Below are 56665 nucleotides of genomic sequence, written 5' to 3'. Positions count from 1 at the left end.
CCGACACTGTCATCTCGGCCACCATACAGAGACGGTCAACTCCCGGGTTCAGGGAACACAGGCCGTTGGACAGCTTTTCCGGCAACATGGGGATCACCTGTGACGGGAAGTACACAGAGTTGCCTCGAGCACGGGCTTCTTGATCCAGCGCCGATTGAGTACGCACATAATAGCTGACATCGGCAATGGCCACCCACAGGCGCCAACCGCCGCTGCGCTTGCGCTCGGCATAGACAGCATCGTCAAAGTCGCGAGCATCTTCACCGTCTATGGTGACCAAGGGCAGTTGCCGCAGGTCGACCCGACCTACCTTGTCCTCTTCCTGCACTTCATCGGATATTTTGCGCAGTTTCTTTTCGATGGCGGCAGACCAGGTATGGGGTAGATCATAGTTGCGCAGGGCAATTTCTATCTCCATGCCCGGCGCCATCTCTTTACCCAGCACCTCAACCACCTTACCGGCGGCTTTGACATAGCGCCCCGGCCTGCGGGTGAGTTCCACCACCACGACATCGCCCTGACGGGCGCCGTTGCGATCGGCGTTGTCTATCAATATTTCCTGGGTAATCCGCTTATCATCGGCAATAACAAAGGCCATGCCGCAATCGACATGGAAACGCCCCACCAAGGCGGCGGTTCGCTCGGCGACCAAGCGCACTATGCGAGCTTCGCGGCGCCCCTTGCGATCGACTCCAGCCTTCTGCGCCAACACCTTGTCGCCATGGAAGTATCTGAGCATGTCACCATGGTTGATAAACAGGTCATCACCGCCTTCATCGGGACGGAAGAAGCCATAGCCATCTCTGTGGCCCAGTACAGTACCCTGGATCAAGTCCATCCGCTCCGGCAGGCCATAACACTGGCCACGGGTAAATACCAGCTGACCATCGCGCTCCATGGCACGCAGCCGACGCCGCAGCGCCTCGAGTTGTTCTTCGTCGGAGATGTTGAGGGCCGTGGCGATCCGCTCACGATTCAGGGGAGAGGTCTGCGAGCGCAGATATTCCAATATAAATTCCCGGCTGGGGATGGGGTTGTCGTACTTATCTTGTTCTCGCTCAAAATGAGGATCTTTTATCATTCAATTTCCAATTTTTTCGTTGTCGCATCCAGTGCGACAAGCTAATTAACGGCTTTGCAGATGTTCCTTTTTGGCCTTCTCCACCTGACTGGCGGGCATTTTAGCCGCTAACAGCTGCAATAATCTTTTGGCGTCTTGCTGGGTCTGTTCATCGCTGAACACCTGGTTGTAGAGCCAGTGATACCCCAAGACATAATCCCTTGGGCTGCCATAACCCTTGGCAAACAGCTCGACCAGCATCATTCTGGCCGGTAGGTCACCGTTGGCGGCAGCGGGTAACAGGTACTGCACCGAACGTTCTTTGTCCTGCAGTACAAACTTGCCATCTTTATAATACTCGGCAATGCGCACCATGGCTTCGGCACTGCCCTGCTCGGCGGCATCCCTGAGCAGCGATATTCCTCTGGGCGGATTGGCCTTGACGCAGATGCCGAAATTAAGCATCTCACCCCAGAGGTACTGGTACAACGGCTGCTTGAGCACTTCGGCGCGCGCCTCAATATCCTGCACCAGCTGACAGTCATCGGCTTTGACCCGGGTCAGGTATTGCTTGCTGCGAATAAGCTCCAGCAGTTCTTCCTGGCTGTAGATATCCACGGCCTTGGTTTCTTCGGCCAACACATTGGCACTGGTTACTAACAAGAGTAATAGGGCTATACGCAACATAAGCTGTCCTGATGACAAATAGACTGTCTTTTCATCGGCAGTATAACCCAATTCTTAAGGGCAAACAGTGTAAGCCCCATAAACGAAAAAGGCCGCTTAGGCGGCCTTTTTACTTAACTGAATGGATTCACCAGAATCATGGTCTCATTCCGGTCAGGCCCGGTTGAGATGATATCGACAGGTGTTTCCAGCAGTTCTTCAATCCGCTTGATATAGTTGATTGCTGCCTGCGGCAGTTGCTCCAGAGAAGTGGCACCAAAGGTGTTCTCACTCCAGCCTGGCATGGTTTCATACACAGGAGTAACGTGCTCGTAGCCTTCGGCCGCCAGCGGAGTCACATTGGACACAGTACCGTCTGGGTGCTGATAGCCTACGCAGAGCTTCACTTCTTTCAAGCCGTCCAAAACGTCGAGCTTGGTCAAGCAGAAACCACTGATGCTATTGATCTGAACCGCGCGGCGCATAGCCACTATGTCCAACCAACCCGGACGACGCTTACGACCGGTTGTCGCACCAAATTCCTGGCCCTTGGTACCCAGGTGATCGCCGATTTCACATTCCAGTTCAGTCGGGAATGGGCCGGCACCCACACGGGTGGTATAAGCCTTGATGATGCCGCAAACATAATCCAGATGACGAGGACCGAATCCTGAACCTGTTGCCACACCGCCAGCAGTAGTGTTGGAAGAGGTTACAAATGGATAAGTACCGTGGTCGATATCCAGCAATGTGCCCTGAGCGCCTTCAAACAGTATGTTGTCGCCATTCTTGCGGGCTTGATCCAGCAATTCGGTGACATCCACACACAGACCTTTCAGGTAGTCTGCCAGTGCCAGCGCGTCATCCAGAGTCTTCTGGTAATCAACGGCTTCGCACTTATAGTATTCGGTCAGCATAAAGTTGTGATAGGCCATCACTTCTTTCAGTTTCTCGGCAAACAGTTGTGGATTGAAGAGATCCCCTACGCGCAAGCCGCGACGGGAAATTTTATCTTCATAAGCCGGGCCGATGCCGCGCCCTGTAGTACCGATAGCCTTGTTGCCACGCGCTTTTTCGCGAGCAATATCCAGCGCACAGTGGAAAGGAAGGATCAGAGGACAAGCTTCAGAGATCAGCAGGCGTTCCTCTACCGGAATACCTTTCTCTTTCAGCATGCCGATCTCTTTCATCAGAGCATCGGGCGCCAAAACCACGCCGTTGCCGATAATGCACTTGACGTTATCGCGCAGAATGCCTGAGGGGATCAGATGAAGAACGGTTTTTTCACCATCGATAACCAGAGTATGACCAGCGTTGTGGCCACCTTGGTAACGGACTACGAATTTTGCCTGTTCGGTCAGAAGGTCGACAATCTTACCTTTTCCCTCGTCACCCCATTGAGTGCCGAGAACAACTACATTTTTGCCCATTGTTTGCTGCAAGGTTGCGGTTAAAGCAGGATTCTAACAGATATTGGCATGGAAGGGGCAAGTATTTATGAAAAAATAATCAATATGACAATTCCTGCAACAACCAGGACGCCGCCCAGGCGTTGCATGATAACTGTCGGTTGGGAAGCCACTTCCAACAGGTAACGACGCCAGCGGTTGGGGAATAATAAGGGCCCCACCCCTTCCAGGATCAATACCAAACCCAAGGCCATCAACAGTAGTTGCCAACTCATGTTTCACCCCCATTTAAACCTGCCACAACAACCCTGAGTATACAGGGCTGCCAGGGATAAATCTCAGCCATAAAAAAACCCAGCGTATGCTGGGTTTTTGGTATCTCGAAAGCGATATTAACGCTTGGAGAACTGTGGCTTACGACGTGCTTTACGCAGACCAACTTTCTTACGCTCAACCTTACGAGCATCGCGGGTTACATAACCAGCAGAACGTAAAGTAGGACGCAGAGCTTCGTCCAGCTCCATCAGAGCACGGGTGATACCGTGACGGATAGCGCCGGCTTGGCCAGTGATACCACCACCCTTAACAGTTACATAAATGTCCAGCTTTTCAGTCATTTCAACCAGCTCAAGCGGTTGACGAACAACCATACGAGCGGTTTCACGACCAAAGTAAACATCCAGAGGACGTTGGTTAACAACGATGTTGCCACTACCTGCTTTAGCGAATACGCGAGCAGTTGAAGTTTTGCGACGGCCAGTGCCGTAGTACTGAGTTGCAGCCATTTGCTTAATCCCGTTTAGATATCAAGAACTTGAGGTTGTTGTGCAGCGTGGTTGTGCTCTGCGCCAGCGTAAACTTTCAGCTTACGGAACATGGCACGACCCAGAGGGCCTTTTGGCAACATACCCTTGACTGCTTTCTCGATGATCATTTCTGGCTTGTGAGCTTGCAGCTTCTCGAAGCTGATTTGCTTGATGCCACCTGGGAAGCCTGAGTGCGAGTAGTACGTCTTGCCTGCAGCCTTGTTACCGGTCACAGTTACTTTCTCGGCGTTGATCACGATGATGTAGTCACCGGTATCTACGTGAGGAGTGTACTCAGCCTTGTGCTTGCCACGCAGACGCAGAGCGATTTCAGTGGCGATACGACCCAGGGTCTTACCTTCGGCATCAACAACGTACCAGTCACGAGCTACAGTTTCTGGCTTAGCAGTAAAAGTCTTCATTATTACAAAAACCCAAAGTTAAATTCTGTCACATGCTACCTGCGGATGCAGATAACACAAAAATGCCTTTCTCTGCCCCTTCGAGCAAAGAATCTGGCTTTTAAATCCGCCCAATCGGCGGAGTAACGTGGGCAGGTGGCGGATTATAGACAAAGCTGAACTAAAAATCACCTGCTTTTTGAGATCCCGCCGTAAAAGACGATCTTTTTCAAGTCGTTACCGCTTTAGCACCATCGACGCCTTGGTTACCGTGCTCATTCGGTTGGATTGTCGGCAACAAAACGGGCGCAATAATCCCCTATGGCAGGTGCTCCAGAACCAGGTAATCCCGGGACTGCATCTCAATCAGGCGGGAACGGCAGCGACGAAATTCAAAACTCAGCTGCCCGTCTGTGTAAATCTGCTCGAGCGGTACCTCGGCCGAGATGATAAGTTTCACATGCCGCTCGTAGAACTCATCCACCAGCGCCAGAAACCGGCGGGCGATATCATCCCCTGTCTGCTGGGCGCCCATCTGTTCCAGGCCACTGAGCAACACTGTGTGAAACAGCTGCGCCAATTCCATATAGTCCCGCTGACTGCGCGGCCCATCACACAGCGCGCGGAAGTCGGCCAGCAAAACACCTTGAGCCTGCTTACGGATCACTATGCTGCGCCCATCTATCTCCAGCGGCGTTTCAGAGACTTCAGACTCAGGCGCCAGTTGGGTGAAATAACGTTGCAAATTGCACTCGGCGGTTTCATCCAGCGGGTGATGGTAGATCTCGGCCTGTTCCAGGGTCCGCAGTCTGTAGTCGATTCCAGAATCGACATTCAGCACCTGGCAGTTGGCCTTGATTTCGGCGATGGCTGGTAAAAATCTGGCCCGCTGCAAACCATTCTTGTAAAGGTCGTCCGGCACTATGTTGGAGGTGGCCACCAAGACCACGCCCTCCTTGAATAGGGCCTCGAACAGCGTGCCCAGTAACATGGCATCCGTGATGTCCGAAACAAAGAACTCATCAAAGCAGATCACCCGATATTGCTGCGCCATCTGTTTGGCTATTACCAACAGCGGGTCCCGGGTTCCCTTGAGCTCGTCCAGTTCCCGATGAATTCTGTGCATAAATCGATGGAAATGCGCTCTCAGTTTCTGCTCACCCGGCAGGGCATCGAAAAAGGTGTCCATAAGATAGGTCTTGCCGCGCCCAACACCGCCCCAGAGGTAAAGCCCCTGAACCTTGCTGTTTTTTTCCCGGCTGAACCAATTGCGCCATCCGGACTTTTGCGGCTTTTGCAGCTCATCATAAACACGCTGCAATGCCTTTACCGCTTGCTCCTGCGCCGGGTCATGGCTGAAATCTTCACGGGTGAGATCTTGTTGGTAATGCTGCCAGGGGGTTAACTGCGACACTTGAATTCTTCTCTTTTAACCTTATTTGATGGGTACCTAACCCAACTCACGCAACAGAGTTGGGGCGGCAAATGGTATCATGAGACCCACGCTCGGGGTATATTTTGCCAGGTATCCCTATGGGGTCGAGCAAGAGCATAAGACACAAAGACAAACTTAAGGAGTCGATATGGAATGGCCACTGGTGTTTGCGGCTTTCATTCTAGGGTTGATACTGGGTTATATCGGCAAGACCTTGGTCAGCCGGGGGCTCGGCAAGAGCAGTAAAGGGGCTGCCATAGAGCGCAGCAAGATGGAATTGAGCCAACACAAGCAGGAGGTCAGCGATCATCTGGCCGAACAGAGGGCACTGCTGGGACAACTGACAGAACAGATCAATCGCCTCAATCAGCATTGGAATCAGGGCAGCCAAAGATTGGCCAAAGAGGAGCAACTGGCCCCTTTGCCAGCTATGCTGACCAGTGTGCCTGACACGGAAGAAAGGCCAGAGACTGCGTCCCCTGTCAGCGTGCAATAAAAATTAATCTTTGTTAATGAATGATGAACTTTTTAAACAGGATTAAAGTCGGATTAATTACCGGACGCTCGTAAGAGCCTTTATGATTCAGCCACCTCGGTGGCAAACAGTACATGGTTATTTGATCCCGTATTAGGAGCAATGCATAGATGAAGACCAAGTTATCTCTTGTTTCCGCCGCCCTCCTCGGGGCCACCCTGACACTGGCCCCTGTAGTCTCCCAGGCCGCGCTGCCACAAGCCGTAGACGGCCAAGCCATGCCGAGTCTGGCCCCCATGTTGGAGCAAACCACACCGGCGGTTGTCTCTGTGGCTGTTTCCGGCACTCAGGTTTCCCGCCAACGGGTACCGGATATATTCCGCTACTTCTTTGGCCCCAACGCCCCGCAGGAGCAAGTACAGGAGCGACCGTTTCGCGGTTTGGGATCCGGTGTCATCATAGATGCCGACAAGGGCTATATAGTCACCAACAACCATGTAATCGATGGCGCCGATGATATTCAGGTGGGTCTGCACGACGGCCGCGAAATCAAGGCCAAGTTAATAGGCAAAGATAAAGATGCCGATATTGCCCTGTTGCAGATTGAGGCCGACAACCTCACGGCAGTCAAATCTGCCGACTCGGATGACTTGAGGGTTGGCGACTTTGCCGTGGCCATAGGTAACCCCTTCGGTCTTGGGCAAACCGTGACTTCAGGTATTGTCAGCGCTCTGGGGCGTACAGGCCTTGGCATAGAGATGCTGGAAAACTTCATTCAAACCGATGCCGCCATTAACAGCGGTAACTCAGGCGGCGCCTTGGTTAACCTGCGCGGCGAGCTTATCGGTATCAATACCGCCATTGTGGCTCCCGGCGGCGGTAACGTAGGTATCGGCTTCGCGATACCGGCCAACATGGTTCATAGCCTGGTGGATCAGATTATCGAACACGGCGAAGTCCGCCGCGGCGTTCTGGGGGTCATGGGTCGGGATCTGGACAATGAACTGGCTCAAGGCTTCGGTCTCAAGACCCAACACGGTGGCTTTGTCAGCGAAGTAATGGAAGGCAGCGCCGCCGATAAGGCGGGCATCAAGGCAGGCGATATTATCGTCAGCATTAATGGCCGCAAGATCAAGAGCTTCCAGGAATTGAGAGCCAAGATTGGCACCATGGGTGCCGGCACCAAGGTAGAGCTTGGCCTGATACGTGATGGTGATGACAAGACAGTCAAAGTCACTCTGGGTGAGGCCAGCCAAGTGAAAGAAACTGCGGCCGGCGCCGTTCATCCTATGTTGGCCGGTGCCACTCTTGAGAACAGCAAGAAAGGTATCGAGATCACCGATATCGCCCAGAATTCTCCAGCGGCCATGAGTGGCTTGCAAAAAGGTGACTTGATTGTTGGGGTCAACCGTACCAAGACCGCCACTCTCAAAGCACTGAAAGAAGAACTCAAAGAGCAACAAGGCGCAGTGGCACTGAAGATAGTCAGGGGCAACAGCAGCCTGTATCTGATCCTCAGAGGTTGACAGTCATCCGGAAAAAGCGGGGATAACCCCGCTTTTTCTATTTCCGGTGCCCAATTCAGGGCAAAATTGACTTCCTGAGCCTTGACTATTGTTCGCAAGAACAAGAAACATGCTAATCTAACGAGCCTTTTTTAATATTCAGCAATATCATCACAATGAAAGAAACCCTGATCTATATCTGCAAAGCTGTGGTCTTTGGCCTGGTAATGGCGGCAGTCTTTCTGCTGGCCAACCGTTTTATGGGCGAAGGCAATCTTGGTGGCAACCTGTTGCAGTTCAGGGGAAACAGTGGTGCAGAGCTGTCCTTTGCCAAGGCGGTACGCCGCGCCGCGCCGGCGGTAGTGAATATCTATAGCCTGAGTATCAACCAGAGCCGGCCTCTGAATGGCGGCTCTCTGCAGGGCCTGGGCTCAGGCGTCATCATGAGCAAGGAAGGCTACATTCTCACTAACTATCATGTGGTCAAGAAGGCCGATGAAATTGTGGTGGCATTGCAGGATGGCAGAAAATTCGGTGCAGAGGTAGTCGGTCAGGATCCTGAAACCGACCTGGCCGTGCTGGAGATCCAGGGGGATAACCTGCCAGTCGTACCGGTTAACCTCGACAGCCCACCTCAAGTGGGCGATGTGGTGCTTGCCATAGGTAACCCCTATAACCTGGGGCAAACCATTACCCAGGGGATCATCAGTGCCACAGGTCGTAACGGCCTGAGCACAGGCTACCTGGACTTTCTGCAAACCGATGCCGCCATCAATGCCGGTAACTCGGGTGGTGCCCTGATAGACACCCATGGCGGCCTGATAGGCATCAACACTGCCGCCTTCCAGATAGGCGGTGAAGGGGGTGGCCATGGCATCAACTTCGCCATTCCCATCAAGCTAGCCTACGCTGTCATGGGCAAACTGATCAAGGACGGCCGGGTTATTCGCGGGGCTCTGGGGATCTCGGGTGAAGACGTCAGCCCGGTTGTGGCGCAAATACTTAACTTGCCGGATCTTCGCGGCGTAGTGGTAACCGGCATAGAACCCAATGGCCCGGCAGCACTGGCCGGTCTGAGGCCCAGAGATGTGATCACTCAGTATCAGGGTGAAGAGGTTACCCGCATCTATATGCTGATGGACAGGATTGCCGAGACCCCTCCCGGTACCAAGGTCACACTGCAGGTGATCCGCGCCGGTAAACAGATAGAGCTCCCGGTCGTTATTGGCGAGAAGCCGGTCGACTACAACTGAAAATAAATCTGCCGACAAAACTGGCAGAGACAAAAACACCGGGCCAAGAACCCGGTGTTTTTATTGGTAACAGGACTTAGTCCTGCTCTTCGTCGTCTTCATCTTCCAGCTCGTCACCTATGTAATAGGTGCCCCAGCCGTCATAGTCGACCTTATGCTTGACCGCCAGCTGCAGCAACTGCTCACAGGCCTTATCCAGAAGTTCGGCTTCCAGTTGGTGGTAGGCAATGGCGTCAAAACAGAAAATCAAACTACCATCATCCAGTTCCACCTCTTCGGCATCGTTAACCTCAAAGCCCAATTTAAAGGCATCGACTGCGGCCTTTTCCAGGCGATCAAAGTTAGTGGACGAAAAATGGTGCTCTATGGTGTATTCAGCATCGGCCTCAGAACCGTCATCCAGCAAGGACTGAATAATGTCACGGTTTTCCTGCTTCTGTGCCTGCAACAGACGTTCAATGGACATGCTTGTCTCCGAATAAATAGGTCAGAGGGTATTATACGATATCCGCGGGCACAGTTTTACCCATAAGTGCTGCCGCCTCGGCATTGAGTTGTTTCAGTTTGCTGGCCATGGTGGCATGGACCTTATCGGACAACTCTTTAACATTGGCCTTGCTTAGGCCTTTGGTCGCCACCGGCTCCATCATCTCAATGATCACCACGCCATTGTTCCAGCGGTTGAGCTTGATATGGCACTGATTGGAAGCCAGTACCGGTACCATAGGCACTCCGGCGGCTATGGCGGTATGAAATGCCCCAGCCTTGAAGGGCAACAGACCGCGACCGCGACTGCGGGTGCCTTCAGGAAATATCCATACAGAGAGGCATTTCTCTTTGATCTTACGCGCCGTCTCGGCCATGGTTTCAAAGGCGCGGGTACGGTTTTTACGGTCGATGAGAATATTACCCGAAAGCCAATAAAGCTGACCAAACAGCGGCATCCACAACAGGCTCTTCTTTCCCAGGCTGACAGTGCCTTTGGGAACCGCTGCTGTGTGGGTAAACATATCGAAATTATTTTGATGGTTCGCCAGAAAGATACAGGGCTCACCCGGGTTGGTTTTGCCTGCACGCACTATGACTTTAACACCCAGTATAGGCGCTACCGCCGAAAACAGTCGGGCAAACAGGTGTACATTGTCTCTGTGTCTTGGACGCAAGATGCAAAAAATGCCACCAAAAACAAAGGCCAGCAATAAGAGTACCGCCAGCAGCAGAGAACGGACTATCAACAGCATAAATTTACTCCACTTATGCAACGGCGGACAGTATAGCTACAGGCCTGCTGTGGCTCAATCTTTTGTTTACATCTGTGCGCTGATTTTTAACAGCATAAAAAAATGCGGCCACTGGGGCCGCATTCAATCTCGCCAGTCTCAGCGGCGGCCGCTGAAGCCAAGCAGCACACGGAACAGCAGAGCGCTCAGTGCCAGAGTTGCCACTATCGCGGCCCCACTAGGCAGGTCATAACTCGCCGAGGCCCACAGACCGGCGACATAACCCAATACCCCGACCAGATAGGCCCAGCCAAGTGCGAAACGGCCGCTGTATTTATTCAGCGCCAGTGCCGGCAGAATCAAGGTGCTAAACACCAGATAGACACCCACCAGCTCCACCGACAGGGTTATCACCAGGGCAAACAGGGGATAAAACACGGCGCCATTGAGCAAAGACGGGCGCCACAGCAATAGCCCCAACACCAGAGCATAAACCAGTGCCGGCAAGATCAGTTGTGGCCAGTTGACCCAAAGGATCTGCCCCGACATCAGTTGCTTGAGCAGCTCGGCACCATGGGGGTCGTTGGAGAGCAGCAACATGGCAGCCACAGCAGCCAACACGTAGAAGCAGCCGATCATGGCCTCCAGCTCAGAGGCCATCTTACGTGACAACCAGGCTATGACTCCGGCCCCGGCCAGGGCAAACAATGCCGGCATCCATACATGAGAATAAGGAATATCCTCCAGATCATGGTTAAGATGCGCCACTATCGCCCCCAGAGCCGCCACTTGGGCAATCGCCAGATCGATAAAGATGATCCCGCGCTTCAACACCTGACGCCCCAATACCACATGGGTTGAGAGCACCAGCAGGCCGGCCGCAAAGGCCGGCAAGAGTATGCTGAACAGTCCGCTGTCCATAATCAATTCACGCTCTTGAGCAGCGAGATGGCGCTGTCATACAGGCTGAAAAGATCCTGACTCTGGGCGTTACCACCGACCGACATGGGCAATACCAATACAGGCAACTTGGCTCTTTCACCCAACCAGTTGGCGCCACGTTCATCCTGATAGGATGCCACTACCACGGCACTGACATCCCCTTGCCCTGCCCGCTCAAGCAGCGAAGCCAAGTGTGAACTGCTGGGGGGCAACCCGGGCTTGGGCTCGAGATCCGCGACCTGAGAAACTCCCAACCAGTTGAACAGATAGCGGAAACTGGTGTGATAGGCGATAACCTTCTTGCCCTTGAGTGATGCCGCTTCGGCTTCCCACTTGGGAATAGCCTGCTGCCAACGCTCGCTGAATGCCTTGAGCGCAGCCTCGTAATCGGCTTTTCCTTGAGGGTCCAGGGCCACCAGCTTGGCGCTCAGCGCCTTGGCGATATCCAGCATCCGATACGGGTCAAAGTGCAGATGCGGATTCCCCTTGGCGTGCACATCCCCCATGCTGCGGTCGACCGAATCCAGCTTATCCAGGGTCTCAACCTGATCGGCTGCAAAAAACAGCCCCTGATCCGTAGAGCGCACCTTGGCGTTGGAAGATTTCATCTGCAGCATAGGCAACCAACCGATTTCCAGATCCGCACCGGCGCAGACCGCCAGATCAGCCTGGCGCATCTTGGCGATTAAACTGGGCCGAGCCTGCACCTGGTGAGGATCCTGCAAGGCGGTTGTGGCCGAATAGATGTCCGCATCCGGCGCCAAGCTCTTGGCCAACGCGGCATATTCAGGTTCACAGGCAAAAATATTCAGGCTGGCCTGAGCCTGCCAACTGGCCACCAGAGTCAAAGCGGCCGTGGCCAGGCCGACAAATTTAGAATTGATGCGCACCGTGGGCCCCCAGAGTCATAACGTATTGCAGAGTGATAACATTGTCGTCTTCGATACCGTCGAAATTAGTGCCACGCTGATTGGTGTACTGCAGTCTTACGGTAGAGAAGTGGCTGTGATGCCAAGCCAGGCTAACTTCGGTTTCTTTCAGCTTCTGACCGTGGAAATGATCGTCGTGGGCCTGCTGGGTATCCAGCTCGCCGTAGCGGATCCCGGTAGACCAGCTGGGGCTCCATTGGTAGACACCGCTCAGATACCAGCCCTGATGGTAATCTTTCGGCTCTGCATGGGCGTGTTCATCCTCGTGATGCTCATGCTCGGCCTCGGCAACGAAATCTGCCACCCGGAAATATTCACCACTCACAGTCAGATGCTGATACTTGTAGTTGCCGTTGGGTGCCCACTTATAAACAAAGTCGGCAATATAGGTGTTTTCACCCGTATAAGAGGCACCATGGCTGTGACCTTCATGGTCGTGGCCGTGATCATGCTCCTCTTCCTCACCTGCGTGCTCTTCAAAAGGGGTCATGCGGCCATTTTCATTGCGCAGATAGGACAGCCCCAACTGCCAGGAGCTGTCTGTCCCTATATCGCCACCTATCTTGGTGTAAGCGGTATAAACACCCACATCCTTGAACTCGCGCTCGCCGTGTTCATCCTCGGCACGCATCTTGTCGCCCTTGAAAACTTCCAGACCCATTACCCAGTAAAGGTCTGTCGGCGCCACATAGTTCAAGCGGATACCATCATCGAAGTAGTGATTGCCCAGGAAGGCACGGTAAGCCGCCGGTCTGTCGGTAAAGGCGTCTGTGTGGGGATGTTGGTTATTGAGATAGCCCACATCAGACAGGAAACGTCCGGCGCGCACCGCAAACCCTGCCGGCATCGCCAAGGTCTGAATAAAAGCCTCTTCCAGATTCACTTCGGTATCACCATCATGATTTTCTATGGTGGTGGTGAGTTTGCCGTAAAACATATCGTCAATATTGGCGCTGAGCGCCAGTTCGGTTTCCCCCAGACCAAAACCTTCCTGACGCTCGGCCATGGGACGATCCGCCGTTTGATAATAGCCATCCAAAACCGCACTGATCGCCGGATTGGTCAGCGTAGGGTCCTGGGCCATTGCACAGGTGGAAAACAAGCCACAGGCCAAGGCCAGAGGCGAAATACGAGTTGAAAAAACAGTCATTTTAGCTCCTGAAATACAGCAGTCATCGCACCGCAATTCCATGCGGTCGATAGCAAAATTTAAATAGATGTCTCTTTAAATTCAGTCTGTTACAGGTGGAGCACGACTGTTGAACAGGCGAACGTGGGTCGCCTGCCAGGAAGGAGCCGTAAAACTGACTCTGATATAGGATTGTTTGACAGCATCCAGATGCAGCCCGGTGCCAGGCATGAGCTTGTTCAGCTGATGCTGATGGAAACAGAGAGTACAGTGGGTCTTGTGACCCTCTTCGAGATGGGAAATGCTGTGGGCCGATGCAGCCACAGACAAGAGCACCAGTATGGCGGCAAGCCATATGGCAATAGTGCTTCTTGTACGAACAGCGATATCCAAACCTAACATCCCCCAGATAGATCCGGCGCTAGTGTAAGCCAGCCTACCCCGAGGTTGCAACAAGGTTAACAAGGCGAAGCTGAAACTAAAAGTTACAAGATATGTAACAACGCCAAGGTTTCGGCACTAATTACAGCTTACAGGCCTGGCTGAGATTAAGTTCTGCTTAAGCTCTGCCGGTTAAGGTTTACCCTATACTCTTTGTGCTCGCGCCCGCCCATGGGAGCAGCCTAACCAAAGGAAAAGCTATGTTGGCATTTCTCAAAAATAACCTGGGGATTATCCTGTTTGCCATTCTGTTTTGCGGCGCCATTTTGGGCGGCATCTATTACGTAGAAACCTCCCTGGCCAATCAGGTACAGGTGGTAGACTGAGCCCTCAGCGATACTTCTGCCGCTGCGCCGAATCATCCTCTTCAACTTTAACCGGCGCTTCAACCGTGTGCAGATGATCCATCAGGTGGCTGATCAGCAAGACGATCAGCCCAAGGATTGCGACAGGTATCCCGAAGTGTCTGGTCTCTGGAACCAACCAGGCACAGATAGCCGCAGCCGCCCCCAGATAAAAACCCACCAGTTTCAATTTCAATAACCAAGGCGTCTTCCCAAGCCAGGCTTCACAATGAGGACACTGGATCTGCGCGGAAAAGCCACTGCCCCGCTGCCGGGCTATCTGAGAAACATTAAAGGTTTTATTGCAATTGGAACATAGCACTCGAGCGTTCTCCGGCGAGCTCAACAAAGGGCGCTATTCTAGCAAAGCTGACGTCTGCCTTATATCTCCCATGAGTGAAAAACCACAAATCCGCGAGCTTTTTGGGCGTCATGGGACATTTCGTGTCATATTTATTGACTCCAACACTTCAAAAATACAGATAAAAATCGGACAAAAACATGGTTAGAACTCTCTTGCTCGTGTTGTGTTTATCTCTTTCCTGGCAATCTTTCGCATCTGAACCCGAACCGCTCGCTACCGAGCAGCTCACTTTGATGCAGCAAACCATAAGACAAAATATTCAACAGCTTCGCAGTGCCAAAGGCGAACTCAAGGCGGTGACTGAGTTTAGGATCAAGGCGCTGACTCTGGCGCAAAGAAATAAACTCAAAGAGAGCATAGATGCCATTGGCGACAAGAGCGCAGAACAGAATGCCAAGGTGAATGTTTTGCCGCATCTGCAAGCGCAGCGGCAACTCCTGCAGGAGATGGTGCAATATCTCGACAAGGAGATAATGTCGCTGCAGGGCAAACTCGGCAAAGGGGAAGATCAACAGCTGATGCTTGAGATCTCCCGCCGCAGCCTGGAAAAGGATGAAATTCAAAAAGGCTTGCTGGAACTGCTCAATTGGTCAGAGCAACTGGGACAGGATGTCAGCCAGGCGAAAGAATCACTCAAGCAACGTCTTATCGTCAGAGCCGAGTTGCTCGAAAGTCTGGTGAGCTACAACCAGCAGCAGTTGGGCGTGCAAATGGCCGAAAATGCGCTGGCGGGCAAAGATGTCAGCAGCGAGCAGAGCAAGACCTTGACCCTGCTGAAAGAGCGGTTGGAAAACAACAGCAGCAGCCTGAGTGCAGTGATAGGCATGCTGGATAAACTGGATGTAGATACCAGCGATCTGAAAAAGACCCTGTTTGCCATTTCCGGGGATATCACCCAGGACGTCCTCAATATCGATATCGTCTCCAGTCTGGCCGGACAGTGGTTTGATATCGCCAAGGCGCAGTTGATTGAAGGTGGGCCGGATATACTGTTCAAGATATTTATCTTCTTGTTTATCTTGCTACTTACCGTCTTGCTGGCCAAATTAACCAAGCGAATCGTCGCCAAGGCGGTCAGTAACTCCAAACTCAAGTTCAGCAAGCTGCTGCAAGATTTCTTCACCTCGCTTTCCGGCAAGATTATTTTTACCTTGGGGCTGCTGATAGCCTTGTCACAGCTTGGATTCGAACTCGGCCCACTACTGGCCGGTTTCGGTATTGCCGGGGTAATTATCGGTTTTGCGCTGCAGGATACCCTGTCCAACTTCGCCTCAGGGATGATGATCCTTATCTATCGTCCCTTCGATGTGGGAGATCTGATCCATGCCGCCGGAGTCACAGGCAGAGTCAGCCATATGAGCCTGGTATCTACCACTATCAAGACCCTGGACAACCAGCGGCTGATCATTCCCAACAACAAAATTTGGGGCGATACCATCAACAATATCACCGCCGAGCATCACAGACGGGTAGATATGACCTTCGGCATCAGCTACAGCGATAATATTGAACAGGCTGAAGCCGTGCTGGAGCAACTGGTGCAAGAGCATCCCAAAGTACTTAAGCACCCTGAGCCTACGGTTAAACTGCACCTCTTGGGCGAATCCTCGGTGGACTTTGTGGTGCGCCCTTGGGTCAGGCCGGAAGACTATTGGGAAGTTTACTGGGACATCACCCGGGCGGTGAAGATGCGTTTCGACGAGGAAGGGATCAGCATTCCATTCCCGCAGCGGGACGTACACTTCTATCGCGGTTAAATCGGCGCGGCAATATCCAATACAACAAAGGGCGCAGAGGCGCCCTTTGTTGTTATCGAGTTAAAGCCCTATCACTTCACCCTGCTCATTGATATCGATATGCAGGTAGCCTGGGTTCAAACCCAGCCCAGGCATTGTCATCACCTTGCCCACCAAAGCGGTGACAAAACCGGCTCCGGCGTTAAGCCTAAGCTCAGTGATTGGCAGGGTAAAACCGCTGGGGGCCCCCTTGAGTTTGGGATCGTGGCTGATAGACATAGGCGTCTTGGCCATACACACAGGCAGCTTATCTGCGCCAAGACGCCGGATCTCGGCCAGTTGCTCATGGGCCTTGGCCGACAACTCTACCCCGGCCGCACCATAACCAAGCTCGGCCAAGGTTGCCAGACTGGCCTCGAGTCCAAGCGAAGGGTCATAGAGAGGCTTGAAGCCATCGCCCTTGCCTATGGCCGCCAATACCGACTCGGCCAGGGCCTTGGCGCCATCGGCACCTAGTGCAAAGGCCTCACTGAGTTCACAAGCATCGGCGCCCTCGGCGAGGCAGGCCTGCCTCAGCCACTCAAGCTCCTGCTCGGTATCCTCGGGGAAACGGTTGACGGCCACCACCACAGGTGTGCCGTAGCGGCGCACATTGGCCAGGTGCCAGGCCAGGTTGGCAAAGCCCTGTTCCAGTGCCTGTTGGTTAGGCTGGCTTACTGCCTCCCCCTTGAGCCCGGCATTACTCTTAAGCGCTCTCAAGGTCGCCACCAAGACTGTGCAATCTGGCTGACGCCCGGAAATCGGCGCCTTGATATTGCAGAACTTCTCAAAACCCATATCCGAGCCAAAGCCGCCTTCAGTGACCACATAGTCGCTGAGTTTCAGCGCCATTTCGTCGGCAATGATAGAGGAGTTGCCATGGGCGATATTGGCAAAGGGTCCTGTGTGGATAAGACAAGGGGCGCCGTTGAGGGTCTGCATCAGTGTCGGCTCCAGCGCCTGACGCAAAATGGCGCACATGGCACCGGCAACCCCGAGCCGCTCAGCTGTGATGGCCTGTCCGGAGGTATCGAGTGCCAGCAACACCTGGCCGACACGGCGACGCATATCGGCAAGATCGCGACTCAAAGCCAAAATAGCCATCAGCTCCGAGGCGGCGGTGATATCAAAGCCAGACTCATGCTCAGGGCCATTGTTATTTCCCAGCCCTACCTGAATTTGCCGCAGGCTGCGATCATTGTGATCCATCACCCTGTGCCAAAAGAGCTTTTCCGGATCGATATTGAGCGCATCCAAGCCACTGCGACGGCTGAACTCTGCCGCCCCGAGGCGCTGCTCATGATGCAGCCTGGCATCCAGCGCGGCGGCGGCCAGGTTGTGGGCGCTGGTAATGGCGTGAATGTCACCGGTAAGATGCAAATTCAGTTCTTCCATCGGCACTATCTGGGCATAACCACCGCCGGCAGCCCCACCCTTGACGCCAAAGACCGGCCCCATACTGGGCTGGCGCAAACAGGCGCAAACCTTGTGCTCGAGCGCATGCAGGGCCTGGGTCAAACCTATGCTGGTCACCGTCTTGCCTTCACCGTGTGACGTAGGCGTTATCGCAGTCACCAGAATCAGCTTACCGGGCAGATAGTCATAGACCCGTTCGAGCAAGGACAGCGGGATTTTTGCCTTGTGGTCGCCGTAACAGCTGAATTCACCGGGACGCAACCCCAGCTCAGTAGCGATATGCTCAATGGGACGCCTCGGCGTCATTCTAGAGATCTCTATGTCCTTCAACATTCAGTAAAACTCCCACAAGGGCCAAAGCAAATAGATCAAAGGACCCGCATACTAGGCCATTCCGGCTTCAAGCTAAAGTCGGAGCCCTCTTTATTCAGCAATACCTTAATCTGGGTCAAGAAATCTCTGGCCGGAATTGGCCGAAAAACAGTTTCCGAACGGAGGGAAAATAGCGAACGCAGGAATCATGGAGCCAAACAGGGGCCAAGGCGGGAAACCTAGACCCCGACACCTCAGAGCAGGGAGATCTCACCACAAAGATGCGGCCTGCGCCCTTTCTGATCTCTGAGTTCAAACTTATAGCCCTGCTCCATGGCCTCGGCGCAGAAGCAAACACTGGCCGGCATAAACAGCGGCAACTTGAACGCCACGTCAATGACACAGGGCCTATTGCCCAGCTCAGGCATCAACTGAGCCACGCAGCGGGCCTTGGACCACATGCCATGGGCCAGCACCCGGTCGAAACCAAAACGCTTGGAAAGCAAGGGATGCAGATGGATCAGGTTATAGTCACCCGAGGCTCTGGCATAACGCCGCCCCAAGTCGTCACCCAACTCCCAGACACTGGGGTTTTCCCACTGAATATCCCCGGCCTTGGGTGGTCTTGCCCTGCGCCCCGGCTTATCTATGCGATACAGATAAGTAGACAAGGATTCCCACACCAGCTCTCCGGCCACAGTCACCCTGGAAATAAGGTCAAACTCCAGCCCGGAATCTGTCTCTCGGCTGTCGGTGAGGCGACAGTCGATATCGAAACGCTCATCAAGGGTAACACTGCGAAACTGACTGATACGGTTACGCAGGTGGATCATTCCCAGCAGAGGAAAAGTGATGGCGTCATGGGTAAAGATCACCGCATGCAACCTGAAGGCCATCACATACAGATAGGTAGGCGGCAGAGTTTTGCCATCAAACTCGAAGCCACACACCTGAGCGTAGTCGGCCACCTTGCCTGGCTCCAAAGCCACGCCGGGAGTATTAACGCTGATACGAGGTAAAGGCTGGTTGTCCCAGCCAGGCTTTCGCCCGAAAAAAATCTTGCGATACAGCGAAAACAACGAAGGCATTGTTCGCAGTTCGACACTGAATTCCATAACCAAAAAGCCCACCTTGAGTATTCCAAGCCGAGCATTATACCCCATCCCTGCCGTTTTCGGAGCTATCTGTGATTTTGCGATCTGTCCGCCATAAGCGCTTGGGCCTGATGCCAAGGGCTGCGGCTTGTGAGACACTATATGCCTTCAAGTCATTCAGAACCCTCCAAAGTGCAAGATCAGAACTTTGACAAGCTGGCGCAAAAGTTCGCCAACAATATCTATGGAACCCCCAAAGGGCAGATCCGAGCCGCCATACTCTGGCGCGATCTGCAGGAACAGTTACCCTATTTTGCCGGCCGTAAACTCAGAGTACTGGATGCCGGTGGCGGTTTCGGTTTTTTCAGTCAAAAACTGGCAGCCATGGGGCATGAAGTAGTACTTTGCGACATCTCCTCGGCCATGCTGGAACAAGCCCGGGAGCAGATTGCCGCCTCGGCCGAGCCCTTGGATATTCAACTGCTGCACTGCGCCATTCAGGAGCTGAACGTAACGGAACTGGGCCAGTTCGACCTTATCCTCTGCCATGCGGTTGCCGAATGGTTGCATGATGCCAAGGGGACGCTGGCGGGCTTGCTGTCACTCTTGAAAGATGACGGCCTGTTTTCACTGATGTTTTTCAATAAGGAAGCGATGCGCTTTCACGCCCTGGTGTCTGGCAATCTCGACTATGTGGCTGCCGATCTGCAGACCCGCAAAAAAGTCCGCCTCAGCCCGAAACATCCGCTGCAAATAGCCGATGTACAAGCTTGGTTTAACGAGTGGCAACTGGAGTTGAGGTGTGAATCCGGGGTAAGAGTCATCCATGACTATCTTAAAAAGAGCTTGCCGGATAATTTCGACTTCCAGCAACTGCTGGAAATGGAGCTGAAATACTCACGCCAGCAGCCCTATCTTTCTCTGGGCCGCTACGTGCATTTCATTGCTCACAAGGCATCCGGGCCGAACAACTCGATCGAGGGTTGATCTTTGCCATCCACTATCTGATCCAGATAACGGTTCTCTTCCGGCACCAGTTGCGCCAGGCGTTCGGGATCCATGTGCTTGAGCAAGACCTTGCCGCTGTTGGGGTGAAACATCACCTTACGCGGCCAAGGGCCACCCAAATCCTCCGCCTGCACAGGGATCTGCTCGAGTTCGAGATAACGCAGTACAAAATCTATGTTGGACTGGCCGACATTCAGCACACTGCTTTGGCCCATTCTGGCGCCGCCGAATACTTTGGCCTGTAATCTGTGTCGCTGACCACCGACACAGAGTATGGCATTGATCAGCTGCTCCATGGCCCAGTTGCCGTAGCGGCAGCTGTAGCTGGTCAGTTGGTGCCAATCTTCGTGAAGTTTGCGCTCGGGTAACAGAAAGTGATTCAGGCCACCTATGCCGAGTACGGGGTCCCAGATACAAGCCGCCACACAAGACCCCAAGCGGGTAAAAATGTACTCATCGGCACCTGTAATATAAAAATCGCCGGGATCGACCCTGGCAACCACCTTGCCAAAACGTTCATCCCACTGACGAACTGTTCCTTCAAACCCCTTGTACGCATCGCTAATGCCTTGCATCTCAACTCCCTGTGTCCAAGCACAGCAAGTATAGACCTCAGCGCCTCAGTTTGCCTCGCCGGGCGGTATATCACAGCTTTGCCGCCAGCAGTTACGGCTGCTGACTCCGACTTTATGCAGGTACTCGAGTAGGCTCTTTTTGCCGGCCAGATGCCCGGCACCGACGGCCACAAATAGTGGCGCCTGATTGGAACCCATTAGACTCAACAGGCGCTCGGCCATGCCTTGGTTACGCTGCCACAGCAGTTTTTCCAGCAATACGTCTTCACCTTCGGTGGACAGCTGATGCAACATCAACTCCGCCAACGCTTTTTCATTACCGCTGCGCCAAGCCGTGATCAGCGCCTGGATCTCCCGATCTTCGCCGCGAATACTCTCCCTAACCATACTCCACTGATACTCCAGCGCCAGCGAGTCCAGCAGTGCCAACTGCATTTCTGTACTTTCCAGCTCCAGCACGGGTCTATCACCGACCCCATCCAACAGATACTGTTCCACACCCAGACTGGGTTGATAACCCAGCTCTACGAAGCGCTGCATACTGATCTGTACCGACTGCAACCAGGGGGACATCATCGCCAATTGCCGGCACAAAGGCTTGCCGCCACAGTATCCCTGCAGCAGCGTCTGGGTTTCCTCATCAGGTGTTGCGGCCTTCAAGCCATACTTTTGCAGCAACTGCTGCGCCGCAGGATCGCGGACATCGGCTTCCAGCACCAGAGCACCGGCGTGGCGATAGGCCTGCTCTATCTGGTTTGGCAGTGGGTAGAAGTCGGCCTTGCCGACATGCACTGAGCCCATGAGAAAAGCCGTCTTACCGGCAAACTCCAACTGATGGAAAGGCGGCTTGTCGCCATCTCTTGCTTGGGCCATACCGCTTAAAAGCAAGCCACATCCGAAGAAGATCCACAGCAGTCGACTTGTTGCGCGCATCCCTGTTCCTTATAATTTCAGCCAAAGTTCACCAGTTAGAGGCTGTTATGCCATACACCAAGGTCATTGAGCAACTGAAAGCCAATCTGCAGACCGCTTACCGTCAGGCTGTCGATGCCGATAACCGTCTGGATCAGCTGCAACAGGCCGGCCATGGAAAGTTTTCTGCCGTATTCACCCAAGAGCAAGGCTTTACCACATGCAGTAATCGCTTCCTCCCTTATGTACAGGAGCTGGCACAGGCGGTAGCGGATCTTGAAGCCGAAACGGCGCCCACCCCGGAACAGTTGGAGGCGCTGCTGCCGAAACTGGCGGTCTTGCTGCAGACGCTGCAAAAATTTAAACAACAGAGTAAATAGCAAGAGTTCAAACCGCAAAATCACTCCGATAAGCCGGGTCAAGCCCGGCTTTGTCATCTTAGTGTCACTTGCAACACCTAGACTCTATCCGATTTGGGGCCTGGTGAGGTATTGCAGTTTGATGGCCATAGACAGGATTGCTGAGCTTAGAAGTGTGTTGGATAAAGAGGATATCACCGCACTGTTTCAGCCGATTATCAACATAGACAGCAACAGTATTCATGGCTTTGAAGCCCTAAGCCGCGGCCCTATCGGCAGCAGCGTTCATTCTCCATTTCATCTGTTCAGAACCGCCGAACGACTGGGACGCCTCTCCGAGCTGGAGACCTTGTGCCGCCGGGTCTCCATAGCGCAATTCCAGCAAAGACAACTGCCGGGCAAGCTGTTTATCAATATCTCCCCCAAGGCACTGCTGGATCCAAGTCATCCCAAGGGGCAAACACTCAAACTCTTGCAACAGTTCGGCATAGCACCATCCAATGTGGTGATAGAGCTGTCGGAACAATACCCGGCCGATGACATAGATCAGCTCAAAGCCTGTCTGGATCACTACCGCAATCAAGGGTTTCTGACCGCACTCGACGACCTTGGCGCCGGCTACTCAGGCCTGCGCCTCTGGTCAGAACTCTCGCCCGACTATGTCAAAATTGATCGCCACTTTATCCATCAGATAGATAAGTTTCCGGTTAAACAGGAGTTTGTCCGCTCCATCATAGAACTGTGCCAAAGCCTGACCTGTAAAGTCATCGCCGAGGGCATAGAGACAGAAGCCGAGCTGACGATACTGCGTCAGCTCGGGATCACCTATTGTCAGGGCTTTTTGCTTGGCAGACCCGAGGCGCAACCTGATAGGCAACTGCAGACCCGCTATCTTGCCATTCGTCAGCAGGAACAACCGAGATACAACGAGGCAGCAGAGAGCCTGTGCCATCAGGCGCAAACCTGCTGCTCTGATACCGAACTCAAGCAGTTGAGCGAACGCTTTCTCTCCCAGCCGGAGCTTCAGTGCATGGTGGTGCTGGAGCAGAAACAACCCTTGGGGCTGGTCTATCGCCATCGACTGATGGAGCTGTTTTCCCGGCCTTATGGCCGCGCCCTTCATGAGCACCAGGCGGTCACAGAGCTCATGGACAAAGATGTGCTTATGGTCGATGCGGCCACGCCGCTGTCGCGGGTGAGTCAAAAACTCACCGCCAAGCCTGGTACCGAAATAGCGCAGGAATTCATTATTCTGCGTCAGGGCGACTTCATCGGTCTGGGCCATACCCGCGAGCTGCTGCAGCGCATCACTGAACACAGAATACAGACGGCGCGCCACGCCAACCCATTGACTGAATTGCCCGGGAATGTGCCCATTCAGGAAGAGCTGCAACGGCTGCGCAAACTGCGACAGCATTTCTATCTGGCCTATTTTGATCTATGCCATTTCAAACCCTATAACGACATCTACGGCTTCAGTCGCGGTGATGAAGTGATAAGGGCTGTCGCCGGCCTGCTTAGACAATACGGCAAGGCGCAATTTATCGGCCACGTGGGTGGGGATGATTTCGTAATGATAGGCACAGAGCCGCAACTGCTCGGGGTTTGTCAGCAAATATTGGCAGAGTTTGAACAGGGCAAGAGGCAGTTTTTCAGTGACGAGCACTGGCAAAGACAACACTTGTTTGCACAGGACAGACAAGGGCAGGAATGCCTTCAACCGCTACTGCGCCTCAGCGTCGGAATACTGCCACCGCCATTGAGTCTGGACGCCAGCGAGCATGAGTTGTCCCGCTTGTGTGCACTGGCAAAAAAACAAGCCAAGCACAGCACCCAAGGGCTGTGCTTGCTGGAGATGCCGAGGACGGCTTAGAGTTTAGGCTTGAGTGTTTTCTGGAACCAGTCTTTCAGCATTCTTTCTTCATAACGGAAGCTGTCGCTGTTAATTCTGTCTACATGGTCGAGAAACTGCATATCAGTCAGCTTTTCATCGCCGGCAACGACCACCTGATCGCCTTCCAACAAGCGATAACTGAAGCTTATCTTGGGCGGATAAACGTTCTTGACTACACGTATATCGTTGGCGGTAGCGCCAAAAGTAGGCCGCACATCGCCGGCCAAATCCACGTCTGTGACTGTCAGTTCCAGCTTTTGGTTGTCTTTTAGAGATGAGGAAACGTCTTTATCCAAGGCTTTGGTCAAGGTCTCGAACAGACGTTTTTCGTAACGGGATTGCAGCTCGCTGGCAGACTTGATGTCCCGAAAATCCTTGGGTGACTGCCACTCAATTTTTACCTTACCCGACTCGGTAACCGGGTTTTCATCGACCTTGTCGGCCGCCAGCGCCGAGCCAGAGGCTAGGGCAGCTGCAAGTAACAGATATCTGATTTTCATATCAGCCTCCTTTGGGAGCGAATGTCAGTATGCATTTGGTTCAAACTCAGAGTATAAAATTTAACCTGAATCCGGGCTTAACGCAAAACTAATATGCGAACATCATCCTGTTATAAGTAATTATTTTATTTTGTTATTTTTCATAGCCACCCACAAAAATGCGTTAACCTGAGTATCAATTTGTAGCAGCACCAACAAGCTTTAACACAAGGCTGCTTGAGTCAGGCCCGAGGAAGTAATCTAATAGCAGAGCTAAAAAAACCAGTCACAACAGGAGCGCCAGTGAAATTCTCGCCGTCTTTGCTGATTACCTTGGGACTATTTACCGCCCTGGGAATTGTTCTCGTCGCCATCAATCAGGATGCCAAACCCAAGGGGCCGGAAACCTGGAGCGCCTTCATTTATACCCATGGCTTCGATTCTGGGCGTTATATCAAAGAGGACGATTTTGGCGACTATGGCAGCTGTAAGGCGTTTGCCATCGAGAAGTCCCAGGCCGCGGAGGGGGCACCTTGGGAGTGTGGCAGCTACTGCCGCTTCGACTCCCGCCGTCAGGGCTTTCAGTGTGAACAGATGCGCAACGACTAAGCCTGCTTAGAAAGGGAAACGGGCGCTGAGCTTGGGGTAAAGCTTGCGCAGTGCCTTGGGTTGATCGTTGAAACGCTTACCCTTGGGCTGACTCAGCCCCGAAGGCACAAAAGGCAACTCTTTCCCGGTACGGGTCTCGTATAGCTGGCCGGCCAGCAGATCTATCTCCTCAACAAAAGGATAAGCATAGCCATTCAGCTGCGGCCAAACTTCCAGTTCCCCCAGCGAATCCGCTGCATTGCAGGCCGCCTGATAACGCTCCTTACCCAGAGTCACCAGGAAGTTGCGAAACTCGGCAAAGCCATAATCTGAATCGACTCCGGCGATGATGTAAGCAGCTCCCCAGAGATCCCAGCTGTAACTCAGCCTGAGCTGCCGAGCAAAGTGTTTATCAAACTCTGCCAGTTCATCATCGCTAAGACCTTGCAGTTTTTCGGTCAAACGCGCCTGGAGTTGCTGTTGGTCCTGTTCGGGAAAGTCGCGGCTGACCAGCTCCCAAAACTGCTCTTCTGTCATTGAGTGTTATCCTGCCAAAAATGTCGGCGGTTATTTTACCGCAAAAAGCGATTAAAATCCGGCTGGACTCCCCCCAGGGCTTTCCATAGACTTAGGCCAATTTCTCACAGGAGTCATTTATGTCCATTTCAAGACCAATACCATTGGTACTGCTTTGTATCCTCTACCTGGTACTGGCTGTGGTAGCACTGTGGCGCACCATCAGCACCGGCGCTGTGGATCTGTTTACCTTGGGAGTCATCCCTGTATTGGTAGGCATAGTAATGCGCACATCCTGGTCATTGTGGGCATTGCGTATCTATCTCTTTATTCAGACTCTGGGACTCATGGCATTTGCCACTACGGCTTTGGTTGCACTGCAGATTACGCCGCAGGATGTCAAACTGGAGCTGGCAGGGCGAAATATCCCCTTGCTGCCGCTGGCGACTGTGTTGCTGGCCTTGCTGTTATTCCAGTATTGGGTGGCTTTTTCCGGCAGGACCAAGCGCTTTTTGCAGCAGGAAAAGTCTGACTAGATCGCACTGAATTTAAGGAAATCGGCGACCGGCTCACAATTTTGTGTCTTTTTGGTTAAAAAATAGCGGATAAAGCCCAAGAAGCCCGCTGAAAGGCCTTTTCAAGCCAAAAACCTTATGGCATGTTAGATGGGCAATAATAACTTATCGACGGAAAGAAGAGACGCTCCAGATGAACAAAACTGAACTGATCGCTAAAATGGCAGAACACGCCAACCTGTCCAAGGCAGAAGCTGCCCGCGCACTCAAGTCGTTCGAAGTAGCAGTGACCGATGCCATGAAAGAAGGAACTAAAATCTCCATCGTAGGCTTTGGCTCTTTCGAAACTTCAACCCGTGCAGCCCGCACTGGTCGTAACCCGCAAACCGGTAAAGAGATCCAAATCCCTGCCGCCACTATTCCCAAGTTCAAGGCCGGCAAGGCACTGCGTGACAGCGTCAACTAAGCCGCTTTTCACGGATGAAAGCGCCTCATGTTGAGGCGTTTTTTATTGCCTGAGGTTCCCAACACTCCATTGCACAAAAAAAGTGCAGCCCGCCCCAGCGAAATGCAACATTTCCTTAACCTGCATCACACTCAAAAGCTAACCACATGTATTTAATGCCTATTTAAACTTGGCACAGGATTCGCTCATTCCGCACAGACAATAACGAGTATCTGCACCGGTCAAGCTTGCCCGGCTCCAGAACCCAAACCATCGAGGGGATGAGAATGAAACACACCAAGTTTTCACTGTCAGTTATTGCAGGTCTGTTGTTGGTGGCCGGCGAAGCCCAGGCCGCTGTATCGGGGAATATAGGTGCCGCCTCCAACTATCTGTGGCGCGGCACCACCCAGACGGATGACTCTGTCGCCGTTCAAGGCGGTATAGACTATAGCCACGACTCGGGTTTTTACCTGGGAACCTGGGCCTCCAATGTCGACTTTGGTGACGATACCAGTTACGAGCTCGATTTTTACGGTGGTTACTCCGGCAGCATAGGCGAAGACTTTGGCTATGACATCAGCTATCTCTACTATGGCTACCCGGATGCCGAAGGCGATATCGACTTTGGTGAGCTGGCGCTGACTCTCAGCTGGAAGTGGTTTGAGTTGGGTTATGCCAAGGTGGTTAACGCCGGTGATGACGTGGCCGCTGCGCCACTGGATAACAAGGATTTGAGCTATATCCACGCCGGGTTCAGCTATCCCATCACGGAAACCGTGACGCTGACGGCACACTATGGTTATTCAGACGGTGATGTGGTGCAGAGTTGGTTCGGGGTTTCCGACTACGCCGACTACCACTTGGCCATCAGCAAGGAAACCGGCATAGGCTCAGTCTCCTTTATGGTGGCCGATACGGATCTGCCGGACGACGATGCCAAGATAGTGCTCAGCTATGTCTATGAGTTCGAATTCTAAGGATGGGAAAGCCCGAGGCGCAATCAGGCGATGACAGGACGATTGCGTTTACGGGCGGCAACCATTTTTTCGATATGCTCCACTATCGGCTCGGCCACCTTGATACCTGTGGTCAACTCTATACCTTCAATACCCGGAGCTGAATTGACTTCAAGCACCAAGGCGCCACGCTCGGAGCGAAGAATATCCACCCCGGCAACAGCCAGCCCCATCGCCTTGACCGCATCAATGGCTGTCTTGCGCTCCTGAGGGGTAATCTTGATTTTCTCGGCGCTGCCGCCCAAATGCAGATTGGAGCGAAAATCCCCCTCCGGGCCCTGACGTTTCATGGCCGCAACCACCTTGTCGCCCACCACAAAGCAGCGAATATCACTGCCGTTGGCTTCTTTGATATATTCCTGCACCAGAATATTGGCCTTAAGCCCCAGAAAGGCTTCAATAACGCTCTCGGCGGCCTTTTTAGTTTCGGCCAGCACCACGCCTATCCCCTGGGTGCCTTCCAAAAGCTTTATCACCAGCGGCGCACCACCCACCATGGCGATGAGATCCGGAATATCATCCGGCTTGCTGGCAAAACCTGTGACCGGCATACCCACCCCTTTACGGGAAAGCAACTGCAGTGCCCGCAGCTTATCCCTTGAGCGGGCTATGGAGATAGAGTCATTGGCGGCGTACACCCCCATCATCTCGAACTGGCGTACCAGGGCACAGCCATAGAAAGTCACACTGGCATGGATCCTCGGGATAATGGCATCAAAACCGCTGAGTTCCTCACCTTCAAGATGAATACTGGGCTGCACCGAGTTGATGTTCATATAACAGTTGAGTGGATTGATCACCCTGGCCTGATGACCACGTCCCTCACAGGCTTCCACCAGCCTGCGGGTAGAATAGAGCTCGGGAAATTGAGAGAGAATACCGATTTTCATGTTTGAGTGATCCGCCAAAGAGTTATGGCCCAGCAAAAGAAGTGGCATCTTTGACTATCCCTTGCCAATAGGCAAGTAAAATCAAACATCCCCCTCGGCCAGCAAAGGTAAAATATGCTGGGTTTCAAAATCCTGGGGCTGAATCGGCCGACAATAGAGATACCCCTGCAGCAGGTTACAGCCCCGCTCACGGCAAAACTGCGCCTGCGCCTCGGTTTCTATGCCCTCGGCTACTGACACCACGTTAAAGCCGTTGGCAAAGTTGATCAAGGCCGACAACAGACGCTTGCCGCGTTCATCCTGTTCGACCGAAGCCACAAAACTCTTGTCGATTTTCAGCACATTGATGGGAAAGTACTTGATGTGTTCGAGGGATGAAAAGCCGGTGCCAAAATCATCCAGAGAGAAAACAACTCCCAGTGCAGCTATCCGCTCCAGTACCTTGGCCAGTTCCAGCGGTTCCTCTATCAAGGCATTTTCGGTGAGCTCCAACTCCAGCAGCGAAGCCGGCAGCCCGGTTTGCTGCAATACCCTGACTATGGTCTGATACAGGGTTTCACGAATGATCTGCGACGGTGACAGGTTAACCGCCACAGATAACTGCTTGCCTACCGGAGCCAGCATGGCCAGCCACTTGACGGTTTGCGCGCAGGCCTGTGCCAACACCCACTCGCCTATCTCATCTACCAGGCCTATCTCTTCGGCTATCGGCAGGAAACTGTCCGGCGCCAGCAGGCCATCTTCAGGATGTTGCCAGCGCAGCAAGGCCTCCATTCCCAACAGCTCGCCAGAAATCGCATCGAATTTCCCCTGATAAAAGACCCTGAATTCATCCCGCTCCAGCGCGGTTCTCAGGCCCATCTCGATGCGGTTGCGAAACCTGACTTCTCTGGCCAACTCTTCAGAATAGAACTGGATCTGGTTGCGGCCCACCTTCTTGGCGCGATACATGGCAATGTCGGCACACTTGAGCAGCTCAGAGCTGTCACAGACAGAATCGCTGTACACTGCAATGCCAATGCTGGCACCGATAAGCACATCATGTTCCCCCAGAGGGAAAGGCTCTTCAAAGGCCCTTTGCAGCCTGTTGGCCACCGCCATCGGGAAGTAACGATTCTCCGACTCGGTCACCAGCACTACAAATTCATCGCCGCCGAGACGGGCAATGAGATCCCCTTCCCTGAGCGCCGCACTGAGACGGTTGGCCACTTCCACCAGTAGGATATCCCCCACCTGGTGCCCTAAGGTGTCGTTGATACCCTTGAAATCATCCAGATCCAAGAGGATCACCGCCAGCATGTCCTGATGACGCTTGACCTGACTCAAGGTACGATTCAGGCAGAGCTCAAAACCGTAACGATTGACCAGCTTGGTCAGGGAATCATGTTCGGCCAGCTCTTTGAGTTTCTCGTGGCTTTGGCGCAATGCCAACGCCATGGAAGCCCTTTGCTTGGCATTGCGGATAGCACGGGTCAAGCGGCTGGTATTGACTTCATCCTTGAGCAGAAAATCCTGCGCCCCCAACTCGATGCAGCGCTGCGCCAGCTTGTCGTCTTCATAACGGGAGATCATCACTACCGCGGTTTGCTCTCCGGCCGATTCATTGAGGCGGCTCAATACTTCCAGACCATTGGCATCGGGCAACATATAGTCGAGCAGTATGCCGTCGAAACGCTGCTGGCAGGCGAACTCCAAGCCACTCTGGGCACAGTTGGCCTCCATCACCTTGAACGCCAGTGACGATTGATCCAGGGCGCGGATGATAGCGGCTCTGTCTATCTCATCATCATCGATCAACAGCAGATTCATGCTTTCCATCCCTCAGGCTTCCGGCAACTCAACAATACGCCAATAGCTTTCCAGCATATTGAAAATATTATAAAAACCATCGCTTATTTCATGTTTGACCATATAGCCGGCCACATGATGCTTATAAGCCTCAACCTTGTCTTCATCGGCGCTTGAGGTGGTCAACACAAAGACCACGGAGAGAGACAGCACAGGGTCATTGCGGATATGGCTGAGAAACTCCAGGCCATTCATCCGCGGCATATTGAGATCCAGCAAGATAAGATAGGGGCAGCGCACCCGACCGTCGCCCAACATCTCCAAGGCCTCCAGCCCATCTCTGGCTCTGACCAAGGGGTTGAGCAGCCTGAGCTGCTGCATCGCCCGCTGCACCGCCATGAAGTCGACATCGTCGTCGTCCACCAACAGAATAGTCACTTCCTTGTATCTGGCTGTTTGACTCATGACTCCTCCTTGAAGTGGGCCGGCCAGGTGAAGTAAAAGCTGCAACCACGCCCTTCCGATTTCACCCAGATCTTGCCGCCCATGTTTTCCACCGACTTTTTCACCAAAGAGAGACCAAGGCCACTGCCTTCAACTTCATCTCTTGGCTTAAGCGTTTGGAATATTGCGAAAATTTTATGATGAAACTTGGCAGCTATCCCTGGGCCGTCATCCGTGACACAAAAACAATAATAGTCGCCCTGGCGCTCGCTGCTGACGCTGAGTACCCCCTCACCCTTGTCGTGGTGTTTGATGGCGTTGCTGAACAGGTTTCGGAAAACCAACTCCAGCGGTACTCTGGCCGTGGTCAGCAACGGCATATCAGACAGGATAGTCAGCTTGAACCCGGTTGGCGGCGCCACCAAGCTGAAGGTATCCTGCACCAATTGCTTGCTGTCCACTTCCGTCAACTCGGTATCCACCCTGCCTATGCGCGAGAAAGTCAGCAGGCCGTCCAGCAAGAGTACCATTCGCTGTACCCGGCTCTTGATCAGTCGCAGATACTTTTGCACCTGTTCACTGCTGTTGTCGCTGAGATCTTCTGCCAACCACTCGGATAACTGCTCTATGCCACGCAGCGGCGACTTGAGATCGTGAGAGGCTATGTAGGCAAAACTGTCCAGCTCACGGTTGATCTTCTCCAGCTCCTCTGTGTGGCGGGCTTTTTCGGCTTCAATCCGTTTGCGATCCGACACATCGTTGATAGTGGCCAGAATCGACTGGCCATTGGTGAAATGGATTGGGGTCAACCCCACTTCGACCGCCACCAAAGAACCGTCTTTGGCGCGGCCGAACAGATCATCGCGCTGGGACATATTCTTGGCAATCGGCTGCTGCAGATAACCGCCCATGTGCCGATTGTGCGACTTATGCAGACTTTCCGGCAGCAGTATGTTCACGCTGCGGCCCAATAGTTCGTCCCGGGCGTAACCGAACAGTTGCTCTGTATGGGCATTCACCAGAGTGATGAGTCCATGACCATCTACCATGATCAGCGCCGATGGCGAGGCCTCAATAACCAGACGGAAGCGTTTCTCATTGGCAAGGATCTCATTGGCTAGCAAGCCTTCCTGATACCTGGCTCTGGCGTTATTGAGCAAGAAATAGAACAACACCATGATAAACAGCACGCCTATGCCAAGCATCAGCTTGCTTTGCAGCTTCTCGGTTTCGGAGACAAAACTCTTGTCGGCGCCGATTTTCAGCAACCATTGATGACCACCGACTTTAAGCGGCAACACATGGTTGTAGGTTTTGGTAGCCTGGCCTTCCTCCTCAGTGCTGTACAGCAGCGAAGTGTCAGAGGCGGTATCGCCATCAAATACCTGCAGAATCAGGGAGGGAAACTTATCCGCCAAAATGCCTTGCATCAGGTTGTTCATCCGAAAGGCGGCATAGACCACGCCCTTGGCGGCCTTGGGGCCGGCGGCAGATTCATCATAAAGCGCCAAATACATCAAAAAACCGGCCTGGATATCCTGTTGGGTTTCCTGTACCAGGGTGATTTTGCCGGAGATCGCCGCCTCCCCTGTGTTGATGGCTCTGTCTATCGCTTCACGGCGAGTCGGCTCGGAATACATGTCATAGCCAAATGCCCGCCGATTACGCCAATCGAAAGGTTCCAGATAGATGATGGCCTGATAAGTGTCGCGCTCGCCGGACGGGTACACCCGATACTCATCAAAGCCTTCAGCCCTGATGGCCTCCTCATGGGCCGCCAGTTGCTCCGGGTGCAAAATAACGCTATAGCCTATCCCCTGGATCCCGGGATAAAAGCTTTCCATCTTGGCGTTGGTCACATACTCATGCCACTCCTCACGAGTCACTCCATCGGATGCCATAAACAGGCCCACACCGCCCCGCAGCACCTGCTCATAGGTCAACAGACGATCTCTTATGGCATCTTTGACCAGCATGGCCTGATACTCAAAGCGCTCACGTCCGCGCTGCTCCGCATATTGATTGAACAGATACCACCCCAGGCAGGTGAACAGAAGCGCCACCAACATGATCAGCCAAACCGAGGCCGGAGTGGAAAAACCGAAGCTTTTTGCTGGGTAGGATGATGCGGTGAGACGATCGTCCTGGATCATAAACAGCCTAGTCCTTAGCCAATAAAGCGAATGCTATGAGGTTAATTCTGGTCAGGATCATGGAAAAAACAAGTCAAAAACAGCAAAAAATCCCCAAGTTTTAGGTCCTTGTAAAAGATCGTCAAAATGTTGTCTCGATCTCACTTCCTGTTGCGACTCAGTGCTAGATTTCAGTTTAACCAAGGCTAATACTGAGTAGAGGGACGGACAGAATCATTTGCTTTGTTAGACAAAAATTTTTGCTTTTCAGCCAATGCTTTTTTGGCTAGAAAATCCTTGGATAAACCGTGAGGAATTCGTTATGGCCCATATTGTTGAACTCGTGCCCAACGATGCTGAAATTGAAGCGATGACCACCCCAAAAAACCGTCAGGCCGAGAAGGCACTGCAGCACAAACGTCAGGTAAAACGCCGCTTGGAAGATTACCTGGAGCGCCTGGAACTCAGACGAGCCATGGGGCTCGATGATGACGATATGTTTTAGCTTTCAGATATGGGAGGGTGTCAGCAACATCCTCCTTATCCTTGCCGCCCCCGCAAAGACTGGGTTTGAATAAGCAGGGCCTCGGCTTTTGCTCCCAACCAGACGTATAGTCCCAAAGCCACCAATAAACCAACCACTGCCAGCATCATCAAAATCGCTCCCTGAATATATTCCACCTGCCCGAGTGATGCCTTGAACATGGTCAGCAAGGCCTCAATAGAGATGGCGATCAATATGGTGGAAACAAAGCGGGTAATGGTTCGCCGGGTGGAGCTGTGGCGGAAGATGTCTTTATGCATCAACACCTCCTCTTCCAGTATGGTCTTGCCGAGATCGAATATCGCCAAGGCCAGGGTGATATAGATGATGATCCCGAACGGCTTGAGTGAGTCATGAGCCAGCTGCGGCCCCTGCGCCAACAAGTGCCAGATATCCCTGGCCGAAATCAGCACCAGTACCCCGACTATGATGAATAACCCTGTCACCAGAGTGAGATAAACCGCCTTGAACAGTGGCGTCACCTTGCGCCTGTGACTGTCGCCCATCATAAATTCAATCAGCCGGGTCAGGTTGATATCCACTACCACAAAGCCGCGACTGGCATCCAAACGACTCACTCCCAGAGATGCCGACAGACACAATTGCCCGGAAGCATTGGAAAGATAAGGTGAAGTTATTTGTACCCCGCTCTTGTCGCTGGCATTGAGAAAATAGGGGCGCTGGCTGCGATCCGGGTGTTCACCCACAGCCAGCAGTTTGATCTTTTGCTTGATAAGCGCCAGATTCGGGCTCACTTGGTGACCATTTTCGTCGAGTAAATACATCAATTCCACGAAGGGATAGCAGGCTGCTACTTCAGAAAACACCCTGATGGCCCGCCCTGTGTCGTCAAAGAGCTGAGAGTCGGCCATTCCGGTCAGAATCGACTGCAATAGTTCATCGATTAGCGGCTGATACTCATGAAAACGTTCAATCACACTCAAGTAACTCATGTTTGCCATAACTGCTCCTGAAATTCCGGCCATCTATCTCAGGTAAGCAGCTTGAATGCCAACAATGCAACATGATGAATATCAATTAATTAGCTTAAATCATCTGGGGCGACTATGCTCAATAACCAAGCGGTTGCACCAAGATCTGGCAAAGATAAATTCTGTTGCCAGACAGCGCGTTATCCAAGATGATAGCCGCCAATAACCTGTGTCTTCCGAGGAGACTATTGATGCCAGACACAAGTGCTTATAAAGAGGATCTGCGGCGCCTCTCGGACGAGCTGATCCGGTTGCAGACGCCGATAAAAATCCTCGATGCCATCAAGTGGCCGAGAGAGATGGAAGCCCGTTTTCTCGAGAGTAACGGCAAGCAATTACCCGCCATAGACGCCGAGTTTTACCAGCGTCTGCCGCTGCCTTTTGACCCGGATAAGACCCGCCAAGAGTTGACCGAACTGCGTCTGCAGACCCGCAAGCGCCTGGGAAGATACGACAAGCTGGGCAAGATATTGATAGCCAATATCGAGCAATATCTTCAGGTTATCGACATGCTGCAACACCGCGGCAAGGCCGACTTCGGCGAATTCAGCCGTCGCCTCTACGGCAGCGCCAACCACAAACTCCATGGTGACAGACACAATCTCAGACAGCTCGGCGACCGTCTGAGTTACATCTTCTCGCTGCCGGCAGCGCTGCGCAGCAATCGTCATCACCCCAAAGAAATCGCCGCGCCTGAAGCGGTGGATATACTCGGCCGCCGTCTGAAAGATTACTTTCACAGCGACGATATTCGGGTGCGTCTCAGTGATGGCATAGTCTCGGATGCCGCCGTGGGCGGCGACACGGTCAAGCTCAACAGCAAGGCGCTGTTCAGCCAATCGGATCTTGATGTCTACGAGGTGCATGAGGGCTGGGTGCATGTGGGCACCACCCTCAATGGTCGGGCTCAACCCTGGGCCACCTGGCTCAGCGTCGGTTCTCCCAGGGTAGCAGCAGCCCAGGAAGGGCTGGCCGTATTGATGGAAACCATTACCCTGAGCTCCAACCCAGGGCGGGCCAGGCGTATCAGCGACAGGATCACCGCGGTCGATATGGCCGAGCAAGGTGCCGACTTTATTGAAGTATTCAACTATTTCTGCGGCCAGAATCTCAGCAAACGAGACAGTTACCGGGTAACTCAGCGGGTGTTTCGCGGCGGCATGGTGCAGGGTGGCAGCTACTTCACCAAGGATATCTCCTATGTACGTGGCTATGTGGAAAACATTAACTTTATCCGCTCCGCCATCACAGCCGGGATCCCGGAGATTATCCCTATGCTGTTTGTCGGCAAGCTGGCCATTGAGGATATCCCCGTGCTTTATCAAGCCCACAGGGAGGGGCTTATTGCCGCCCCCAAGTATCTGCCGCCCATGTTTGACAACTTCAGTGGCCTCTACGCCTGGTTTGGTTTCGCCTCCGGGATGGCCGGGATAGACCTCAAGGGGGTGCAGAGGCACTTCAGCCGCCTGTTCAAACAGTTACCCAATGCCGAACCTATGTTCGAGTTGCTGGAAGACACTGAGTTTGACAGCAACGCCGACTGATAAAGAAACAGGGCAACTCGAGTCGCCCTGTTTTTGGTTCTAACCCAATTGGCTCGCTATTTTTGCAACTCGGCCTGGCGCTGCTTGATGAAGTATTCCCGAGTCAAAGCAAAGACCACTGGGCTGAGCAGCGCCAGGGCTATCAGGTTGGGGATCGCCATCATGGCATTCAAGGTATCTGCCACCAGCCAGATAAAGTCCAAAGACGCCATGGCTCCCACGGGCACCATCAGAGTCCAGACCAGGCGAAACGGCACTATGGCCTTGGTACCAAATAGATACTGCACGCATTTTTCACTGTAAAAGCTCCAGCCGAGAATGGTGGTAAAGGCGAAGATAGCCAGTGCCACGGCCACTATGTACTGCCCTATGGGCAGAGCGTGGCTGAAGGCGTAGGAGGTTAAGGCCGCGCCGGTTTCCCCCGAGGTCCAGGCACCGGAAACGATAATCGCCAAACCTGTGATGGAGCAGACCACTATGGTATCGATAAAGGTACCCAACATGGCCACCAGTCCTTGAGCCACAGGGTTATTGGTCTGGGCTGCTGCATGAGCAATCGGCGCACTGCCAAGACCTGCTTCATTGGAAAACACCCCTCGGGCCACCCCGAAACGTATGGCGGCCCACACTGCCGCACCCGCGAAACCGCCCTGGGCCGCCACTGGGTTGAAGGCGCTCTCGAATACCAGCTCCAGCGCCGCCGGGATCTGATCGAAATAGACCACAATCACAGCCAAGCCTGAGGTGATATAAAACACAGTCATCAGGGGTACCAACTTACCGGCAACGTCGGCAATCCGCTTGATGCCACCCATCAGGACTGCCCCCACCAGGATCATCATCGCCAAGCCGGTTGCCCAGGCTGGAAGACCAAAGTTGCTGTCCAAGGCATCGGCCACCGAGTTGGCCTGCACTGTGTTGCCGATACCAAAACCGGCAAAACCACCAAATAAGGCGAATAGCGTTCCCAACCAGGCCCATTTCTGGCCGAGACCATTCTTGATGTAGTACATGGGGCCGCCTATGTGATTGCCACTATCATCGACCTCGCGATACTTGACCGCCAGCACGGCTTCAGAAAACTTGGTGGCCATTCCCACCAGCGCGGTGCACCACATCCAGAACAGTGCCCCCGGGCCGCCAAGAAAGATTGCCGTCGCCACCCCGGCGATATTCCCTGTACCTATGGTGGCCGACAGTGACGTCATCAGCGCATTGAAGGGGCTGATCTCCCCTTTCATATTGGTGTCTTTATCCGGGATCCGCCCGGACCAGAGTAAACGGAAGCCTCTCCCCAGCTTGAGAAGCTGCATAAAGCGCAAACCTATGGACAGAAACAGTCCTACCCCCAGGATCATCACCAGCATGGGCACACCCCAAACCAGGCTGTTGAGCTGGCTAACCCACTCCATTATTGTTTCCATTCCAACCTCGTGTAGTTATTGTTATCGCTGCAGTTTCCATCTGTGATGGCAAAAACTGCATAAGGAACACCCAGATTACAACGAAAGATTAACAATTGGAAACCTACTGTTAAACCTCCCGCCGGGAAGCGAAAGCACTCAACGTCCACGCCCCCTTAAGAGAAAGGGCACAAACGCGAGCTGGATTAATTAGGATAAGACTCAGTCGACCAATCCCAGGTTGGCCGGCAGCTGGGCTATGTCACCGGCCACCCATTCGGCCTCTATGCACTGCTGCAGATGTTCTGCCATAAAGTGCACCAATTGCCGCGCCGCATAGGGCATACGCCTGTCTTTACGGCTCACCAGATACCAATTGCTTTCCAGCGGGAAGCCTTTCACATCCAGAATAGCCGGGCGCTCACGCCCTTCCTCCAGGGTATGGGCCGAGATAACAGATAACCCCAGCCCCGAGGCGACCCCTAGGCGAATGGCCTCATTGCTCTCTATCTGCATACAGTCGCCCAGTTCCATCCCCTGACCGCTGAGCCAGGATTCAAACATTAACCGAGTAGCCGACCCCGGCTCACGGATGAGAAAGCGCTCGCGACTGAGCTGCTCAAACTTGAGTTCACTCTGCCCGGCGGCCCAATGATCTCTGGGGGCAATCAGCTGCAGTGGGTTACGGATGATCCGTGCCGATTGCACAGTTTCGCCCCTGGGAGGATGGCTGAAGAGGTAGAGATCGTCTTCCAGATGCTCAAAGCGATTCAGCACATGGGCACGGTTACCTATGTTCAGTGTGACTCGGACACCGGGGAAACGACGATAGAAGGCGCCGAGGATCCGCGGCACCACGTACTTGGCCGTGGTCACCAGGCCGATATTGATGTGGCCGCTCTCCCCTTCCCGCACCTTGGCCAGCATGCCGTTGAAGTCTTCCAAACGGGTCATCACGTCGACGGCGGCCCGGTACAGCTCCTGCCCAACCTGAGTCGGCCGCAGTCCCCCCGGGCCGGTTTCCAGCAAGGGCTCACCCACCAGCTCGGCCAGTTTTTTCAATTGCAGCGACACGGTCGGCTGAGTCAGATACAAGTGTCTGGCAGCGGCGGAAATATTCTGCCGCCGGACCACTTCGATATACACCTGCAACAAGCGCAGGCTGAGATGGCGAAGATCCATAGATAATTATCTATATATATGTAGTGAATAATTTATTTTCCAATATAGCGCCGGGCGAGCACAATCTCCAGCCGTCTAACAAGGAGAACCCCATGCCTGATGTTGTTATTGCCTTTTTCGGCCTAGGCCTGTTGGCCGGTCTGCTCAAATCGGATCTCAGAGTCCCCGAATCCACCTACGAAACCCTTTCCATACTGTTAATGCTGACCCTGGGCCTCAAGGGCGGCATGGCGCTGCACGGCCACACAGATCAGCTGTCTTTTGCCGAGCTGGGGTTAGTGATAGGTCTGGGACTGGCTATCCCGCTGGCCCTGTATCCCATATTGAAAAAAGTGGTCCGCCTGCCACAGAGCGATGCCATCAGTATTGCCGCCCACTACGGTTCGGTCAGTGCCGGGACTTTTGCCGTTGTCTACGCCATGACAGAGCAGCTGGGCTGGCCACTCAAGCCCGAAACCACTCTCTATCTGGTACTGCTGGAGCTGCCATCCATCATAGTCATGTTGTGGCTCTATCGACGCCTGAACCGGGATAAGCCGGGACGCGGCGGTAATATCCTGCTTGAAGCGCTTACCAGCCGTGGGGTGATATTGCTGGGGGGCGGCGTGCTTATCGGATGGGGCTACGGCTCTGAGGGCTTGGCCTCTTTGAGCCCTGTGCTGATGCAGGGATTCAAGACCTTGCTGGCGCTGTTCCTGCTGGAGATGGGATTGTGTACCGCCAGGGTTTGTGCTCCGCTGCCCTTGAGTCACTGGCGCCTGTTGGCATTCGCTGCCGTCACGCCTTTCGTACTCGCCTGGGTGGGGATCATTACAGGTCACGCCCTGGGGCTACCCGCCGGTTCGGCACTGGTACTGGCCGGCCTCTGCGCCAGCGCCTCTTACATTGCGGCACCGGCGGCGATCCGCGCGGCCATCCCATCGGCCAATATCGGCGTGGCCATGCTGGCCTCGCTGGGGGTCACCTTTCCGATTAACCTGTTGATAGGGCTTAATCTTTACCGTCAATGGGTGGCCTGGATTTACGGGCTCTGAATCTGTTCCTGCGGCGTGGGTTCAGATTCGAGTAACAGCTTGAGATTGCTGAGCCCGCGCAGCAGATCCGTGGCGATCATGGTTTCAAAGTCAACAAACAGAAACATCAGATTCGTCGGGTAATCCAGGTGCCCCTTAAAGCTCCAACTGAGGTTGGTTCTATTGCCTTCATAGGGTTCAAATAGCATGTAGGCAGGTTCAGTGGCCTCGAAGGGAGTCAGAAACCTGAGCTCATAATCGATGCGCTTGTTAGTTTCCATGGCGACTATCTCCTGCTCACCTTGGCCCACCTCCGGATTATCACTCTTCCAGGCAGAGACAAAACCGACAGTGCCGTCAACGCCGCGATAGCTGCGCTTCATCGCCGGATCCATCTTGGCCCAGACGCTGAAGTTATCTTGATTTTTCAGATATTTCACATAGTCATAGACCTCAGCCACCGGGCGGTTTATCACCACATTGGTGGTCACCTGGTAGTCGCTTTTGACAAACAGGGCGGCAATCAGCGGCACAGCCACTATCAGTGCCAACAGGATAAACAGTGTCTTGATAAAACGCATAAGGATTCTCCAAACAAGTTTTCTTCCGACAACAATTACTTGCCTGAGTATATCCTGCAAACAGACCAAAAAGTAACCAAGTCGTTAGAGATTGAAATAGCCTTCTTGAAACCGCCTGCACAAGCAAACCCTGGCCGAGAAGCGAACCAAGCCACAAATCCCCTCAGGCGATTTGTTGTGCAAATGCTTTTAGGTTACAGTCACCTGTAAACATGGACGTCTAATCAAGGGACTGTAATGGGATTTATCCTGGCGCCATTGCTTGTTATCTGGCTGGCAATACTGACTGTGGCGGGTTACCAGGCCACTTTATACTTCAAAGAAACTTTCAGCCTCAGCGGGCTGTTGGCATTTTCCAGTGTCAGTTTGCTTTGCGCCGCCCTCTATTTCCTGCTCCATTTCCGACGCTATCAGGACGCCGAATCCTTGGGTGCCTTCGATATCAGCATGGAACTGCTGTTTAACCCCATAAGCGGTGGCATCTGCGTATTGGCGCTGCTGCTGATCTGGCTGGTGCCCATGGGGGTTTGTAAGCCTCTGCTGCTGGCACTGGTACTTGGCCTGGCTATCGCCACCCTGGCCGGGGTCGTTTATGAGGAGAGCTTTATGACAAAACATGGGATTCAACGCACTTACTGAACAAGATATAGTGCGAGCTGTGATTTCCGGCCACTGAGGCCACATCAACCCAAGGAGAGAGAATGATCAAACTCAGCAATAAAGAAACCGGCGCTTTTATCGGCCATATCTCTGAGCAGCAGCTGCAGTATCTGATCGACAACCTGGTAGAAGAGCATGATGCCGACCAGGATTACTGGCTGAACCGCACTCAAATAGAAACCTTCAAGGCCAGCGGTGCCGATGCCGAGCTCGTCAACCTGTTGGAAACGGCCATGGGCGAAGCCGATGAGCTGGAGATCCTCTGGCAGCACCAGGGCTAAAGTCAAGTTTGCGCCAACAGTAAAAACGCTCCTTTATCAAGGGGCGTCTTTATTTGTTGTTAATAGCAAAGATAAAAATAGCCCAGGTTAATTCTCTTTTGATTCAACGTCATAGCGCTCGGCCTACCATAGGGAATGAACCGAAAAGTTAAGTTTATGACTTCCCACTAAAATTTAGCCCACAACCCAGCTCAGTTCGGGTAAACGGCTGAGATCCAGCTTGTCGCCTTCGGTCGCTATGGCCGAGGCCTGGGGTCTTGGTTTGGGCTGCACGCCATCGGCATGTTCCAGCACACTCAGGAGTTGCCGCTGGGCATCCGGCTCACCGTGAACCAGAATGAGTGGCGGCGCCCCCTCAAACTCACGGTACCAGCGCAGCAGTTCGGCCTGATCCGCATGGGCCGACAGCCCACCGACTGTGTGAATTCTGGCGGCGACATTCACTGAATTACCGTTGATGGTGAGCTCACTGGCGCCATCGACCAACAGCCGCCCCGGGGTTCCCAGTGCCTGAAAGCCACAGATGATGATGTCGCACTCGGGCCGCCACAGGTTGTGTTCCAGATGACAGCGGATACGACCGCCGTTACACATGCCGCTGCCGGCAATAATGATAAGCCCCTGGTGTACGTCGTTGAGTTCCATCGACTCTTCGGTACTTTGGATAAACTCTATCCCAGACAGCAGCGGGTGCTGCCCGGGGTGTTGATGCACGAAACGCTTGAAGTCCTCGTCCATCAAGGGATAGTTATTGATATACACCTTGGTGGCCTCTATGGCCATGGGGCTGTCGAGGCAGATTTTCCAGCGTGACAGATCCCACTCCCCGGCATAGAGGTGAAACAGATACAAAAGCTCCTGCGCCCGGCCAACCGAGAAGGCAGGGATCAGGATATTGCCACGGCTCTCACTGATGGCTGTAGCGAAGATCCCCTTGAGTTCTTCCAGGGTCGCCTCCCAACTACGGTGCAACCTATCGCCATAGGTACTTTCCATCAGCACCAGATCGGCCCGCTGGATCAGCGTCGGGTCTCTCAGAATCGGCATACCGGCGCGGCCGAGATCGCCACTGAACACCAGTTTTTTCTGGGTGTTGCCATCATTGATCCACAGCTCCAGTAGCGCCGAACCCAGAATATGGCCGGCATCACTCAGACACAGGGTCACACCGGGAATGGGATCCAGCTTGGTGCCATAGTCCAGTGGAATAAAGCGGGTCAGTGCCAGTTCGACATCTTCTTCGGTGAACAGCGGCTCTATGGGCTCGAGATCTTGCTTGGCACGTTTGCGATTCTGCCGCTCGGCATCACGCTGCTGCAGCATGGCGGCATCCTTGAGCATGATGGCGCACAGCTCCATGGTGGCCTTATGGGTATAGATGGGTCCGCTAAAACCCTGCTTCACCAGCAAGGGCAGGCGCCCCGAATGGTCAATATGAGCGTGGCTCAACACCACGGCAGTCAGGGATTCAGGAGCAAAGGGAAAGGCTTCATGGTTACGCAGTTCATCCTGCCGCCCTCCCTGAATAAGACCACAATCCAACAGCAAGCTTTCGCCGTTGACCCGCAACAGATGGCAGGAACCTGTGACTTCTTGGGTGGCGCCCCAAAACTGCAAACTCATGGACATGACACTTCCCTCTTTGAAACAATTCGGCCAATGAAGCTGCGGAAAAACTCTGCCGCACCTTCCCTAAGCCTATGCCCTTATGGGAAAAAGTGACACTCCCTTATAGTCTAATTTTGCAGTGGATCATTGCGCCTCATGCTCTTCCGGCAGACCACGGGAGATAACCAATGTCAGCAGTAACATGGCGCTGGAAACCCAAAGACAAGCCTCCAGCCCCCACCACTGAAACAGCGCACCGGAAAGCACTGTGCCCAGCAAGCGCCCGGCGGCGTTGGCCATATAGTAGAACCCCACATCCAGGGATACCCCATCCTCACGGGCATAACTGACAATCAGAAAACTGTGCAGCGAAGAGTTCACCGCAAACAAGGCGCCGAATAGCAACAGGCCGCCGATCAGCCAGACGTGCGAGTATTGGCTACCAAGCCCAAGGGCGATAAGTGCGGGCACCAGAGCGAGCAGGCCGCACCAGAAGAGCGCCGCCTCCCGTCCCGGCAAGGCCGAGCCTTTATGTTTGCCGACTGTCTTGCCGTCAGTCCTGGCGGTCAGCCTGGGCGCCAGGGCCTGCACCAAGCCGTAGGCGATAATCCAGCCGGCCAGAAAGCCCCCCACCTGCCAGTGATCCCAGCCAAATTGACTGGCCAGATACACAGGCAAGGCCACCACAAACCAAACATCCCTGGCAGCAAACAGAAACAGCCTGGCCGCAGAGAGAATATTCACTGCCTGGCTCTTGGAAAACAGCTCACTGAACTTGGGCTTATTCTTGGCCAGGCCCAGTTCCGCCTTGAGAAACAGCAGCGAGCTCAGCCACACCAAGGTCAAAACAGCGGCCATGGTGGCAATGGCACCGGCAAATCCCAGCAGGCTAAGCAGGGCGCCGCCGAGGAAGAAACCTATCCCTTTGAGGGCGTTCTTGGAACCGGTTAGCAGCGCCACATAGCGATACAGGGTCTGTCCTGCCTGGGCCGCATCCTTGGGTACCAGGGTCTTGATGGCACTCTTGGCACTCATCTTGTTGAGATCTTTGGCAATCCCCGACAGTGCCTGGGCCGCCATCATCCAGGGAATGGTCAGCCAGGCCTGAGGCACCAACAGCATGGCCAGCGCCACTATCTGCAGCCCAAGGCCGATATTCATGGTGCGGTTGAGCCCCAAACGGGCGCCGAGCCAGCCGCCCAACAGATTGGTAACCACACCGAAAAACTCATAGAAGAGAAACAGCATGGCAATGGCCAGCGCACCGTAACCCAACTGATAGAAATAGAGCACCACCAGCATGCGTAGCGCACCATCTGTCAGGGTAAAGGCCCAGTAATTGCCGGTGATCAGCAGGTATTGGCGCAGCGCCGGACTCATTTCAACCATGGTGTTGTCCTTCAGGCATCCCGGTCCAAACGGCCCACCATCAGCGCCAATTCGGCGGTGCGATTGGCATAACCCCATTCATTGTCATACCAACAGTAGAGTTTGAGCTGAGTGCCGTTGATCACCATGGTGGACAGCCCATCCACTATGCAGGAGCGGGGATCTGTCTTGTAGTCCACCGACACCAGCGGCCGCGACTCGAAGCCGAGAATGCCCTTGAGCTCAGTCTCGGCCGCCTGTTGCAGCAAGTCGTTGACCTGTTGCTCTGTCACTGTTTGCTCCAGTTCAAACACACAGTCGGTCAGCGAGGCGTTGGCCAGTGGCACCCTGACCGCATGGCCGTTGAGGCGGCCTTTCAGCTCAGGGAAGATATGGGTAATGGCGGTGGCACTGCCTGTGGTGGTCGGGATCAGGCTCTGGCCACAGGAGCGGGCTCGGCGCAGATCCTTATGGGGCGCATCCAATATGGTCTGGGTATTGGTGATGTCGTGGATAGTGGTCATGGAGCCATGACGAATGCCGAAGTTCTCATGGATGACCTTGACCACAGGCGCCAGACAATTGGTGGTACAGGATGCGGCTGTTACTATCAGATGCCTGGCCGGGTCATAACTCTGATGATTCACCCCCATCACCAGGTTAGCGACGCCGTCCTCTTTCACAGGCGCTGTCACCACCACCCGTTTCACCCCTTGATCAAGATAGGCCTGCAGCAGCGCCTTGGTTTTCATCTTGCCCGAGGCCTCAATCACCAGATCGCATTGAGACCAATCGCTGTCTGCAATGGCCTGATTGCGACTGGTCGCTATCCGCCGCCCGGCTATGACTATGGCACTGCCCTCATGCTCGACTGGGTGCGACCAACGGCCATGAACCGAGTCAAACTCCAACAGGTGCGCCAGGGTGGCGGCATCGCCTGCAGGGTCATTGATCTGCACAAATTCGAGTTCCGGCCAATCCCAGGCAGCCCTCAAGGCCAGCCGTCCCATGCGGCCAAAGCCGTTAATTCCCACCTTTATTGTCATCTCAGTTCTCCGTTAACTTGTTGGCCGCAGGCCAATTACCGCGGCGGCGATTGGCAAATGCCACCAGGGACAGCATCACAGGCACTTCCACCAGTACCCCGACGACTGTAGCCAGCGCCGCTCCCGAGTGCAGACCAAAGAGGGAGATAGCCACGGCAACCGCCAGTTCGAAAAAGTTGGATGCCCCTATCATGCAAGCCGGAGCAGCTATGTTGTGGGGCAGTCGCAAACGCTTCGCCAACCACCAGGTCAGCAGGAAAATACCGTAAGTCTGCAGTAACAGTGGAATGGCGATCAGCACAATATTTTGCGGCTGGGCCACTATGGTTTCGGCCTGCAATGCAAACAGCAATACCACAGTCAGCAGCAGCCCCAATATCGACCAGGGCTTGAGTCTGGACAGCAAGGCCGTAATCGCCTCTGGCCGGCTATTGAGGTGTTTGCGGGTCCAGATCCCCGCCAATAGAGGCAGCAACACATACAAAGCCACAGATAGGATCAAGGTTTCCCATGGCACCTGAATATCACTCACCCCCAGCAGCAGTGCCGACAGTGGTGCAAAGGCAAAAATCATGATCACATCATTGACCGATACCTGCACCAGAGTGTAGTTGGCATCGCCGCGGGTCAGTTGACTCCAGACAAACACCATGGCGGTACAAGGAGCGACTCCGAGAAGGATCATCCCGGCGATATACTCCTGCGCCGTTTGCGGCTCTACCCAAGGGGCAAACAGAAAACGGAAAAAGAGCCAGCCGAGCAGCGCCATGGTAAAAGGCTTCACCAACCAGTTGATCACCAGCGTCAGCAGCAATCCCTTGGGATTTCGGCCAACATCCTTGATAGCGGAAAAGTCAATTTGCACCATCATGGGATAGATCATCACCCAGATAAGTACGGCAATCACCAGATTGACATGGGCGTATTCCAGCGCCGCCACCGCGGCAAATACACCAGGTGCCAGATAACCCAGCGCTATCCCAGCTAAAATGCACAGCCCTACCCACAGGCTGAGCCAACGTTCAAAAATTCCCATACATCCCCCTCTCCGGTCCCCCGGCGGTTAACTTCCGGCGCTCAAGTGATAGATTCCGGCCGGTTTCAACAGCAAGCTTGCGGCCTCGAGGCCATGGCCTCCAGCCGAGTCAGCTCATCAGCAATAAAGCCAGGGTTGGCCGTCAATGTGTCCCGCAGCAACTGCTCGCACCAGGGTGCCAGCTCGGGGCTGAGACGATAAAACACCCATTGGCCCCGGCGTCTGTCCTGCAGCAGCCCCTGAGTTCGCAGCTGCGCCAAATGACGGGAGATCTTCGGTTGACTCAAGGCCAGGGCCTCAGTCAACTCGCAGACACAAAGCTCTCCCTGCTGCAAGATCAACAGCAGGCTGCGCAGCCGGGTTTCATCGGCCAAGGCTTTGAAAAAAATGGTTAGTTCCATGATAAATGCCACTCCTTAAGGCCAATGGTCGACCAGCCATACATCTGCCGTTTCCGTTGGCCACTCAAATGAGCACCTTCAGCAACTCGGAGGATATATGGATAAACAGATATATGCTAAATCATATATAAAAACGCCTATAGTTCAAGCGCTATTTTGAGGAGTTTGTCGGGTTGGAATTGGAGATCTGCCCCAGGGGTTACACGGGTTTGCAGTGGTTCGCTTGGCAGAAGCCGACGCTATCGTAAATTAATTTTAAACCCTAATTATTTCCGGTTTATATCAGAACCAAACCAGAAAATTGTTATAGCTCAAATATAGAACCTATCGCTTGCCTTATAATTGTATGCAATATATTAAAAATTGAAAAAACTAAAATAACCACAATACAAGCAACTGATTCGTATAAAAATAACCTTCTTCAGTCAGTTTAAAACCTAGTATTCCACTCAGATATAAACTTGATCATTTTCTGATAAACATGAATAATATCGTTCGAACCAAAACCATTTGAACACTAATCAATAGATTGGTTAGCCTTCAAGTGGTTTTTCGTTAGCCCAACTTCAGATGAAACTTAAGGAAGGAGAATCACGATGAATGCCAACAGCTCACAGGAGTCTGACAGTCATCTTTCACGCTACCAAATCAGCCTCAGAGATAAAGCCAAGTACCTGATCCAATTAGGGTGTTTCTGGCTCGTACTCTCAACCTACCTGTACCCATTCTGCAAACAAAAACTCAATCAAGCCTTCACTGGCAATAACGGGCACTAATCTATGGATTATTCGAGTTATATCTCTTTGGCCATCTACTTTGTGGTCATGCTGGCGATAGGCCTGTTTGCCTATCGCAATTCTACCGATGATATTTCGGGCTACATTCTCGGCGGCCGTCAGGTCAGCCCTCAGGTCACGGCGCTGTCGGCCGGCGCTTCCGATATGAGTGGTTGGATGCTGATGGGTCTGCCGGGCGCCATGTTTGTTATCGGCTTCGACACCATCTGGATTGCGCTTGGCCTGCTTATCGGCGCTTGGTTCAACTATCTGCTGGTAGCGCCCAGGCTCAGGGTTTATACCCAGGAAGCAGATGACGCCCTGACACTGCCGGACTTTTTCAGCAAGCGCTTCGAGAAGAAAAACGGCTCGGTGCGGATGATTTCTGCAGCGGTGATCATACTCTTCTTTACTCTCTACACCTCTGCCGGTCTGGTCGCCGGGGGCAAACTGTTTGAATCCGCCTTCGGCCTGAGTTACCAGCTAGGCCTGGTGATCACTGTTTCAGTGGTGGTGGCCTACACCCTGCTGGGGGGCTTTCTGGCCGTCAGTATGACCGACTTTGTGCAGGGCTGTATTATGTTTGTCGCCCTGGTGATGGTGCCTATAGTGGCTTTTCAGGAGTTCAACAATGGCACTGAGATGATGGCGCAGGCCAATCACACCATAGTACCTCTGTCTGAATCTGTGGAGAAAATGAGCCTGCTGGCGATTGTTTCCAGCATGGCCTGGGGACTGGGTTATTTCGGTCAACCACATATCATAGTGCGCTTTATGGCCATTCGTTCGGTGAAAGATATCAAGACGGCCCGCAACATAGGCATGAGCTGGATGTTGGTGACCATACTCGGCGCCCTGGCCACAGGCCTTATCGGTGTCGCCTATGTCAACAAGTTCCACCCTGGGCTGCAGGACCCGGAAACCATCTTTATTCTGTTCTCGGAAATTCTGTTCCACCCTCTGGTGAGTGGCTTCCTGCTGGCGGCGATTCTGGCGGCCATCATGAGCACCATCTCCTCACAGCTGCTGGTGTCATCCAGTTCACTGACAGAGGATGTCTACCGCGCCGTGTTCCACAAGGACATAGACGAGAAGAAGCTGGTTAACATAGGTCGCCTCGGGGTGTTTGCCGTTGCTGCCGTGGCCACTTTACTGGCACTGGACAGCGACAGCAGCATATTGTCACTGGTGAGTAACGCCTGGGCCGGTTTCGGTGCCGCCTTCGGGCCACTGGTGCTGTTCAGTCTGTTCTGGTCGAAGATGACCCACTCGGGTGCCGTCGCCGGTATCCTCACCGGCGCCATCACTGTGCTGCTGTGGATCCTGCTGCCTGTCTTGCCCGATGGCAAGACACTCTCCAGCGTGATCTACGAGATAGTTCCCGGCTTTATCATAAGCTCCACGGCCATAGTGCTGGTCAGCCACTTTAGCCAGGATCCCTCACACTCAGTGCAGAAGACCTTCCACGCTACCCGGGAAAAGCTGCAGCAGGTCGGCTGATAGCTGGACATTACAAATCCCGTTATAGACCCGGTGGCAGACGCCGGGTCTAGCTTCAATCCCCAATCCGCTTCGAAGTAACACCTCAAACAGGTTAAGGAAGTTATGAATAAGCAACCAAGGCAACGAATTGTTTTAAAAGTCGGCAGCGCCCTGATTGCCCCTGACAGACAGGGCTGTAGCTCGCGCTATCTGCTGGCCATAGCCCAATTCATTGTGCGCTGCCGCGCTAAAGGCATTCAGACCATACTGGTTTCTTCCGGCTCAATTGCCGCCGGAGCCCACAGATTTCCGCTCAAACCTGGCAGTGAAGCCAATAGCCCTGAGGCCCAGGTGGTACTGAAAAAAGCCATGGCCGCCGCCGGGCAGACTGAGATGATGGCGACCTGGGATAAGTTTTTCGACTTTCCCACGGCGCAAATTCTGCTGACCCATGGCGATCTGCGCGACAGAGAGCGTTACCTGTCGATTAGGGAAACCGTGTTTACCCTGCTGGATCACGACATACTGCCGATCCTCAACGAAAACGATACCGTCACCACAGATGCACTCAAGGTGGGTGACAACGATAACCTGTCGGCCATGGTGGCAGCCGCGGCCGACGCTGATACCTTAGTGATCTGCTCGGATATTGATGGCCTCTACAACAAAAACCCGCATCTGCACAGCGATGCCGAGCTGCTGCCCGAGGTCAATAAAATCGATGCCGCCATCTATGCCATGGCCGGCGGCAGTCACAGCGATGTCGGCACCGGCGGCATGCGCACCAAGATAGAAGCGGCGGAAAAGGCCAGCTCCCACGGCATTGATACCTATATAGTCAACGGCTTCAAAGAGGAGAGCTTCAACGCCCTGTTGTCGGGTCGCAATCCCGGCACCCTGTTCCGGGCATCCGAAACTCCGTTGCAGGAGCGGATGCATTGGCTGACCCACACTGTCAGGGCTCAAGGGGAAGTGATAGTCGCCGCCGATGAGGTGATGGACAGCGCCAAGAATTGCGCCGAGCTTTCCAGCAATGAAGTACTTGAGGTCAAGGGCAACTTTGCCGCCGGCGATACCATACTGCTGCGCAGCGACGACGGCACCCGTCTGGCCAAGGCCCGCAGCAACTACAGCAGCAGCCTGCTGAGTTTTATCGCCGAGCAGGAAGACCCTGAACTGGCCGACAGCTTCACCGACAGCCTGGGCGGCATAGTCTCGGAAAAAGATATCGCCCTACTCAGTAAAACGCCGCAACTGGAAGAATAGCAGCGGCCCGCCACCAGAGTAGCGCAACGAACAAAGGAGGACCCTAATGAGTCTGATAACCACACTGGCAAGCTCAGCGGCCAAGGCGGCCAGGGAGCTGGCACTCATAGATACCCAAACCAAAAATCAGGTGCTGAAAGCGATGGCCCGGGCGCTTCTCGCTGAAAATGACAATATTCTCAAGGCCAATGAGGAAGATCTCCTTGCGGCCCGCAACGCAGGTCTCAGCGAAGCCATGCTCGACCGTCTGACCCTGACGCCAGAGCGGATCGCCGCCATGGCCAGTGGCATTGACACCATAGTCGAGCTGGATGACCCCGTGGGTCAGCGCCGCGAGCTGGGCCGCCGCCCCAACGGTATTCAGATAAGCAAGCTCAGAGTGCCGCTCGGGGTAGTCTGTATGATCTATGAGGCGCGCCCCAATGTGACCGCTGATGCCGCAGCGTTGTGTTTCAAATCGGGCAACGCGGTAATACTGCGGGGCGGTAAAGAGGCACTCAACTCCAGCCTGGCGATAGCCAAAGTGCTGCACAAAGTGCTGCAGGAGTTCAAACTGCCGACCGCGCTGGTATCCGTGGTGCCGGATCCCGACCGCGCCTTGATGCTGGAACTGTTGCAGCAGCGCGACTACATCGACCTGGTGATCCCAAGAGGCGGCGAAGGCCTGATCAACTTTGTCAGCGACAACTCTAAAATCCCGGTTATCCAGCACTTTAAAGGCGTTTGTCACCTCTATGTCGACAGAGATGCCGATGTGGAAAAGGCGCTCAACCTACTGCTCAACGGCAAGACCCAGCGCACCGGTGTCTGTAATGCCCTAGAGGGCCTGTTGGTACACAAGGATATCGCCAAAGTCTGGCTGCCTATCGCCGCTCAGGCCTTGGCCGACAAGGGGGTGAAAATTAATGCCGATGAAAAGTCGGCACCCTTCTTCGACCAGGCCACTGTGCTAACGGAAGACGAGTTCGGCCAGGAATACCTGAGCCTGGAAATCGCCGTACGCCAGGTCGACTCGCTGGCGGATGCCATGGAGCATATCGCCCGCTTCGGCAGCCACCATACCGAGGTGATCTGCACCGAAAGCCAGCAAGCGGCGCAACAGTTTCAGCAAGGAGTCGATGCCTCTGTGGTGATGGTCAACGCCTCATCGCGCTTCAGCGACGGCAGCGAGCTTGGGCTAGGTGCCGAAATCGGTATCGCCACCACTAAGCTCCATGCCTACGGCCCCATGGGACTGGAGTCATTGACCACGGAGAAATTCCTGGTCAATGGCACAGGTCAGACACGCGATTGAGGAAGGGTTTGGCAATAGCGGGGCTTACTGCCAAACCGCTATTGCCCACCACCTAGAGTGCGGATGCTGGAAGCCCGAATAAGGACAGGGTGTCCGAGAACGGCCTTCTCGCACTGACTGCTCTGCATTGAGGCATTTGAACCACAACTTTAGGCCGCTGGCACTGCGGCTAACATGGCTTCCAGCTAAAAGTTACTAATTAGTATTGGCAGGGCCTCCGGCGACGGATGTTTCTCATTGCCTGCCGCAGGCTTATGCACAGGCGATCCTGTGACACGGCGTGAATACGTCCCTGTAGCCTCGTCGAAAACATCCTTGTTTTCGACGGTCACAGTCCCGCCTATGCCTGGAAAATAGGCGTATGTCTGCAGCTCAAAACAACTCTGTGTGGGAAGAATTGCACCAATTCCCCCTTCGGAGCCGCCGCTGGCGTTGTTGCAAATTGGCGTAGCCGAGACAGGGATGTCGAGGCTCGAAGGTCGAGCACGGATGCGAGTCCTGAGTGTAGCCAATTTGCTTCATAAGCCAGCGGGGATTTCGGCTACGTCGGGGTGTCCTTGGGGATGCAAGGGGCTTTGGACAAGCAAAGCCCCTTGCCCGGTGTGGTTTGGCGAGAGTTGCGTAGCAACGTGCTTTCGAGCGAGAGCCAGGGATGGCGAACTGGCCGTTGTGCATGGATGCATTTACTCCACGACTTTAGGCCGCTGGCACAGCGGCTATCATAGCTTCCAGCTAAAAGTTACTAATTAGTATTGGCAGGGCCTCCGGCGACGGATGTTTCTCATTGCCTGCCGCAGGCTTATGCACAGGCGATCCTGTGACTCGCTGCGAGTACATCCCTGGCTCAGAAGGTCACAGTTCCACCTGAGCCTGGAAAATAGGCGTATGTCTGTAGGTATATAAACAATTTCAAGCAACGCTATGATTGCAGAATTGCACCAATTCCCCTCGGTGTAGCCGGCAGCCATTGGCGCATAATAAGGCGGCAGAAACATGGATGCCGAATCAGCGCCCAAGCTCCCTGGGTTCAACCTCATTAGTCTCTATCGCGAACAGAGTTTTGCTCCAGTAAACAAAGCCTCCCCGTGGCAAAAGGTTGCGACTGAGGTAAAATAGCCCATCTTTTGTCGGCGGCATCTCATACTTGTATGACTCCACAGCGGCTCTACCTCTCAAGCACAGCCTTTTTTGCTGCTTGCTGCTGCCCCGCCGCCGGCTCGCATTCTCCCGGAAACAGGCAGATAACAATAACCCCGCCTGCCGGACTTAGCCTTAAACCCTACACCCAGAGGAATACTCGTCATGAGTCTTGCTGATTCCGTTCTAGCCGTAAACAATGATTTGCCTATCCGCACCGACAAGCCGGTTCACAGCGGAAAAGTGCGCAGTGTCTACTGGTTGACCGAGGCCGACAGCGCCAGATTGATCCGTGAAAAGGGCTATGATGTGCCCGCCGATACTCCGCTGGCAATCATGGTGATCTCGGATCGTATCTCCGCCTTCGATTGCATCTTCCACGGCGAAGAGGACCTCAAAGGGATCCCGGGCAAAGGGGCAGCGCTCAATGCCATCTCCAACCACTGGTTCAGCCTGTTCAAGGAAAAAGGGCTGGCCGACAGCCATATTCTCGACATTCCCCATCCCTTCGTGTGGATAGTGCAAAAGGCTCGCCCGATAAAGGTGGAAGCCATTATTCGCCGCTATATTACCGGTTCCATGTGGCGCGCCTATCAAAAGGGTGAGCGGGTATTTTGCGGCATCACGCTGCCGGAAGGATTACAAAAGGACCAGCAGCTACCCGAGTTACTGATCACCCCATCGACCAAGGGCATACTCAAGGGGATCCCCGGGGTACCGGAGCAGGATGATGTCAACATCAGTCGCGCAGATATCGAAGCCAACTTCGAGGCCTTCGGCTTTGAAAAGCCTGAAGATATCGATCTGTACGAAAAGCTGCTCAAGCAGGGATTCGAAGTCATTTCCGAGGCGCTGGCACAGCAAGATCAGATCTTTGTCGATACCAAGTTCGAATTTGGCTATGTCACTGACAAACAAGGCCAGTCCAAGCTTATCTATATGGATGAAGTGGGAACCCCAGACTCTTCACGTATTTGGGATGGCAGCGCCTACCGTGACGGCAAGATCCTCGAGAACTCCAAAGAAGGCTTCCGTCAGTTCCTGCTCAACCACTTCCCGGATCCGGATATCCTGTTGAACAAGGATAGAATGCCGGAACGTGAAGCCCTGGCCCGCGACAACGACCTGCCACTGGAGGCCATGATGAATGTCTCGCGTACCTACACAGGTATTGCCGAGAAAGTCACCGGAGCCAAGATCACTCTCTCGGATAATCCCAAGGCAGAAATCATCCGGGTACTCAAGGAACAATACGGCCTGGTGGACTAAGGCATTCTGCCGCGGCTGCGACTCAGGCAGTTTCCCGTTAAGCATAAAGCCCCGTCCGGGGCTTTATTCGTTCAATGACAGGGATTTTAGCCGAACCGGCACCTGCGAATATCTCCCCTGAACGCCAAATTTGTACCTTGCCAAGGCTGGCTTAAACTTAAAGAAGTGGCCAAGGCCGAGTAAAAGGAGATGCATCATGCGTACCCGACAAATCCTCTGTCCGGTCGACTTCTCTGAAGAATCCGAACACGCCCTGGAATATGCCATAGAGTTGGCTGCACTCTATAAAGTGAAGCTGAGGCTGCTGCATGTGATCAGCAAAGCCTATGGCGAAGACATTACCACTCTGCCCCATCACGAAGAGAACTTCGGCATAGTGGCCGTGACCCAGGCGCAGCTACAGCAACATATGCAGGCCTACGCCTCGGAGAAAATCCATGCACTTTTGCAGCAGTTGCATCCAGAGCAGCAACTCGAGGTGCTTATCCGCCGCGGCAGCGCTGCCGGCCAAATCCTCGAAGAGGCCGAGAACGCCAATGTCGGCATGATAGTTATCGGCTGTCATCAACGCACTGCGCTGGCCCATTGGCTGCTGCCCAGTGTCGCCGAGGAGATTATCAACAAGGCCAAGTGCCCCGTGATGGTAGTAAAGTAGCCTTATCGGCTCAGAGCTTCACTTCACTGTAGGTAGTCCAGGCCAGTAAATTACCCATCTGCGGCACTATCCAAACGGCTGTCTTGTGATCCTGGTAGACCCGGAAGTAGTAGATCTCCTCATCACGGATATCGTCTTTACGGATCTCGCGATAGAAGTGCATCGCCGAGTCACTGACATTGTCCGGCTTGGTGAGTTCTTTCTGGTTCACTTTCACCTGGAACACATCCACCGGGGTGCCGGAAATCTCGGTGCGGTACTGGTGAAAATAGCCCCGCAGTTGATATTTTATCGGTGTGGTAAGGCAGTCCTGGTCGGTAACGCAGGCCGATGAATAAAACTGCCCCGAGTCTTTACTGTCGTAAACCAGCGATAGGCTGAGATCGGTACGCACCAAGAGCTCATCGGCGACCGGGAAATAGATATCCGCATGGTAGTTGTGCTCCACCAACTCGGCATTGTCTACCGCCGGCGGCAAAATAATGCGGTTGTAGCGGATCCGCCGCTCCATCTCCTGGCTCAGGGGCACAAACTCCTTCATGCTGAGACCGGCAGGTTTGGGATCTATGGCGGTGATATTGATGATGCCATCACCGTCACAGCCGGTTTCATCGGCACTGGGACAGATGGCAAAAGAGTAATTACGGCCATCCGAGGCGGCATAAGCGCTGAAATGCTTCAATCCGGGGATAAGATTTCCCTCAGGCGCCAGATGCTTTTGCCACATGGAAGGATGCAGCTGCTTGGCCTCATCACTGTAAAACAACTGCGCCGAGGCCAGCGTGCCTCCCACATTCAAGGGTAACTGCTTGTCGGCACGCCAATGGCTCACCTGTTTGACCATTTCGTGATAGTCACTGTAGTACCAGAAGAAGCCCACCAGCCCCAACAGCAATAAAATACCCAGGAGTTTTATTTTCAGAGACACACTCACCAAGGCAGTGCGGATGGCTTCACCATCTGAGATGGCCAGCATATGCACATGGGACTGTTCGGAAATATTCAGCTGATAGCCACGGCGGGCAACCGTCTTGAGTTGAATTTCGGGATAGGGTTCCAGTTTCTTTCTGAGAATACTGATGCATTGGGTCAGTGAGGTCAGCGCCACCACCCGCTCCGGCCAACCTACAGCCAGCAACTCGTCTTTTCCAAACACGTTTCCCGGGGCAGACAACAGGTGTGACAATACCTGAGCCTCAGAAAACGACAGGACGATTTCTGAACCATCGCGTTGATCCAGCAAGTGTTTTGCCTTGGTATCCAACGCCAAATAGGGAGTCAGCTGTTGCATTGGCACTCCGAAAAGTCACTCCAGAAGATTTGACTGCCCCCATTCACGGGAGCTTGAGGATAGGTTATAAGTTTAACCTGAGTGCAACAGTCAGAATGTGATACTTATATCAATTAACAATTTGTTTTCGTTAAATAAAAACTATCTAATACAGCAAACTCCAATAGCAGATTCACAGCGGCCGGCGCTGAAAACTGTAGCGGCACAGCCAAGATAATAACAACAGCCAGCCAAAGAGTATTCCCAGTAACCAGGGCCAGGTCGGCACACCACTGGCCAAGCCCAGAAAACTTTGATTGAGTAAGCGAAACACACTGGCCGGGTTCAGCAACATCAGCCACTGCAATCCCGACTGCCCAAGGGTATCGGCCGCAACCACGGCCAATACCAGCAAGGCCAGATCATAGAGCAGCACCAGCAGCAGCCAAAGCAGCATCAGCAGCGCCAGTGCCTGAGCCTTCTGTTTGACCTGCATGCTGACCCAGTAGCCTAAAAGCATAAACACCAACCCGAGCAACCAGGCGCTGGCCAGCAAGAGGGCAAGGGCCGCGGGCAACTCGACGCTACGATATTCCTGAGCCAATACCGGCAGTAACCCCAAAGGCAAGCCAAACCCCAGCAGCAAAGCCAGCAGCAGGGCGCCGCCCTGCCCCATCAGTTTACCGGCCAGCCACTGACTGCGGCTCAAGGGGTAGGTCAATAGCAATAACAGGGTGCCGGCTTCGGCCTCCCCCACCACGGCATCGAAACTCAATAGCAGCGCCAGCAGCGGTACCAAGAAGACACTTAAGGTTAAAAGAGAGTTGAACAGCTGCGGCAGCGCCTGCCAACGAAACTCACCGCCTAAGGCCCCTGCGCCGAAAATAACCGCAGCCGCCAACAGGGCAAACAAACAGCAAGCCGTTTGCAACCAGCGGCTCCGCAGGCAATCTTTGAACTCCTTGGCGGCAACGATAAATAACGGATTAGGCCGCTGGGGTGTCAATGCTTCATTTTCTCTGACCAGTTGCATCAGGCGGCCTCCCCGAATCTTTTGGGCGCGACATTCCGGCGATTTGAGTCAAGCGGTGCCATAAAATGATGAAACAGCTCACCGAGCGAGGCCGGAGGCAACTGAAAGTCAAAGCAGCGGTATTGCTCCGTCAGTATGGCTATCGCCTCCGGCACGCTGGCCTTAGCCAGTTTCAACCGGCCAGCGGAAAAGCTCGGCCCCAGCACGGGATCGCCAATGAGGTCCAGCCGAGATGGCAACAGGATCTCCTGTGGTAAGTCAGCCTCTTGCCTCAGGTTATCCAG

58 protein-coding genes (2 of these 58 only partly in view) are annotated in these 56665 nt (G+C 53.7%); 22 read left to right on the top strand and 36 right to left on the bottom strand.

Translation table 11 applies throughout. The annotated features are described in order from the left end of the window. The 7 genes from rnr to zapE form a co-directional block, all read right to left on the bottom strand. On the bottom strand, positions 1 to 1081 hold the 5' end (the start) of the coding sequence (gene rnr / locus HCX89_RS13660) for a ribonuclease R (protein WP_167716381.1). The gene continues 1334 nt to the left of window position 1, outside the view; only the first 1081 of its 2415 coding nucleotides appear in the window; it begins with the start codon at positions 1079 to 1081; its stop codon lies beyond the left edge, outside the window. 45 nt (positions 1082 to 1126) lie between these two features. Beyond that, positions 1127 to 1747, bottom strand: a complete 621-nt coding sequence (locus HCX89_RS13655; protein ID WP_025009338.1) for a tetratricopeptide repeat protein — start codon at positions 1745 to 1747, stop codon at positions 1127 to 1129. Between the two features lie 113 nt (positions 1748 to 1860). Further along, positions 1861 to 3156: an adenylosuccinate synthase gene (locus HCX89_RS13650; RefSeq protein WP_025886864.1), complete on the bottom strand. Its 1296-nt coding sequence runs from the start codon at positions 3154 to 3156 to the stop codon at positions 1861 to 1863. Positions 3157 to 3221: 65 nt separating this feature from the next. Beyond that, a complete protein-coding gene (locus HCX89_RS13645) occupies positions 3222 to 3410 on the bottom strand; it encodes a DUF2065 domain-containing protein (RefSeq protein WP_028779661.1) in 189 nt (62 codons plus the stop codon). A gap of 117 nt (positions 3411 to 3527) precedes the next feature. After that, positions 3528 to 3920 carry a 30S ribosomal protein S9 gene (gene rpsI, locus HCX89_RS13640; RefSeq protein WP_025009335.1) on the bottom strand — a complete coding sequence of 131 codons (393 nt, stop codon included), beginning with the start codon at positions 3918 to 3920 and terminating at the stop codon, positions 3528 to 3530. A 14-nt stretch (positions 3921 to 3934) separates the two neighbouring features. After that, positions 3935 to 4363, bottom strand: coding sequence for a 50S ribosomal protein L13 (rplM, locus tag HCX89_RS13635; protein WP_025009334.1), 429 nt, complete (start codon positions 4361 to 4363; stop codon positions 3935 to 3937). Between the two features lie 298 nt (positions 4364 to 4661). Then, positions 4662 to 5756, bottom strand: coding sequence for a cell division protein ZapE (gene zapE, locus HCX89_RS13630; RefSeq protein ID WP_107110174.1), 1095 nt, complete (start codon positions 5754 to 5756; stop codon positions 4662 to 4664). A 169-nt stretch (positions 5757 to 5925) separates the two neighbouring features. On the opposite strand from zapE, the gene HCX89_RS13625 reads away from it, so the two are divergent. From HCX89_RS13625 to degS, 3 genes are all read left to right on the top strand, one after another. Beyond that, positions 5926 to 6273 carry a DUF1043 family protein gene (locus HCX89_RS13625; protein ID WP_045283169.1) on the top strand — a complete coding sequence of 116 codons (348 nt, stop codon included), beginning with the start codon at positions 5926 to 5928 and terminating at the stop codon, positions 6271 to 6273. 149 nt (positions 6274 to 6422) lie between these two features. Continuing rightward, positions 6423 to 7778, top strand: a complete 1356-nt coding sequence (gene degQ, locus HCX89_RS13620; protein ID WP_144160398.1) for a Do family serine endopeptidase DegQ — start codon at positions 6423 to 6425, stop codon at positions 7776 to 7778. 149 nt (positions 7779 to 7927) lie between these two features. After that, complete coding sequence (degS, locus tag HCX89_RS13615) at positions 7928 to 9010, top strand: outer membrane-stress sensor serine endopeptidase DegS (RefSeq protein WP_167716443.1); 1083 nt, start codon at positions 7928 to 7930, stop codon at positions 9008 to 9010. A gap of 76 nt (positions 9011 to 9086) precedes the next feature. Here degS and rraB read toward each other — a convergent pair whose 3' ends face one another. The 6 genes from rraB to HCX89_RS13585 all read right to left on the bottom strand — a co-directional run bounded on the left by rraB (position 9087) and on the right by HCX89_RS13585 (position 13632). Beyond that, positions 9087 to 9476, bottom strand: coding sequence for a ribonuclease E inhibitor RraB (gene rraB, locus HCX89_RS13610; RefSeq protein ID WP_025009331.1), 390 nt, complete (start codon positions 9474 to 9476; stop codon positions 9087 to 9089). Between the two features lie 31 nt (positions 9477 to 9507). Next, the gene (locus tag HCX89_RS13605; protein WP_025009330.1) at positions 9508 to 10251 is read right to left on the bottom strand and encodes a 1-acylglycerol-3-phosphate O-acyltransferase; all 744 of its coding nucleotides are present in this window, start codon (positions 10249 to 10251) and stop codon (positions 9508 to 9510) included. A 138-nt stretch (positions 10252 to 10389) separates the two neighbouring features. Then, positions 10390 to 11151, bottom strand: coding sequence for a metal ABC transporter permease (locus tag HCX89_RS13600; protein WP_093982046.1), 762 nt, complete (start codon positions 11149 to 11151; stop codon positions 10390 to 10392). 2 nt (positions 11152 to 11153) lie between these two features. Continuing rightward, positions 11154 to 12062: a metal ABC transporter solute-binding protein, Zn/Mn family gene (locus tag HCX89_RS13595; protein ID WP_025009328.1), complete on the bottom strand. Its 909-nt coding sequence runs from the start codon at positions 12060 to 12062 to the stop codon at positions 11154 to 11156. After that, entirely contained in the window at positions 12046 to 13251 is a 1206-nt protein-coding gene (locus HCX89_RS13590) for a hypothetical protein (RefSeq protein WP_167716379.1), read from the bottom strand. Before HCX89_RS13590 ends, HCX89_RS13595 begins: the two co-directional genes overlap by 17 nt. Before the next feature lie 81 nt (positions 13252 to 13332). Then, on the bottom strand, positions 13333 to 13632 hold the full coding sequence (locus HCX89_RS13585; RefSeq protein ID WP_109247278.1) for a hypothetical protein: 300 nt from the start codon (positions 13630 to 13632) through the stop codon (positions 13333 to 13335). A gap of 239 nt (positions 13633 to 13871) precedes the next feature. Here HCX89_RS13585 and HCX89_RS23000 point away from each other — a divergent pair, with 239 nt between their 5' ends. Then, entirely contained in the window at positions 13872 to 13997 is a 126-nt protein-coding gene (locus tag HCX89_RS23000; RefSeq protein WP_037436329.1) for a hypothetical protein, read from the top strand. A 4-nt stretch (positions 13998 to 14001) separates the two neighbouring features. On the opposite strand, the gene HCX89_RS13580 is transcribed toward HCX89_RS23000, so the two are convergent. Further along, complete coding sequence (locus HCX89_RS13580; protein ID WP_025886860.1) at positions 14002 to 14337, bottom strand: hypothetical protein; 336 nt, start codon at positions 14335 to 14337, stop codon at positions 14002 to 14004. 179 nt (positions 14338 to 14516) lie between these two features. On the opposite strand from HCX89_RS13580, the gene HCX89_RS13575 reads away from it, so the two are divergent. Beyond that, positions 14517 to 16136, top strand: a complete 1620-nt coding sequence (locus tag HCX89_RS13575) for a mechanosensitive ion channel family protein (protein WP_028779655.1) — start codon at positions 14517 to 14519, stop codon at positions 16134 to 16136. 60 nt (positions 16137 to 16196) lie between these two features. Here the strand turns inward: HCX89_RS13575 and HCX89_RS13570 are convergent, their stop codons facing one another. Next, the gene (locus HCX89_RS13570) at positions 16197 to 17903 is read right to left on the bottom strand and encodes a formate--tetrahydrofolate ligase (protein ID WP_167716377.1); all 1707 of its coding nucleotides are present in this window, start codon (positions 17901 to 17903) and stop codon (positions 16197 to 16199) included. A gap of 233 nt (positions 17904 to 18136) precedes the next feature. Next, positions 18137 to 18970: a MaoC/PaaZ C-terminal domain-containing protein gene (locus tag HCX89_RS13565; RefSeq protein WP_044735635.1), complete on the bottom strand. Its 834-nt coding sequence runs from the start codon at positions 18968 to 18970 to the stop codon at positions 18137 to 18139. A gap of 198 nt (positions 18971 to 19168) precedes the next feature. On the opposite strand from HCX89_RS13565, the gene HCX89_RS13560 reads away from it, so the two are divergent. Continuing rightward, positions 19169 to 19963: a methyltransferase domain-containing protein gene (locus HCX89_RS13560; protein WP_167716376.1), complete on the top strand. Its 795-nt coding sequence runs from the start codon at positions 19169 to 19171 to the stop codon at positions 19961 to 19963. Here HCX89_RS13560 and HCX89_RS13555 read toward each other — a convergent pair. Beyond that, positions 19924 to 20559: a chemotaxis protein CheD gene (locus tag HCX89_RS13555; RefSeq protein WP_025886858.1), complete on the bottom strand. Its 636-nt coding sequence runs from the start codon at positions 20557 to 20559 to the stop codon at positions 19924 to 19926. The two genes, HCX89_RS13560 and HCX89_RS13555, sit on opposite strands and share 40 nt — an antisense overlap. 45 nt (positions 20560 to 20604) lie before the next feature. Next, positions 20605 to 21492, bottom strand: a complete 888-nt coding sequence (locus tag HCX89_RS13550) for a TraB/GumN family protein (protein WP_071239129.1) — start codon at positions 21490 to 21492, stop codon at positions 20605 to 20607. 47 nt (positions 21493 to 21539) lie between these two features. Between HCX89_RS13550 and HCX89_RS13545 the strand changes: the two genes are divergently transcribed. Beyond that, on the top strand, positions 21540 to 21851 hold the full coding sequence (locus HCX89_RS13545) for a hypothetical protein (RefSeq protein ID WP_025009323.1): 312 nt from the start codon (positions 21540 to 21542) through the stop codon (positions 21849 to 21851). A gap of 121 nt (positions 21852 to 21972) precedes the next feature. Beyond that, positions 21973 to 23703, top strand: coding sequence for a bifunctional diguanylate cyclase/phosphodiesterase (locus tag HCX89_RS13540; RefSeq protein ID WP_167716442.1), 1731 nt, complete (start codon positions 21973 to 21975; stop codon positions 23701 to 23703). Here the strand turns inward: HCX89_RS13540 and HCX89_RS13535 are convergent. Next, on the bottom strand, positions 23700 to 24224 hold the full coding sequence (locus tag HCX89_RS13535) for a DUF3016 domain-containing protein (protein WP_145839623.1): 525 nt from the start codon (positions 24222 to 24224) through the stop codon (positions 23700 to 23702). The genes HCX89_RS13540 and HCX89_RS13535 overlap by 4 nt on opposite strands. 282 nt (positions 24225 to 24506) lie before the next feature. On the opposite strand from HCX89_RS13535, the gene HCX89_RS13530 reads away from it, so the two are divergent. After that, a complete protein-coding gene (locus tag HCX89_RS13530; protein WP_044733623.1) occupies positions 24507 to 24812 on the top strand; it encodes a hypothetical protein in 306 nt (101 codons plus the stop codon). Positions 24813 to 24818: 6 nt separating this feature from the next. Here the strand turns inward: HCX89_RS13530 and HCX89_RS13525 are convergent, their stop codons facing one another. Further along, positions 24819 to 25328, bottom strand: coding sequence for a DUF4240 domain-containing protein (locus tag HCX89_RS13525; RefSeq protein ID WP_167716374.1), 510 nt, complete (start codon positions 25326 to 25328; stop codon positions 24819 to 24821). Positions 25329 to 25447: 119 nt separating this feature from the next. Here HCX89_RS13525 and HCX89_RS13520 point away from each other — a divergent pair, with 119 nt between their 5' ends. From HCX89_RS13520 to HCX89_RS13510, 3 genes are all read left to right on the top strand, one after another. After that, positions 25448 to 25843, top strand: a complete 396-nt coding sequence (locus tag HCX89_RS13520; RefSeq protein WP_117200268.1) for a hypothetical protein — start codon at positions 25448 to 25450, stop codon at positions 25841 to 25843. A gap of 172 nt (positions 25844 to 26015) precedes the next feature. Beyond that, complete coding sequence (locus HCX89_RS13515; protein ID WP_025009317.1) at positions 26016 to 26288, top strand: HU family DNA-binding protein; 273 nt, start codon at positions 26016 to 26018, stop codon at positions 26286 to 26288. A gap of 266 nt (positions 26289 to 26554) precedes the next feature. Next, positions 26555 to 27247: a TorF family putative porin gene (locus tag HCX89_RS13510; protein WP_028779648.1), complete on the top strand. Its 693-nt coding sequence runs from the start codon at positions 26555 to 26557 to the stop codon at positions 27245 to 27247. 23 nt (positions 27248 to 27270) lie between these two features. On the opposite strand, the gene rimK is transcribed toward HCX89_RS13510, so the two are convergent. The 4 genes from rimK to HCX89_RS13490 form a co-directional block, all read right to left on the bottom strand. After that, positions 27271 to 28176 (bottom strand): 30S ribosomal protein S6--L-glutamate ligase, encoded by a 906-nt coding sequence (gene rimK, locus HCX89_RS13505; RefSeq protein ID WP_025009316.1) that lies wholly within the window; start codon positions 28174 to 28176, stop codon positions 27271 to 27273. 81 nt (positions 28177 to 28257) lie between these two features. Next, positions 28258 to 29985, bottom strand: coding sequence for a bifunctional diguanylate cyclase/phosphodiesterase (locus HCX89_RS13500; protein WP_028779647.1), 1728 nt, complete (start codon positions 29983 to 29985; stop codon positions 28258 to 28260). A gap of 12 nt (positions 29986 to 29997) precedes the next feature. Then, the gene (locus HCX89_RS13495; RefSeq protein WP_025009315.1) at positions 29998 to 30429 is read right to left on the bottom strand and encodes a response regulator; all 432 of its coding nucleotides are present in this window, start codon (positions 30427 to 30429) and stop codon (positions 29998 to 30000) included. Then, positions 30426 to 32561 carry a CHASE domain-containing protein gene (locus HCX89_RS13490; RefSeq protein ID WP_243885272.1) on the bottom strand — a complete coding sequence of 712 codons (2136 nt, stop codon included), beginning with the start codon at positions 32559 to 32561 and terminating at the stop codon, positions 30426 to 30428. The genes HCX89_RS13495 and HCX89_RS13490 overlap by 4 nt, the downstream gene beginning before the upstream one ends. A gap of 301 nt (positions 32562 to 32862) precedes the next feature. Here HCX89_RS13490 and HCX89_RS13485 point away from each other — a divergent pair, with 301 nt between their 5' ends. Further along, the gene (locus HCX89_RS13485; RefSeq protein WP_025886854.1) at positions 32863 to 33045 is read left to right on the top strand and encodes a PA3496 family putative envelope integrity protein; all 183 of its coding nucleotides are present in this window, start codon (positions 32863 to 32865) and stop codon (positions 33043 to 33045) included. A gap of 35 nt (positions 33046 to 33080) precedes the next feature. Here HCX89_RS13485 and HCX89_RS13480 read toward each other — a convergent pair whose 3' ends face one another. After that, positions 33081 to 34046 (bottom strand): PDC sensor domain-containing protein, encoded by a 966-nt coding sequence (locus tag HCX89_RS13480; RefSeq protein ID WP_025009312.1) that lies wholly within the window; start codon positions 34044 to 34046, stop codon positions 33081 to 33083. A gap of 221 nt (positions 34047 to 34267) precedes the next feature. Between HCX89_RS13480 and HCX89_RS13475 the strand changes: the two genes are divergently transcribed. Next, positions 34268 to 35620 (top strand): flavohemoglobin expression-modulating QEGLA motif protein, encoded by a 1353-nt coding sequence (locus tag HCX89_RS13475; RefSeq protein ID WP_028779643.1) that lies wholly within the window; start codon positions 34268 to 34270, stop codon positions 35618 to 35620. Positions 35621 to 35676: 56 nt separating this feature from the next. Here the strand turns inward: HCX89_RS13475 and HCX89_RS13470 are convergent, their stop codons facing one another. Continuing rightward, entirely contained in the window at positions 35677 to 37044 is a 1368-nt protein-coding gene (locus tag HCX89_RS13470) for a sodium:alanine symporter family protein (RefSeq protein ID WP_167716372.1), read from the bottom strand. Between the two features lie 201 nt (positions 37045 to 37245). Beyond that, positions 37246 to 38205 (bottom strand): LysR family transcriptional regulator, encoded by a 960-nt coding sequence (locus HCX89_RS13465; protein WP_144226018.1) that lies wholly within the window; start codon positions 38203 to 38205, stop codon positions 37246 to 37248. Between the two features lie 92 nt (positions 38206 to 38297). On the opposite strand from HCX89_RS13465, the gene HCX89_RS13460 reads away from it, so the two are divergent. Continuing rightward, positions 38298 to 39239, top strand: coding sequence for a sodium-dependent bicarbonate transport family permease (locus HCX89_RS13460; protein ID WP_093982033.1), 942 nt, complete (start codon positions 38298 to 38300; stop codon positions 39237 to 39239). Here HCX89_RS13460 and HCX89_RS13455 read toward each other — a convergent pair. After that, positions 39227 to 39799 carry an SRPBCC family protein gene (locus tag HCX89_RS13455; protein WP_037436323.1) on the bottom strand — a complete coding sequence of 191 codons (573 nt, stop codon included), beginning with the start codon at positions 39797 to 39799 and terminating at the stop codon, positions 39227 to 39229. The two genes, HCX89_RS13460 and HCX89_RS13455, sit on opposite strands and share 13 nt — an antisense overlap. Before the next feature lie 237 nt (positions 39800 to 40036). Between HCX89_RS13455 and HCX89_RS13450 the strand changes: the two genes are divergently transcribed. Continuing rightward, entirely contained in the window at positions 40037 to 40438 is a 402-nt protein-coding gene (locus HCX89_RS13450; RefSeq protein ID WP_025009308.1) for a hypothetical protein, read from the top strand. A gap of 62 nt (positions 40439 to 40500) precedes the next feature. Next, positions 40501 to 40740: a hypothetical protein gene (locus tag HCX89_RS13445; protein ID WP_025009307.1), complete on the top strand. Its 240-nt coding sequence runs from the start codon at positions 40501 to 40503 to the stop codon at positions 40738 to 40740. 174 nt (positions 40741 to 40914) lie between these two features. On the opposite strand, the gene HCX89_RS13440 is transcribed toward HCX89_RS13445, so the two are convergent. The 5 genes from HCX89_RS13440 to HCX89_RS13420 form a co-directional block, all read right to left on the bottom strand. Further along, positions 40915 to 42369, bottom strand: a complete 1455-nt coding sequence (locus tag HCX89_RS13440; protein ID WP_167716370.1) for an MBL fold metallo-hydrolase RNA specificity domain-containing protein — start codon at positions 42367 to 42369, stop codon at positions 40915 to 40917. A gap of 123 nt (positions 42370 to 42492) precedes the next feature. Continuing rightward, on the bottom strand, positions 42493 to 43737 hold the full coding sequence (gene arsJ / locus HCX89_RS13435; protein ID WP_167716368.1) for an organoarsenical effux MFS transporter ArsJ: 1245 nt from the start codon (positions 43735 to 43737) through the stop codon (positions 42493 to 42495). A gap of 11 nt (positions 43738 to 43748) precedes the next feature. Next, complete coding sequence (locus tag HCX89_RS13430; protein ID WP_115389330.1) at positions 43749 to 44762, bottom strand: ArsJ-associated glyceraldehyde-3-phosphate dehydrogenase; 1014 nt, start codon at positions 44760 to 44762, stop codon at positions 43749 to 43751. Position 44763: 1 nt separating this feature from the next. Then, positions 44764 to 45798, bottom strand: a complete 1035-nt coding sequence (gene arsB / locus HCX89_RS13425; protein ID WP_101059243.1) for an ACR3 family arsenite efflux transporter — start codon at positions 45796 to 45798, stop codon at positions 44764 to 44766. Positions 45799 to 45863: 65 nt separating this feature from the next. Then, a complete protein-coding gene (locus tag HCX89_RS13420) occupies positions 45864 to 46199 on the bottom strand; it encodes a metalloregulator ArsR/SmtB family transcription factor (RefSeq protein WP_028779633.1) in 336 nt (111 codons plus the stop codon). Positions 46200 to 46978: 779 nt separating this feature from the next. On the opposite strand from HCX89_RS13420, the gene putP reads away from it, so the two are divergent. The 5 genes from putP (at position 46979) to HCX89_RS13395 (ending at position 54078) form a co-directional block, all read left to right on the top strand. Next, positions 46979 to 48475 (top strand): sodium/proline symporter PutP, encoded by a 1497-nt coding sequence (gene putP / locus HCX89_RS13415; RefSeq protein WP_044733612.1) that lies wholly within the window; start codon positions 46979 to 46981, stop codon positions 48473 to 48475. Between the two features lie 105 nt (positions 48476 to 48580). Then, complete coding sequence (proB, locus tag HCX89_RS13410; RefSeq protein ID WP_167716366.1) at positions 48581 to 49723, top strand: glutamate 5-kinase; 1143 nt, start codon at positions 48581 to 48583, stop codon at positions 49721 to 49723. Positions 49724 to 49769: 46 nt separating this feature from the next. Then, on the top strand, positions 49770 to 51017 hold the full coding sequence (locus tag HCX89_RS13405; RefSeq protein WP_167716364.1) for a glutamate-5-semialdehyde dehydrogenase: 1248 nt from the start codon (positions 49770 to 49772) through the stop codon (positions 51015 to 51017). A gap of 1302 nt (positions 51018 to 52319) precedes the next feature. Then, entirely contained in the window at positions 52320 to 53423 is a 1104-nt protein-coding gene (locus HCX89_RS13400; RefSeq protein ID WP_025009300.1) for a phosphoribosylaminoimidazolesuccinocarboxamide synthase, read from the top strand. A gap of 196 nt (positions 53424 to 53619) precedes the next feature. After that, positions 53620 to 54078 carry a universal stress protein gene (locus HCX89_RS13395; protein WP_044733608.1) on the top strand — a complete coding sequence of 153 codons (459 nt, stop codon included), beginning with the start codon at positions 53620 to 53622 and terminating at the stop codon, positions 54076 to 54078. Between the two features lie 10 nt (positions 54079 to 54088). Here the strand turns inward: HCX89_RS13395 and HCX89_RS13390 are convergent, their stop codons facing one another. From HCX89_RS13390 to HCX89_RS13380, 3 genes are all read right to left on the bottom strand, one after another. Then, the gene (locus tag HCX89_RS13390; RefSeq protein ID WP_025009298.1) at positions 54089 to 55369 is read right to left on the bottom strand and encodes a winged helix-turn-helix domain-containing protein; all 1281 of its coding nucleotides are present in this window, start codon (positions 55367 to 55369) and stop codon (positions 54089 to 54091) included. Positions 55370 to 55541: 172 nt separating this feature from the next. Then, the gene (locus HCX89_RS13385) at positions 55542 to 56381 is read right to left on the bottom strand and encodes an ABC transporter permease subunit (protein ID WP_096142044.1); all 840 of its coding nucleotides are present in this window, start codon (positions 56379 to 56381) and stop codon (positions 55542 to 55544) included. Next, positions 56381 to 56665, bottom strand: partial view of an ATP-binding cassette domain-containing protein gene (locus HCX89_RS13380; RefSeq protein ID WP_109247262.1) — the 3' portion only. 627 nt of this gene lie beyond the right edge of the window; the window shows 285 of its 912 coding nt (coding positions 628-912); the start codon falls outside the window, past its right edge; its stop codon occupies positions 56381 to 56383. Before HCX89_RS13380 ends, HCX89_RS13385 begins: the two co-directional genes overlap by 1 nt.

The organism is Shewanella sp. Iso12 (assembly GCF_012030025.1).
Taxonomy (GTDB): Bacteria; Pseudomonadota; Gammaproteobacteria; order Enterobacterales; family Shewanellaceae; genus Shewanella; species Shewanella algae.
This window is presented reverse-complemented; position numbering and strand designations above follow the sequence as displayed.

Bases quoted from the DNA above. Each gene is read 5' to 3' on its own strand.
- HCX89_RS13655 (WP_025009338.1), bottom strand. From the start codon at position 1,747: ATGTTGCGTATAGCCCTATTACTCTTGTTAGTAACCAGTGCCAATGTG.
- HCX89_RS13650 (WP_025886864.1), bottom strand. From the start codon at position 3,156: ATGGGCAAAAATGTAGTTGTTCTCGGCACTCAATGGGGTGACGAGGGA.
- HCX89_RS13645 (WP_028779661.1), bottom strand. From the start codon at position 3,410: ATGAGTTGGCAACTACTGTTGATGGCCTTGGGTTTGGTATTGATCCTG.
- rpsI (WP_025009335.1), bottom strand. From the start codon at position 3,920: ATGGCTGCAACTCAGTACTACGGCACTGGCCGTCGCAAAACTTCAACT.
- rplM (WP_025009334.1), bottom strand. From the start codon at position 4,363: ATGAAGACTTTTACTGCTAAGCCAGAAACTGTAGCTCGTGACTGGTAC.
- HCX89_RS13625 (WP_045283169.1), top strand. From the start codon at position 5,926: ATGGAATGGCCACTGGTGTTTGCGGCTTTCATTCTAGGGTTGATACTG.
- degQ (WP_144160398.1), top strand. From the start codon at position 6,423: ATGAAGACCAAGTTATCTCTTGTTTCCGCCGCCCTCCTCGGGGCCACC.
- rraB (WP_025009331.1), bottom strand. From the start codon at position 9,476: ATGTCCATTGAACGTCTGTTGCAGGCACAGAAGCAGGAAAACCGTGAC.
- HCX89_RS13605 (WP_025009330.1), bottom strand. From the start codon at position 10,251: ATGCTGTTGATAGTCCGTTCTCTGCTGCTGGCGGTACTCTTATTGCTG.
- HCX89_RS13600 (WP_093982046.1), bottom strand. From the start codon at position 11,151: ATGGACAGCGGACTGTTCAGCATACTCTTGCCGGCCTTTGCGGCCGGC.
- HCX89_RS13590 (WP_167716379.1), bottom strand. From the start codon at position 13,251: ATGACTGTTTTTTCAACTCGTATTTCGCCTCTGGCCTTGGCCTGTGGC.
- HCX89_RS13585 (WP_109247278.1), bottom strand. From the start codon at position 13,632: ATGTTAGGTTTGGATATCGCTGTTCGTACAAGAAGCACTATTGCCATA.
- HCX89_RS23000 (WP_037436329.1), top strand. From the start codon at position 13,872: ATGTTGGCATTTCTCAAAAATAACCTGGGGATTATCCTGTTTGCCATT.
- HCX89_RS13575 (WP_028779655.1), top strand. From the start codon at position 14,517: ATGGTTAGAACTCTCTTGCTCGTGTTGTGTTTATCTCTTTCCTGGCAA.
- HCX89_RS13570 (WP_167716377.1), bottom strand. From the start codon at position 17,903: ATGTTGAAGGACATAGAGATCTCTAGAATGACGCCGAGGCGTCCCATT.
- HCX89_RS13565 (WP_044735635.1), bottom strand. From the start codon at position 18,970: ATGCCTTCGTTGTTTTCGCTGTATCGCAAGATTTTTTTCGGGCGAAAG.
- HCX89_RS13555 (WP_025886858.1), bottom strand. From the start codon at position 20,559: ATGCAAGGCATTAGCGATGCGTACAAGGGGTTTGAAGGAACAGTTCGT.
- HCX89_RS13550 (WP_071239129.1), bottom strand. From the start codon at position 21,492: ATGCGCGCAACAAGTCGACTGCTGTGGATCTTCTTCGGATGTGGCTTG.
- HCX89_RS13545 (WP_025009323.1), top strand. From the start codon at position 21,540: ATGCCATACACCAAGGTCATTGAGCAACTGAAAGCCAATCTGCAGACC.
- HCX89_RS13540 (WP_167716442.1), top strand. From the start codon at position 21,973: ATGGCCATAGACAGGATTGCTGAGCTTAGAAGTGTGTTGGATAAAGAG.
- HCX89_RS13535 (WP_145839623.1), bottom strand. From the start codon at position 24,224: ATGAAAATCAGATATCTGTTACTTGCAGCTGCCCTAGCCTCTGGCTCG.
- HCX89_RS13525 (WP_167716374.1), bottom strand. From the start codon at position 25,328: ATGACAGAAGAGCAGTTTTGGGAGCTGGTCAGCCGCGACTTTCCCGAA.
- HCX89_RS13520 (WP_117200268.1), top strand. From the start codon at position 25,448: ATGTCCATTTCAAGACCAATACCATTGGTACTGCTTTGTATCCTCTAC.
- HCX89_RS13515 (WP_025009317.1), top strand. From the start codon at position 26,016: ATGAACAAAACTGAACTGATCGCTAAAATGGCAGAACACGCCAACCTG.
- HCX89_RS13510 (WP_028779648.1), top strand. From the start codon at position 26,555: ATGAAACACACCAAGTTTTCACTGTCAGTTATTGCAGGTCTGTTGTTG.
- rimK (WP_025009316.1), bottom strand. From the start codon at position 28,176: ATGAAAATCGGTATTCTCTCTCAATTTCCCGAGCTCTATTCTACCCGC.
- HCX89_RS13500 (WP_028779647.1), bottom strand. From the start codon at position 29,985: ATGAATCTGCTGTTGATCGATGATGATGAGATAGACAGAGCCGCTATC.
- HCX89_RS13495 (WP_025009315.1), bottom strand. From the start codon at position 30,429: ATGAGTCAAACAGCCAGATACAAGGAAGTGACTATTCTGTTGGTGGAC.
- HCX89_RS13490 (WP_243885272.1), bottom strand. From the start codon at position 32,561: ATGATCCAGGACGATCGTCTCACCGCATCATCCTACCCAGCAAAAAGC.
- HCX89_RS13485 (WP_025886854.1), top strand. From the start codon at position 32,863: ATGGCCCATATTGTTGAACTCGTGCCCAACGATGCTGAAATTGAAGCG.
- HCX89_RS13480 (WP_025009312.1), bottom strand. From the start codon at position 34,046: ATGGCAAACATGAGTTACTTGAGTGTGATTGAACGTTTTCATGAGTAT.
- HCX89_RS13475 (WP_028779643.1), top strand. From the start codon at position 34,268: ATGCCAGACACAAGTGCTTATAAAGAGGATCTGCGGCGCCTCTCGGAC.
- HCX89_RS13470 (WP_167716372.1), bottom strand. From the start codon at position 37,044: ATGGAAACAATAATGGAGTGGGTTAGCCAGCTCAACAGCCTGGTTTGG.
- HCX89_RS13465 (WP_144226018.1), bottom strand. From the start codon at position 38,205: ATGGATCTTCGCCATCTCAGCCTGCGCTTGTTGCAGGTGTATATCGAA.
- HCX89_RS13460 (WP_093982033.1), top strand. From the start codon at position 38,298: ATGCCTGATGTTGTTATTGCCTTTTTCGGCCTAGGCCTGTTGGCCGGT.
- HCX89_RS13455 (WP_037436323.1), bottom strand. From the start codon at position 39,799: ATGCGTTTTATCAAGACACTGTTTATCCTGTTGGCACTGATAGTGGCT.
- HCX89_RS13450 (WP_025009308.1), top strand. From the start codon at position 40,037: ATGGGATTTATCCTGGCGCCATTGCTTGTTATCTGGCTGGCAATACTG.
- HCX89_RS13445 (WP_025009307.1), top strand. From the start codon at position 40,501: ATGATCAAACTCAGCAATAAAGAAACCGGCGCTTTTATCGGCCATATC.
- HCX89_RS13440 (WP_167716370.1), bottom strand. From the start codon at position 42,369: ATGTCCATGAGTTTGCAGTTTTGGGGCGCCACCCAAGAAGTCACAGGT.
- arsJ (WP_167716368.1), bottom strand. From the start codon at position 43,737: ATGGTTGAAATGAGTCCGGCGCTGCGCCAATACCTGCTGATCACCGGC.
- HCX89_RS13430 (WP_115389330.1), bottom strand. From the start codon at position 44,762: ATGACAATAAAGGTGGGAATTAACGGCTTTGGCCGCATGGGACGGCTG.
- arsB (WP_101059243.1), bottom strand. From the start codon at position 45,798: ATGGGAATTTTTGAACGTTGGCTCAGCCTGTGGGTAGGGCTGTGCATT.
- HCX89_RS13420 (WP_028779633.1), bottom strand. From the start codon at position 46,199: ATGGAACTAACCATTTTTTTCAAAGCCTTGGCCGATGAAACCCGGCTG.
- putP (WP_044733612.1), top strand. From the start codon at position 46,979: ATGGATTATTCGAGTTATATCTCTTTGGCCATCTACTTTGTGGTCATG.
- proB (WP_167716366.1), top strand. From the start codon at position 48,581: ATGAATAAGCAACCAAGGCAACGAATTGTTTTAAAAGTCGGCAGCGCC.
- HCX89_RS13405 (WP_167716364.1), top strand. From the start codon at position 49,770: ATGAGTCTGATAACCACACTGGCAAGCTCAGCGGCCAAGGCGGCCAGG.
- HCX89_RS13400 (WP_025009300.1), top strand. From the start codon at position 52,320: ATGAGTCTTGCTGATTCCGTTCTAGCCGTAAACAATGATTTGCCTATC.
- HCX89_RS13395 (WP_044733608.1), top strand. From the start codon at position 53,620: ATGCGTACCCGACAAATCCTCTGTCCGGTCGACTTCTCTGAAGAATCC.
- HCX89_RS13390 (WP_025009298.1), bottom strand. From the start codon at position 55,369: ATGCAACAGCTGACTCCCTATTTGGCGTTGGATACCAAGGCAAAACAC.
- HCX89_RS13385 (WP_096142044.1), bottom strand. From the start codon at position 56,381: ATGCAACTGGTCAGAGAAAATGAAGCATTGACACCCCAGCGGCCTAAT.